Genomic DNA, 49709 nt, shown 5'->3' with positions numbered 1-49709 from the left:
CCACCGATCAACGCGGCAATACTGCGAATCGACTTCCGCCCCCGCGCCCCCAGCAACCCCCGCACATACGCCTCACCCCGCCGACGCTGATCACTCCGCGGAAGCGACACAAACAACGCCGCACAGAGCTCTGCAAGCACCACATCCTGCGCCTCCAGCTCCGCCGAAGCCTGCGCCCGCAGCCCATCCGCCCTCGAATACAGTGCAGCACCAGTCATCGTTTCCCCCAACTCTGCTGTGTGGACGCACTGGTGGACGGCTCCAGCCCGCGCGGAGCGAGAATGTCGGTCTGCGGCTCGAGCTCGGCCCCGGTGTCTGCGTCGACCGTCGCATGCAGTGGATGTCCGTCGACAGTGATGGCGGCACGAGTGGCGGATGAATGCCGGAAGGGGTCGGCTATGAAAAATCCATACGCCGGTTCCCCGGCGGGCTCACAGCCAGCCGCGCCGTGCCGCTTGGACCCCCGCCTGGAAGCGGGTGGTGGCGCCCAGCCTGTCCAGGAGGGCGGAGACGCGGCGTACGACGGTGCGGCGGCCCAGACCCAGGCGTCTGGCGATCGCGTCGTCGGTGGCACCGCTGGCCATGAGGGTGAGGATCTGGCGGTCCCGGGCGTCGATCTGCGTGCCGATGCCCGCCGCCGACACCGGAACGGCGAGCTTCCACAGGGACTCGAACACGTTGGTAAGCGCCCGGAACAGGCTGGACGGACGGATCAGGAGGGAGATGACACCGGGGTGGTCGTCGGCGGCGAGGGTGACCACCGCCAGGTCACTGTCGCTGATGGCGAGCTTCAAGGGCGGATCGTCGAGCGTCCGCGCCTGTTCCCCGGCCTCGATCATGCGCGCCATATTGGGCCCCGCGATGGGGTCGTCGAACGCGCAACCGTGGTAGATGGTGCGGTAGACGACGCCGGCGGCCATGCGCTCGCGCTGCAGCACTTCCTGTTCGAGGTAGTGGTCGGACGTCCCGGAGTACGGCGGTACATCGATGACCCGGATCTGGCGGCGCGCGGACTGCTGCAGCTGCCGGCTGAGGCTCAGGACGCGCGCGGCGTCCTCGACGACTTCCAGCGCGCCGTAGTGACCGGCGTCCCTCCTGGCGAAACGGTAGAGCCGTTCCAGTTCGGCCCCGGCCTGGCGCAGGACCGTCTGCAGGGCGGCGTCGCGCTGCAACAACGTCTCGACGACCTGCAGGGGCGGTAACGCTTCCCAGGACTCTTCCCCGCTGCCGGGAGCCGCCGTCACGACGATGTCCTCGGCGGCGAGTTCCTTGAGCACCGCCTGGACGACGGCCTCGCTCAGCCCGGCCCGGGCCGCCAACCGGCCGACGGGCTCGCCCGGATGACCGACCAGGGACCGATAGACCCGTCCGCGATCGGAGTCCGGGTCCAACACGTCGTGCACGACACTCCCCTCGCCGTACGGTGCCGTCCGGCCCGGCCACCGAAGCGTACTGGGCGGGTGGCGCACCTGCGCCAGTGGCCCAAGTGCGCCACCGCCCCGTATGGCGCCGCGAAGAGCGCTGCGATGAGATTTCGGATGTCCGGCCGAACACCAGTCCCGTGCATCCACCTCGTGACATCCAGCTCGTGACATCCAGCCCATCCGAGGACAATCGATGAGACCAGTCCTTCCCGTCCGGCTCCTGCGCGCGAAGGCAGCAGTCGCCGCCGTGGCCGCCGCCCTCCTCTTATTGGGCATGCCGTCCGCGCATGCCCAGGCCTCGGGCCCGCCGAAGATGACCGACGGCTTCGGCCTGACCCAGGTCGGTGCCGCCACCGGCACCGCCACCAACTTCGTGATCACCGTGACCACGCCCGAGGTCACCGGTGAGCACCACATCCGGATCCTGCTGCCCGGCGACTACGCGACCAACCCCAGCAAGCGCTACCCGGTGTTCTACTTCCTGCACGGTGCCTCCGACGACCCGGTCAACCCGAACCTGGCCTACCCCGCCCTCACCGCGGCCAAGTCGATGATCACAGTCATTCCGGACGGGGGCCTTCGAGGCTGGTACACCAACTGGCTCGACCAGGAGACCGTGGTCGGCGCGCAGAACTGGGAGAACTTCCACATCAACCAGGTGATCCCGTTCATCGACGCCAACCTGCGCACCATCGCGGCGAAGAAGGGACGGGCCGTCGCCGGCCTCTCGATGGGCGGCTTCGGCTCCATGCACTACGCCCAGGCCCATCCCGAACTGTTCAGTCAGGTCGGCTCGTTCTCCGGCGCGGTCGACCTCTCGATCGACCACGCCGTCATGCGGGCGGCCGTGGTCGCCACGCTGACCAACATCGGCGCCGCGCTCTGCGGTTCCAGCAACCCCACCTGCTCGCTCGACTTCGGCCCCACGGTCTCCAGCGACGCCATCTTCGGCACGCCGTATCCGGTGCTCAACCTGGACTGGCGCTGGAACGAGGCGGACCCGTCCTCGCACATGGACCGACTGGCCGGCATGGGCATCTCGCTCTACACCGGCGACGGCGCCGGCGACCCCGCCAACCCGGAGTTCTGGGTCAGGTCGGCGTCACAGCACGCCAAGGACCATCTGGACGCCCTCGGATACCCCTACCACTACGTCGACTACGGCAACGGCGCAGGTTGGGGCAGCTGCGACGGCGGCCACGACTACGCCTGCTGGGCGCAGGACCTCGTGGACTTCGTGCCGCGCATGGAAGCGGCCTTCGCATCCGCCTGACCTCCAGACCCCCGACAGACAGGGTTCCGTCCGTGATCAAGCGACTGTGCACTCTCCTGTTGAGCCTGGCGGTCATCTGGACCGTGGGCGCCGGCACCGCGCAGGCCGAGCCGGGCAAGCGCGTCCACAACGCGATGCAGATCGTCTTCAGCCCGTCGACGCCCGACTCCTTCTGCACGATCGGGGCGGTGGGCACGGACAAGTACGGGCACAGGATTGCCATTTCGGCGGGTCACTGCATCAGCGACAGCACATATGCGGACCGCGAGATCCCCGACGACATCGCTCCCGTCTACGACCGGGCGGACATCGGGTTCGGCCCGATCGGACACGTGCGCTACTTCAAGGACCCCGAGGGTTCGCAGACGGGTCACGTCACCAAGGACTACATGGTCATCGAGCTGGTCCCGCAGGTGACGCTCTCCTCCCAGGGGCCGTACCTGAAGCAGACCGGCGAGGTGAAGGTCCCCGCCGGGACCGCCAGCCCCAACGCCCCGAGCCCCGCACTCGACAACGAGCGGCTGCTCGCCCCGGGCGACAACGAGCTCATCACGTCCGGTCAGACGGGCGTGTGGTACGGGACCATCATGGACAACGAGGACGGCGTCTACCGGTCGGCGGCCACGAACATGCTGGGCGACTCCGGCGGGCCGGCCATCTGGCACGTACCGGGGAGCGATCTCCCCTCGCCGGACAACGGCTTCCAGGTCTCGGGGCCCTGGGCCGGCATCACCAAGGGGTTCACCCTGGCGCTGCCGCCCTTCCTGTACACCAGCTCGGCGAACATCCTCGCCGACCTGCGCGCCCGGGACGCCGCCACCCCCCACGGCGTCTACGGCGCGGGCTTCGAGGTGACCACCGACCCGTAAGCCGGCCGGGCCGCGAAAACGCGACCGGAGAAGAAGAGAAACAGTCATCCGTACACGCCCTCAAGGGAGAGAACGATGTCCATCGGAATACTGCAAAGACGCACCGGAGCAGCCGTGCTCGGCGTGCTCGGGCTGGTGGCCGCGCTGCTCACCGCGGCGTCCCCGGCCCGAGCCGATACCCCCGCGTTCGAGCTTCTCCCGATCGTCCCCGCCGGTGCGGACCATCAGCAGAAGCTCAAGGCCGAGGTGGAGTACTGGACCCTCGCGAAGATGGCCGCCGCCGGCCTCAACCACGAGGACCAGGACGCGACGCCGCCCCCGGGGGGCTGGGACGACCTCAGCAAGCCGTGGCCGGGCAAGGCAGGGCTGGTCTCGCGCACCGCCGGCAAGTTCTTCATCACGTACAAGGACGTGGACACCGGCGCCCTCTCCGACGTGGCGTGCTCCGGCAACGTGGTGAACAGCGCCAATCAGAGCGTCGTGGTGACCGCGGCCCACTGCGTGCGCGTCCACACCCCGGTCGACATAGGCTTCGGCAACGTCGTCGCCGTCAACATGGTCTTCGTGCCGGGGTTCAACGGAGCGAACCTGCCCCGCCACACCACCAGCACGGCGCTTCCCGGCAAGGACATCGCCCCGTACGGGGTCTGGGGCGTGACCCGCGAGTGGATCACCAACACCTGGAGCCAGAGCGCCGACTGGCTGCTGGGGCGCGACATGGCCGCGGTCCTGGTGGCCAGCCCCGATGACCCGCGGCCGATCGGCCAGGTGACCGGCGCCCAGCAGATCGCCTTCAACCAGCCGCAGAACCAGACCGATTACGTCTTCGGCTACCCGACCATCAACGAGCGCAACTACTACCGCCCCGGCAATGTCTCCGCGCCGCTCCAGCGGACCTTCGACGGCCGGAATCTGATGGTCACCCAGGGCGCCACCTGGAACGACCCGGTCTACTACAACGACGTGATGACCGGCGCCCAGTCGCCGGGATGCAGCGGCGGCCCCGTGCTGCAGAACTTCGACCCCGCCACCGGCCAGGGCGTCCAGACCGGCGTCTTCTCCCGCTACGACGACCCCGGCCAGATCATCGGCATCCTCGGCTGGACGCAGGGCCCCAACATGAGCTCCACCCATCTGGGCGACGAGGAGCAGGCCGTCTACAACGCCGCCCAGTCGGCGAGCTGACGTCGGCACCCCGCAGCCGGCACGGTGGCGTCGAGTAGCCGCCCCCGTGCCGGTGGCACCACCGGGTCTTGCCGATGCGCCCATTCGGGTGTACGCCGGCACCGCTTCCTTTCGACCGGGCTCTGCCCGGCTAGGACTCTGAGGTCCAGGTCTCGCACGCCCGTGAGGCCCCATGGCAGGAAGGACACCGTCGTGCCCGTGCCGTCCACCATCGACCACCGTGCCCGTGGTTACAGCCTCGACCTCGCCTACTGGCTGGCCCAGGCTTCGGACCTCGCCTACAAGGACGAGGCCACCATCGAGAAGCAGGCCCACCAGTGGGGCTTCGGCCCGGTCCGGCACCACCACACGCGGTTCACGCCGCCCTTCCCGCTGGAGGACACCCAGGCGTACACGGCGGCCAGCGACGACATGATCATCGTCGCGTTCCGGGGAACCGAGCCGGCCCAGATCCGCGACTGGCTCTCGGACGCCACCACCCCGCCCTGGACCGGGCCCGCGAGGACCGGGTACGTCCACTACGGCTTCGCCCAGGCCCTGGAATCCGTCTTCCCCACGGTCAAAGACACGCTCCAGGAGTTCCGGACGAACGGGCAGAGCCTGTTCTTCACCGGCCACAGCCTCGGCGGCGCCCTGGCCATGCTCGCCGCGGCGCGGCTGTACCTGGAGGACCCCGAGCTGCTCGCCGACGGCGTCTACACCTACGGTCAGCCCCGCACCTGCGACCGCCTCCTCGCCGCCGCGTACAACAAGGGCTTCAAGCAGCGCATGTTCCGCTTCGTGAACAACAACGACATCGTCCCGCAGCTGCCGCCGGAGCCCGCCTTCACCCACGTCGAGACTCTGCGCTACCTCGACTCCAGCGGCCGTCTGCGCGAGCAGACCTCCCACATCGGCGGCCTCACCGACCGCGTCAAGGGCTACACCGCCGACGCCTTCGCGCCCGCCGCCGACGGTGTACGCGACCACTCCATCCGCAAGTACATCGGCGCCTTGGAGAAGAACCTCGCCTGAGGGGCCCCCGGGGCCCCTCGGCCGGGTTCAGGTGCCGACGTAGGCCGCGAGGTGCTCGCCGGTGAGGGTGGAGCGGGCGTCGACGAGGGCGGCGGGAGTGCCCTCGAAGACGATCCGGCCGCCGTCGTGGCCGGCGCCGGGGCCGAGGTCGATGATCCAGTCGGCATGCGCCATGACCGCCTGGTGGTGCTCGATGACGATGACCGACTTGCCGGAGTCCACCAGCCGGTCGAGCAGCCCGAGCAGCTGCTCGACGTCGGCGAGGTGGAGGCCGGTGGTCGGCTCGTCGAGGATGTAGACACCGCCCTTCTCGGCCATGTGGGTGGCCAGCTTGAGCCGCTGCCGCTCGCCGCCGGACAGCGTGGTGAGCGGCTGGCCGAGGGTGAGGTAGCCGAGGCCGACGTCGGCGAGCCGGCCGAGGATGCGGTGCGCGGCCGGCGTACGCGCCTCGCCGGCGCCGAAGAACTCCTCGGCCTCGGTCACCGACATCGCCAGCACCTCGCTGATGTCGCGGCCGCCGAGGTGGTATTCGAGCACCGATGCCTCGAACCGCTTCCCGTCGCACTCCTCGCAGGTGGTGGCGACGCCGGCCATCATCGCCAGGTCGGTGTAGATGACGCCGGCGCCGTTGCAAGTGGGGCAGGCACCCTCGGAGTTGGCGCTGAACAGCGCGGGCTTCACGCCGTTGGCCTTCGCGAACGCCTTGCGGATCGGGTCGAGCAGTCCCGTGTACGTCGCCGGGTTGCTCCGTCGCGAGCCGCGGATCGGCGTCTGGTCGATCGACACCACATCCGCGTCGACGGGGATCGAGCCGTGCACGAGCGAGCTCTTGCCGGAACCCGCCACGCCGGTGATCACCGCCAGCACCCCGAGCGGGATGTCGACGTCGACGCCCTGCAGGTTGTGCGTCGTCGCGCCGCGGATCGGAAGCCGCCCGGTGGGCTTGCGCACCGTCTCCTTCACGGCGGCCCGGTCGTCGAAATGGCGGCCGGTGAGGGTCCCGCCCGCCCGCAGCCCCTCGACCGTGCCCTCGAAGCAGACGGTGCCGCCCGCCGTACCGGCGCCGGGGCCGAGGTCGACGACGTGGTCGGCGATCGCGATCACCTCCGGCTTGTGCTCCACGACGAGCACCGTGTTGCCCTTGTCCCGCAGCCGCAGGAGGAGCTTGTTCATCCGCTGGATGTCATGGGGGTGCAGGCCCGTGGTGGGCTCGTCGAAGACGTAGGTGGTGTCGGTGAGCGAGGAGCCGAGGTGGCGGATCATCTTGACGCGCTGCGCCTCGCCGCCCGACAGCGTGCCCGACGACCGGTCGAGCGAGAGGTAGCCGAGGCCGATCTCCACGAACGAGTCGAGGGTGTGCCGCAGCTTCGCGAGCAGCGGCGCCACCGAGGGCTCGTCGAGCCCGCGGACCCATGCGGCGAGGTCGCTGATCTGCATCGCGCAGGCGTCGGCGATGCTGATCCCCTTGATCTTCGACGACCGGGCGGCCTCGCCGAGCCGGGTGCCGCCGCACTCGGGACAGACGGTGAACGTCATCGCCCGCTCCACGAACGCACGGATGTGCGGTTGCAGCGCGTCGATGTCCTTGGACAGCATCGACTTCTGGATCTTCGGGATCAGACCCTCGTACGTCAGGTTGACGCCCTCGACCTTGATCTTGGTCGGCTCCTTGTGGAGGAGGTCGTTCAGCTCCCTCTTGGTGTACTTGCGGATCGGCTTGTCCGGGTCGAAGAAGCCGCAGCCGGTGAAGATGCGGCCGTACCAGCCGTCCATGCTGTAGCCGGGGATCGTGAGCGCACCCTCGTTGAGCGACTTGCTGTCGTCGTAGAGCTGCGTGAGGTCGATCTCGGAGACCGTGCCCCGGCCCTCGCAGCGCGGACACATGCCGCCGGTGATGCTGAAGCTGCGCCGCTCCTTCACGGTCTTCCCGCCGCGCTCCAGGGTGACCGCACCCGCTCCGCTGATCGAGGCGACGTTGAAGGAGAACGCCTTGGGCGAGCCGATGTGCGGCTGCCCGAGCCGGCTGAAGAGGATGCGCAGCATCGCGTTGGCGTCGGTGGCGGTGCCGACCGTGGAGCGGGGGTCGCCGCCCATCCGCTGCTGGTCGACGATGATCGCGGTCGTCAGCCCTTCGAGCACGTCGACCTCGGGCCGCGCCAGCGTCGGCATGAAGCCCTGCACGAAGGCGCTGTAGGTCTCGTTGATCAGCCGCTGCGACTCGGCGGCGATCGTGTCGAACACCAGCGAGCTCTTGCCCGAGCCGGAGACGCCCGTGAACACGGTCAGCCGGCGCTTCGGGATCTCGACGGTGACGTCCTTGAGGTTGTTCTCTCGCGCGCCGTGCACCCGGATCAGATCGTGACTGTCGGCAACGTGCGGCGCGGGCGACTCGGTGTCCGTCCTCTTGGCCATGCTCTTTCTGTCTCCATCCGTTGGGCGGGTCCGCGGTCGCGGTCTCCGTCGGCCCCGCCTGGCTCGATCCGACCGCATCGAGCGTACGTCTGGATTTCCGTCGGGGTGCGCCCGACGGCCAAGAGCACGGGGAGCCCCTGGGAGCCCCGCCCCGCCTCGTGAGCCGGCTGTGGCGGCAGCGGACCCTTCCGGTCCACTGCCGCCACAGCCGGGTTGCCCTCAGAGAGAACGGTCCGCCAGCGCCTGGGAGATGCGCTGGATCGCCTCGCGGATCGTCTGCTCGCCGAAGGCGGTGAAGCACAGGCGGAAGTAGCCCTGGTCATGGGCGGAGAGGGTCTGCCCCGGGAGCAGCTGGACGTGGGCCTGATCCTTGAGGTACTGGAACAGCTCACTCTCCGCGCTGCCGATCTCCGAGAACAGGACCGGCAGGCGGAGGTCGCCAGGCCTGCTCGCCGCGCCGCCGCCGTTCCCGTCGTGCGCGCCGCCGTTGTGCGCGTGCCCGTTGTGCGGGAAGTGCGGGCCCCGCTCGTACGGGATCTCCGGCGCGTCCTGCCGCAGGTACTCCCGCAGGTCGAGCCAGAGGAACTGGGCGGAGTTCTGGCCTTCGCGGAAGACGTACGGGATGTTCTTGGCCTCGTCGAGGGCGGTCCGGGCCGACGCGAAGGCGCCGGTGAGGATCATCCGGTACTCCTCCATGATGTCGGCGGCGGCGCTCCTGCCGGTGTCCCGGGTTTCGACGAGGCTGCCGATGACGTGGTGGTTGAGGGAGTCGAAGGGGCTGAACCAGGAGTACGGTTCGCCGTCCGCGCCGCCCAGCACGCCCTTGACCGCGTCGTTGCGGGTGATGGCGACTCCGGCCTTGAAGCCCGAGAGCCCGAAGTCCTTGGCGAACCCCCAGACGATGTGCACCCGCTTCCGGGCGTCCGGGATGTTGCGGTAGGCGTCCAGCTCGAAGGCGCTCACGAAGGGCAGCCGCGAGCTCTCGATCTGGGAGTGCGCGTACATCTCGTCCGAGATGATGTGCATGTCCGTTTGCGTCAGGGCCCAGGTGTAGATCTTCTCCAGCAGGTCCTTGTCGTAGTTGACGCCCAGCGGGTTGTTGGGGTTGGTGAGGACGAGCAGCTTGGGCCGTGTCCGCTGCCCGTGGTAGGCGCGCTGCAGGATGTCGAGGGTGAGCTCGAAGTCGGAGCCGAGGTACGCGGGGACGCACTCCAGCCCGGGCCGCTGCTCGAAGCACCACTTGAAGCCCTGCCAGAAGGGGGCCGGAAGCAGCACCCGGTCACCGGTGGCGAGGGCGCCGGTCTTCTTCAGCGCGAAGGCCAGGCACTCCAGGGCCGCCGACACGCCCGACGTGCCGAAGAGGTCGTCCGGGTCGAGGTCGGCGCCGAACCGGGGGCGGAGCATCTCCGCGATGTCCTCGCGCAACTTCTCTTTGCCGTAGATGGGCACGGGGTACCGGAGGTCGTCCTCGGTGAGGCCCCGGAGCTTGCCGAAGACCTTCTCGTTCAGCAGCGGGAACAGCAGGATGTTCTCGGCCGTGCCGAGGTTGAGGAGTTCGGGGAACAGCTGCTGCTCGACGGACAGACGGCGCTCGGGATCGGTGGTCCGGGCCAGCAGCGCGATCACTTCGGCCGGCGGGGTGCGGCCGCTGATGTTCCGGGTGGACATCATCGTCTCCTGTCGGGTCGGCGTGGCGATGGCGGTCGCCTGGTCGGCTAGCTCTTGCCCTCCTTCAAGGCGATGCCCTGAAGGTTGTAGACGGTGCCGTCGTTCGACTCGGCCTTGGAGTGGTGGAGCACCTGCACGCGCACCTGCAGCGGTGTTCCCGGCTCGATGCTGTGGCCGGAGGCCGGGGACTCGATCAGGACCTGGCCGTCGGCGCTGCCGTCCTTGACCACGGTGTACCAGTGTTCCTTGTACTGCGGGTTGAACTTGCTGCCCGCGGGCAGACCGTCGAAGGACAACTGCCACTGCTGGATGCGGTTCTTGCTGGCGGCGAGCTCGAAGAGGTACGACCACACATAGCCCTTGGCCTCAGGAGGCCACGACTGGTCGAAGCCCGACTTCTCCTTGATGGTCACATCGATCTTCGGCGCGCCGACCTTGGTGGTGAACGAGGCGGACTTGAAAGGCGAGGTGTTGGTGACCTTTCCGGTGTCGGTCTGCGCGGTGACCGTGAGATCACCCGTGTAGTTCTGCTGGATGGTGCCGGTCACGCGGATGACGGCCTTGCCGCCCTTGGGGAGGGTCAGCGGCTGGGTGAAGGTGCCGCTCGCGATGGTGCCCTCGCCGGCCGTGGCGTCGCCGTGGAGCTCGATCTTCTCGGACTTCGCCGCGGTGAGCTGTGCCGGGAACGTACCGGTGACCTTCGCCTCGGGCACGGCGCCCGGCCCCTTGTTCTCGACGGTCACCGTGTACGAGACCTGCTTGCCGAAGTCGGCGGTCGCCGGGCCCCTCAGGCCGATCGGCACGTCGGCCGTCGCCGGCGCGGTCACCTTGGTGGTGGCCGAGTCGGAGTACTTCCCGATGAGGGAGCGCGTCTCCGACAGGACTGTGGCGTCGAGCGTGATACTGCCGACGACACCGGTCTTGATCGTGCCGTTCAGCGGAATGACGGCCCAGCCGCCCACGGGCAGGACGAGGGACTGGGTGTAGGTGCCGCCCGCGACGGTGCCGGTGCCGGCCGTGGCCTGATGGTGCAGCTCGATCTTGCCGAAGGCCGCCCCGGAGATCTCCGTGGGGATCTTGCCGGTGACCTTGGCATCGGGCACGGTGTTGGGGCCCTTGTTCTCCACCCTGATGCTGTAGCCGATCGACGAACCGGCCGTCGCGGTCTCCGGTGCCGTCACCTTCACATCCATCGTGGCCGGGAGCGTGACCTCCAGGTTGCGGACCTCGTAGTTGTTGGTGATCGCGCCGGTGGCGGCCGACAGGCCCAGCTTGAGGGTCTCGGGCAGCGACACCTGGCCGGTGGCGTCGCGCAGGTCGTAGTCGAGCAGCTGCTGCCAGGCGTTGTCCTTGCGGACGGCCACCGTCACCTGTCGGTCGACGACCGACAGCAGGACGCGGGTGGGGGTCTCGCGCGTCAGGCTGAGCGAGGGCAGGCCGGCCCCCTTGAGGTACCGGTAGCCGTCGTACTGGTCGCCCGAGCCGCGGAGCACGGCGTTGTTCGGCTTCCTGCCGGGACCGGTGTCGCCGGCCTCGCTCGGGTTCGAGAACGACCCGTACTGGTCGATGCCGACCCCGATGTACCCCTTGGTGACGCCGGGCTTGCGCTCCTGCGAACTGCCCTTGTGGTAGCAGGCGTAGCCCAGGGCGCCGCCGGGACCGCCCGCGCCGGTCTCGTACTTCCCGTCGATCAGGAAGAACGAGAGCCCGTCGGCACCGCTGCCCCCGTAGGCGGCGAGGTCGAACTGCACGGAGATGCCGTCGCTGCTGGGGAAGGCCAGGTTCAGCAGGGCGGTGCCCGCCTGGTGCTCCTGCGCCGGCGTCAGGCTGAGCCAGCCCTGACCGGTCATCCTCGCCGAGCCGTACAGCTTCCAGTCGGCGGGAACGGTGGATCCGGCGAAGGACTGCTTGTACGGGAAGATCGATGTCGTCATGCGGAAGACCTCCGGTCGTCGGGTCGCCGGTCGAGTCGTGACGAACAGCCCACAACGTATGGGATGCCTAGTTACGCCCACATCGGCGCGAACCAGCCATCTACCCGGAAGCGGATCCGAGTCGGCCCGGCCCGTGGCCGGAACCATCACTGTTCCCCCACTGCGCCGACTGCCACCGTTACGTGGGGAAACGTTGCAGCGGCCGTGGTGCCGGAATGCAGGCGTGGACCGAAATGCGACCGTTACCGGACGGACAGCCCCGAGGAGCTCACTGTGGCCGCACGCACCGGCGAGGAATTCCTTGCACGGCTCGCCAACTCCCGTCCCACCGTGCACATTCAGGGCGAGACGCTCGTCGGGGGGATCCAGCACCATCCCGCGTTCCGCAACGTCGTGCGGACGTACGCCGAGCTGTACGACCTGCAGCACTCCGCACAGCACAAGGACGTTCTGACGTACCCCTCCCCCGCATCGGGCGAGCCCGTCGCCACCTCCTTCCTCACCCCCACCACCCCCGTCGAACTCGCCAAGCGGCGCCAGGCGTTCACGGTGTGGGCCGAGCACAGCAACGGCATGCTCGGGCGCACCGGCGACTACCTCAACAGCGCCCTGATGGCCCTGGCCTCGGCCGCCGACTGGTTCGCCGGGGCCGGCCCGGCCTTCGGCGACAACATCCGCCGCTACTACGAGAAGGTCCGCGAAGAGGACCTGCTGTGCAGCCACACGCTCGTTCCGCCACAAGTCAACCGCGCCGTCGCGGGCCCCCGGCAGGCCGGTGGGAGCGTCGCCGCGCGCATCGTGCGGGAGGACGACAACGGCGTGGTGATCCGGGGCGCCCGGATGCTGGCCACCATCGCGCCCTTCGCCGACGAACTCCTCGTCCTCCCCTCGACCCTGCTGCGCGGCACCCCCGAGGACAGGCCCTACTCGTACGCCTTCGCCATCCCGACGGACGCCGAGGGGCTGCGGTACATCGCCCGCGAACCGCTCGATCCCGGCCGGCCGCGCCACGACCACCCCCTCGCCTCGCGCTTCGACGAGCCGGACTGCGTGGTCGTCTTCGACGACGTGCACGTGCCGTACGAGCGGTGCTTCCTGCTGGGCGACGTCGAGCGGTGCAACGACCTCTTCGCCCGGACGTCGGCCGTCGTGCACATGGCCCACCAGGCCGTCACCCGGACGGTGACGAAGACCGAGTACGTCCTGGGGCTGGTCTCGCTGCTGACGGAGGCCATCGGCATCGAGGGCTACCAGCACGTCCAGGACGACATCGCCGAGATCATCACCACCCTGGAGATGCTCCGCGCCTTCCTGCGCGCCGCCGAATCCGACGCGCGGGTCAACCGGTTCGGTGTACTGACCCCGGCCTGGGCCCCGCTGAACGCCGCCCGCAACCTCTACCCCAAGCTCTGCCAACGCTTCCCGCAGATCCTGCGCAAGCTCGGTGCCGCCGGGCTGATGGCCACGCCGACCGGGTTCGACGTCACGGGGCCGGCCGCCTCGGACATCGACGCCTGCCTGCAGTCGGCGACGCTGACGGGGGCGGAGCGCGTGAAGCTGTTCCGGCTGGTGTGGGACACCTGCATCTCGGCGTTCTCCGGCCGGCAGGCCCTGTACGAGTACTACTTCTTCGGCGATCCGGTGCGCATGGCCGGCGCGTACGTCGCCTCCTACGACCGGGAGCCCTACAAGGCGAGAGTGCGGGCATTCCTCGACGGATACGAAGCCACGGCCGCCCGGGCAGAGGGGGATCCTGCATGAGCCCCGCCGCTCCGCGCCGCCGCTAGTACTCCGGCAGTCGGCGGACCTCGCCCGTGCCCAGCGTGATCACGGCTCGGGGCCGCATGGGCTCCTCGCCGCGTCGGGCGAGCAGGACCACCTCCTCGACCACGGCCGACCGTGCGCCGAGCCGGGCGGCGCACTCGTCGGCCAGATGCTGCGGTTCCCGTGTGCGGCCGAGGGACAGGTGCGGGGTGAAGCGGCCGCCGCGCCCGCGGCAGAGCGGGAAGCGCAGCCCCAGCGCCCGGTGGAGACGGGCCCACGGCGTCAGGCCGGCCGCGGCCGGGTCGAGCCACACCGTGGCGTACTGCCTGTGCCGGAAGTACCGCACGCCGGCGAGACGCGCCGTGAAGGCCGCGATCTCCGCCGCCCCGGCGGAGAGCAGCGGCAGGGCCTGCGCGAACTCCTCCTCCGGTACGAACCCGAACAGCAGATTCACGTGCGGCGGCCACCGCCGTACCTGCGGATCGTGCTCCCAGCGGATGTCCTGAATCGCCGGCCAGAGCTCCTGCGGCGGCAGCCACGCCACCGCCGTCCGAGCCGTCGGCGCCACCTCCAGCGCATCCACCGGCTCGGCCCCGCCGAAAGCCCGGTTCCCGTCCACACTGCCATGATCCCGACCGCGCCCGCATCGCACGAGTCGAGGACAAGCGCACCGGGGGCTAGCCCCACCTGGAGCAGGGCGGGTAGCAGGATCGCCCCGGGTGGCCGCATCCGGAAAAGCTGGGCCCAGCACATACCTCCGGTTTCCCGACGATTCCCGTAGGAGTTGGCTCGTGCGTGAGCAGACATCGCAAAAGTCTCGTTCTTCCAGGCGGCAGCAGGGCAATCGGCGCAGAGCCGTGCCGGCTGCGATCGCGCTGACCTTAGGCGTCATGACGATGGGTGCCCTGATGCCGCCCGCGGCGTCTGCCGCCGCCAGGCCGGACACCGTCCAGCAGGGCCTGAACGCGCTGGTGCACTCCGATGGCCTGCCCGCCGCGCTGGCGAGCGTCAAGGACCGCAAGGGCCACACCCGTACCTACACCGCAGGGGTCGGCGACCTGGCCACCGGCGCGAAGGTGCCGGTGGACGGTCAGGTGCGGATCGGCAGCAACACCAAGACGTTCACCGCGGTGGTCGCGCTGCAACTGGTCGGTGAAGGCAAGATCCGCCTCGACGCCCCGGTCGACACCTACCTGCCGGGCCTCGTCCGCGGGGAGGGGATCGACGGACGCCGCATCACCGTCCGCCAGCTCCTTCAGCACACCAGCGGACTTCCCAACTACACCAACTACCTCGGTGACGACGTCCGTCACTACGAACCCCGCGACCTCGTCGACCTCGCCCTCCAGCACAAGGCCGACTTCGCCCCCGGGACGAAATGGGAGTACAGCAACACCAACTACGTGCTGGCCGGCATGATCATCCAGAAGGTCACCGGCCGCCCTCTCGCCACGGAGATAGACCAGCGCGTCATCAAGCGCATCGGGCTGCGCCACACCTACTTCCCCGCCCCCGGCGACGCGACCATCCGAGAACCCCACCCCAAGGGCTACAACCAGGATTCAGCAGGCGCGCCCTTGCGTGACGTCACGGAAATGGACCCCTCCTGGGGCTGGGCGGCAGGTCAGATGATCTCCACCAACTCCGACCTCAACCGGTTCTTCACCGCCCTCCTGGCCGGCCGCCTCCTCCCGGCGGCCCAGCTCGCCCAGATGCGCACCACCGTCCCCGCCGATTCCTTCGGCCCCGGCACCCGCTACGGACTGGGGCTCATCAGCAGGCCACTGTCGTGCGGCGGTGTCTACTGGGGCCACGGCGGCAGCATCCCCGGATACGAGACCCGGGGCGGCGCCACCGACGACGGCCGCGCCGCCAACGCCGCAGTGACCGTCCAGCCGATCGACGAGACAGCCATGAAACACGTCGAGAAGGTCGTGGACACAGCCCTATGCCGCTGAAATCACCAAGACCGTCGGCCCGGTCGCGCCGGTGACACCGCCCGACAGGCACTGCAGGGCGCCCGGCTGAGGCACGGGGATCAGCTGGAGCAGATTCCGGCCGTGGAAGCGGCCGTGGGTGACGGTGCCGGTGACCGGGGTGACCACCTGACCGGCCACGGCCGTGCTGCTGCCGGTGATGTCGGCAGTGCTGGAGTCGCCGGTGTTCCAGGTGTATTTCCGACGGGTCCGGAATCCTTCGAGGAGGTTGTTGCAGCCGGTGAAGAGCGTGAACTCCTCGTGGTAGCCACCGCTCTTCACCGCCCCGTCACCACCGACGCAGGAGGCGAAGCGCCCGTCGACCGTGACATGGATGTGTCGTGGCCGGAGGGTGAGCCCCGGGTGGTAGCTGATGGACTCGGTGCCCTGGCACTGCAACGGTCCGGACTCCCGGGGGTGGGCGGCCGCCGGCACCGGGGCGGCCGCGCCGAACAGCACGGCGGCCGCCAGGGCGACCGCGCGCAGCCGCTTCCCACCCACTGTCACCACGGATCTCTTCACACTGAGCACCATGGGTCAGTCCCTGCCCCGGCCGTACGGCCCGCAGACCGGCGCGCCGGGGCGACGACAAGCGCCCGCTCTCGTCCACCCGCGCGCGACACGGTGCGCGCGCCTACCCGCGCGGGCCGTCCCGCGCGTAGTCTCGTGCCGCCCCTTCGATCTTCCCCAGGCCCTGCGCCGGAGCGATCTGGAGAGAGATGGACACACTGGAGAGCGGCACGCTGACCGCGCCGGGCGCGCGGCTGTACTTCGAAGTGCGCGGCGCCGGGCCGCTGTTGCTGCTCATTCCGGGCGGCGCCTCCGACGCCGAGGTCTTCCGGGGCCTGGCCGACGAGCTCGCCGCCCGCCACCGCGTCGTCACCTACGACCCGCGCGGCATCTCCCGCAGTCTCCTCGACGGACCGCCACCCGAACCGTGGCTCGACACCCAGGCCGACGACGCCGCCCGGCTGCTCGACCACGTCGCCGAAGCCGACGAGCCGGTGCGGGTGTTCGGCAGTTGTGCAGGCGCCCTGATCGCCCTGGAGCTCATGGTCCGCGATCCGCAGAGGATCCGGCTCGTGGTCGCCCATGAGCCGCCCGCCATGGGGCTGTTGCCGGATGCGGCACGACACGCCGCGTTCTTCGACCGGGTGCACGCGACGTACCGCCGGGAAGGCGTCCCGGCGGCCCTGGACAGGCTCCGGGCCGTCTTCAGCGACAGGCCGGCCCCACCGCTCCCCGAAGCAGCCGACAACAGCGACTTCTTCCTCTCCCACGTGATGCTGCCCTCCACCCGCTGCGTGCCCGACGTCACCGCCCTGGCGGCCGTGGCGGACCGCCTCGTCATGGCCGGTGGCCGGGGATCGCGCACCTACGACGTGGGGCGCCCGGTGGCTGTCCTGGCGCAACGGCTCGGCCGGGAACTCGTGGAGTTCCCCGGTGGTCACGCAGGCTACGCCAAGCACCCCGAACCCTTCGCCGGGCAGCTCACGGGAATCCTCGCCGGCGCACAGCCTGCACTCGGCTGACGCGCCATGCGCATCCTCATGGGCGCCCAGAACTGCGGCTTCGGCCCGGCCTCCGTCCTCGTCGCCGTCTCCCGGCTGCTCCCCGGACACGAGCGGGTGTTCGTGGGGGACGGTGTCGCGGCGGAGTTCGCCCGCCGCAACGCCGCCGCCTTCGACGGCATCCACGAGCTCACCGAGCCGCACCGGAACGGAGCCATGCTCCTCGACCGGCTGCTGGTGGAGAGCGACCACGTCGTCTCCGTCATGGACGCCGACCTCGTCCTGCGCTCCGTCGTGGCGCGCCGTCCGGCGGTCCTGGTGGATTGCCTGTTCGGCTTCTGGCAGCACCACCACTCCCTGGCGCGGATCCGCGAGCTGTGCGCGACCGTTCCCCGCACCTCCTACACGGCGGCACGCCGTCACTTGGCCTGCCTCTCGCCGCACGAGCGCATCCTCGCCGCCCATCTGCTGGCCGACCACAGCGTGGTCCAGAACTTCCCCGGCGTCTCGCGGCGCATGGCCGAGTTCACCGCCGCCGGCGCGGACCGCGCGATGCATCTGACCGGTCCGCTCGTCGACCTGGAAGGCCTGCGGGAGGCGGGCAAAGACGAACCGGCAATCGACGGGCACGACTACGACCTGCTGATCAACACCGGCGGCTTCAAGAACTTCCTCCTGGACTTCGAGGCCAACAACGACTACCTCCGGCTCGTCGACCGCTGGATCCCGGATCTCCTCGCCGACTGGCCGCGGTTCACCCGCGTCCTGGTCTGCGGCGGCCCGTACGCCGGACACCGCGGCGGCACCGACCGGGCATCCGGACGAATGGTCGACCGCCGGTTCCTGCCCCAGCGCGAGCTGCTGCGACAGGTGGCGAGGACACCGCACTCCCTCCTCGCCCCCGGCCTGTCGGCGCTCCACGAGGCCACGCTGCTCGGCCAGTTGCACTTGGCGCTCCCCGAACAGCACTACGCGCACACGTTCACCATCCGGAACCTCGCGAACACCCTCTTCGGGCACCTGGCCGGCCGGTTCGCGGACGTCCTGCCCGGTCACGCGGTGCCCGAGGACGACTACGCCGGGACCGAGGCCCTCGTGACCGTCGCCGGCCGGGTCCTCCAGGACGACGGCCTCTACGCGCGGTTCCGCAGCACGTTCAACGAACGCATCGAGCGGTACCTCTTCCTCACGCCGGAACAGCGGCGCGAGGGGGTGGCGGAACTGCGCCGCGTCCTCGACGGCCCTCCCGCCCCCTCGGTGATCGCCTCGATCCTCACGGCGGCCCGGTGACCGGATGCGGGGGTGGCGGGTGCCGCACACACCAATGCCGCTGTACGGCCCGGGGGTGGCCGTACAGCGGCAGGCGGAGGGCCCTCAGTGGATGTGAAGGCCTCCGTTCGCGGTGGCTACGGTGAGGGAGTGTGCCGCGTTGCGGTCGTTCGGCAGGTCGACCTCGGGCGTGGAACCGGTGCTGTGCGCATCGATGCTGTAGCCCGCTCCCTTGGGTACGGAGAGGTCGACGGCGCCGCTCTTGGTGCTGATGTTCACGCTGGTGGGGGCGGCCGCGAAGGTGGCGTCTACCGCTCCGGCCGTCGTGGAGACGTCGGCTTGCGGGGACCGGGAGTCGGTCAGCTTGACCTGGCCGTTCCCGCTGTGCAGGGACAGCGGTCCGGTGGTGCGCCTGGTGGTGATGGCGCCGTTGCCCGTCCGCAGGTCCAGCTTGCCTCCGAGCCCGTCCGCGACGATCTCGGAGTTGCCGCTCTTCACCTGCACCTGCATGGTGGCCGGGACCGTGATGTGCAGTTGCAGGTCGCACGAGCCGGAACAGCCCGCGGTCACCGTGGCGGTGTCTCCCGTCTTGGTCGCCGACACCTGAGGTGCCTTGTCGGAATAGTTGCCCGTCGCGGAGACCTCCACGCGCGAATCACCGCCCGCGGTCAACGTGACGCCGACACCCGGCGTGTCCACCCGCAGCACCATTCCGGGCTGCACGTCGACCTGGTTCGTCTGGGAGAAATCGGTGCCGTTCATCGCCTTGGTCGGGTTGCAGCCCGTGAGGGCGGCGGTGATGGCGAGTGCTGCCAAACCTGTTCCGATGTACCGGCGCGAGAGGCGAAGTGACGTATTGATGGGGGAACTCCTCGTCTTCAGGAAGGGCAGCTGTCCGCTGGTAACCATCCGGTCATACGCTAGCCAGTGATCGTCGGGGTGGGCCACGCTGGCAACCCACGAGCCGGGGGTAGGGATAACCCACCTATCGAGGGGTTACGGCAACGCGACCACCGTCGCGGCATAGGAAAGGCCCGCCCCATAGCCCAGGAGAAGCGCCAGCCCGCCCGAACGGACCTCGCCGGCACTCAAGAGCGCTTCCATGGCCAGCGGAATCGATGCTCCCGACGTATTGCCGGTGGTGACGATGTCCCGGGCGACCACGACGTGTTCGGGCAATCGGATGCCTCTCGCCAAGGCGTCGATGATCCGCACATTGGCCTGGTGCGGAATGAAGGCGTCGAGGTCACCCGCCTCAACTCCCGCGACGTCCAATGCCTCTTGGGCGACCTTCGCCATTTCGTAGACGGCCCACCGGAAAACCTTCTGGCCGTCCTGTCGCAGCGCGGGCCATCGCTGATTGGGGGCGTCCCGCAGTTCTCCCCAGGAGACGGTCTGGGAGATCGCGTCGGTCTGGGAGCCGTCGGCCCCCCACACCACGGGCGCGATGCCGGGCGTGGCCGCGGGGCCGAGAACCACAGCGCCCGCGCCGTCGCCGAAGATGAAGGCGGTGGACCTGTCCTCGAGGTCGAGCAGGTCCGTCATCCGCTCGGCGCCGATCACCAGGACATGCCGCCCCCGGCTGCGGACCGTGTCCGCGGCCAGGGCGAGGCCGTGGACGAACCCCGCGCACCCCGCGGAGATGTCGAAGGCGGCCGCCTCGACGGCACCGATGCGGTGCGAGACCTCTGCCGCGACGGCGGGCGTCTGTTTCAGATGGGTGAAGGTCGCGACAATGACGCAGTCGATTGCGTCCGCTTGAACTCCGGCGGCTGCGAGGGCTTTCTCCGCCGCGAGCGACGCCATCTCGGCGATCGATTCGTCAGGGGCCGCCCAGCGCCTGGTGACGATGCCGGTGCGGGAGCGGATCCATTCGTCCGACGATTCGATGTACTGGCATATCTCGTCGTTGTCGACGATGCGGTGCGGCCGGTGCGTGCCGACCCCCAAAAGGGCAGGTGCACACTGCGACGGCGATGAGTTGAGACGTGGGGTCACGATACGCTCCGTCCGGAATCGGGTGCGGGAAGAGTCCACCGGCAGCGCCCGGGGGCACGGCCCGGCCCCTTCCCGCACCGCGGTCAGGAGCCGATGCCGTTGCCGATGTGCCCGGACACCGACGCCGGTTGACGGGAATGCAGGACGGTCACACCCTTTCGCTGAGGGCTTCGTGCAGGAAACCGGTGATCGCATCGATCGTCGGATAGTCCCAGGCGAGCGTGGACTTGACCTCGATGCCGTACTCGTCCTCCACATCGCCGCAGAGGGTCAGCGCGAAGATGGAGTCGAGTCCGTAGTCGAGGAGTTTGACATCGGACCTGATGTCGGTCACCGGCTGTTCGAGGTAGGAAGCCACGAGGTTGAGCAGCATGTCGCGGATCTCCTCGGAGGAGACAACCTGTGCGGTGGATTCCGGAGCGGACGTCGTCATGTCCACATTCCTTTCGGGGTTGGCGTGTTGGGGCCGGGGGCTGCGGTGGCTCAGAAGAGGCGGCGGCCGACCAGATCGAATGCCCGGTGCTCCGCGTGCCGGGTGAGCAGTTCGGTGAAGACGTGCCGGGCGGCGTCCCCGGCGCCGGGCAGTGGGTCGTACCCGAGCCGGGTCGTCAGTCGGTCCAGGGCGCTGATCAGCCACGCCGTGTCCCGCATGAACGGGTTGGGGTGGTCCTGGTTGTGCCACCACATGCCCAGGCAGGCGGCTGCCGCGAGCACGACGGCGTAGCGTTCCGCCAGTTCGAAGCCGACCGGGCCCGCGAAGGGCGTGCGGTTGCGCGGGGACAGGCCGCGCCAGCCGACCGTCAGGGCACGCAGCTCGCCGACGAGCCGTTCGCACAGCTCCCGCAGCACCGGATCGCTTTGGACCTCCTGTCCGACGTCCAGCAGGGTCGCCATGACCTGGTCGTCGGGGCCCGCGTTGGCCTGCAGCCGCCCGAAGTCCAGGTCCGGGAGGGTCTGGCCCAGCCGGAAGAGGGCCGGGTCCGGTGCGGAGGAGACGAACCAGCTCTTCCGTGCCAGCCGCGGCAGCTGCGGGATGATCGTGGCCAGGCAGACGGTGGCACCGGAGTGCGCCAGGGCCGCCACGGGAAGGTCCCGGAAGTGCTTCTGGAACGCCCCGTGCGGCCCCTCGCGGAGGAAGGAGCGGGCGCCGAGCAGCACCGCGAGCCGGTCGGCCGCACCTTGTTCGATCTCGGGGACCAGGTACTTCGTGGCCGCCGCGTACACGCTGGTCTGGCGGGGCAGCACGTGCAGCGCCCGGCACGCCGTGGTCGTCATGGCGTCACAGATGAGCAGGTCGGTGAAGGCGCCCGCCAGTTCCGCCTCCGCATGCGGGAGTTCGGCCACGGTCCGGCCGTACAGCCTGCGCTGTACTCCGAAGCCGGTCACGGTCCGCAGCATGGTGTCGAGCAGGCCGAGGGTCGCCCCGCTCGCCACCGATTTGGTGACCTGGAAGCACCGCAGGATGGTCTCCATGGCGTCGCCGTACTCGCCGATCGCCGCTGAGACGGGCAGCGGGCAGTCCAGGAACTCCACCCCGCCCAGGTGGGTCCCCCGCATCCCCGAGGTGTGGTACCTCGGCAGGAAGCGCAGGCGGTCGCGCGGCACGGTCGCCGGGTCCACCAGGAACAGCGTGTGGCTGCGGCTGCCCGGCTCCTCGCTGGTCCTGGCCAGCACGGTGATGGCGTGAGCCCGCGCGACGTTGTTGATCACCTCTTTGCGGCCGTCGAGCACGATGTCGCCGTCCCGCTCCGTGGCCCGCAGCCGGGTACGGGCCAGGTCGTCGCCGTAGGCGAGTTCGGTGATCGCGCCGGCGGTCGGGCGGTTGTCCAGCAGCACGGAGGCCAGCCAGCGCTGCTGGTCCGCGCCGCCGGCCGCCCAGACGGTGGACGAGGCGATGAGGTTGATCGCGCCGTGCCCCAGGCCCAGCGCACCGTCGTGACGGAAGACGGTGCGCAGCACCCGGGCGAGGTCGTCGGCCTGGCCGAGCCGGCCGCCCAGTGCCCGGGGCACGAATTCCGCGCCGATGCCGTAGGCCTCCAGCACCTTCCTGCCGGCCGGCAGGAAGTCCCCGCGTTCGTCCGCGTCGACGAACGCCTGGTGACCCACCGGATTCGCGAGGTCGTCCGGGTCGCCGAAGAGCGCTTCCAGGGTGTCCGGGGTGTCCAGGTCGGCGAGCGGACCGCGACGTTCGGCCGGCTGCCGGGACAGGTTTTCGGTGACGGTCATGCGGGGGTCCCTAGCCGTGAATAGGGCAGCAATGAGGGCAGCTGTCCGGAGGTGTGCTGGGCGACGAGCGGCTCCACCAGCCGGTCGACGGCCTCTTCGGGGTCCCGGCCGCCCTCGGCGACGAGGTGCTCGGTGCGCACGGGGCGGAGCCGACCCACCAGGGTGACCAGGCAGCACTCCAGCCACAGGCCCGATTCCCACAGTCCGTGGGTGGCCTCGGCGTCGACGGCCGACCGGTTGCGGAGCCAGAGCTGGAGGGCGGCCGCCGCCGCGAAGCAGCGGGCGTAGTCCTCGGCCAGCTTGAAGGCGTGGGCGGGTGCCGCCACGGGGGTCGGCTTGTGCCGGCCGATCCGTTCGGTTACCTCTTCCAGCACCTCGGCGAATTCGGCGGCGTGCGCGGCCAGGGAGTGGGGCACGGCGCCCGCGTCGGCAAGCGACCGCAGTTCCCGGGCGGCGGCCGGTACCGCGTGCAGCAGGCCGCTGCTCCGGCGGGGCAGCAGCTCCAGGGCTGCCGGGTCCAGGTCGGGCAGGGCTTCGGTGAACGTACTCGCGGTGCGCAGCCCGGCCTCGTCCGCCGGGCCGCGCCGGTGCGCGCGGGCGATGAGCGGGAACTGGTTGATCAGCGAGTTGAGGTTGATCACCGAACTGCCGTCGAAGATGCCGACGATCCGGTGGTCGCGCAGTACCTTCTGGAACCGGCCGTGCTCGAAGGTGTCCCCGCGGAGCAGGGAGCGGGTGCCCACCAGCCGGGACAGCCTGGCGAGGGCCTGGTCCACCAGTGTGGGGACCAGGTACTTGGTCACCGCGGAGGTGATCGACAACTCGCCGGGGAGCGCGTGCAGGGCTCGCGACGCGAACAGGGTGAGGGCCTCGGCGGTCAGCAGGTCGGCGTAGGAGCGGGCGAGCAGCCGCCGCGACTGGGGAAGCTCGATCAGCGGCTTGCCGTGGTTGTGCCGGGCGAGCGCGTACGCCGTCGCCATGTCGAGTGCCTGGTCGGCCGCGCCCAGCGACAGCCCGGCGCACAGCGTCCGGGTCAGCTGGAGGCTCTTCAGCACGATCTCCAGGCCGTCGCCTTCCGCGCCGATCAGCGCGGAGTGGTCCACGGCGGCGTCGGAGAACGCCACTCCGCTGATGTCGGCGCCGCGGATGCCGTGCAGCCGCGCCGCCGGGAGCGTCCTGAAGCTCGTGGGGTCCAGCCGCCGCTTGTCGATCAGCAGCACGCTGAATCCGCGCGAGCCGCCCTCGGGCGCGGTGCGGGCCAGTACGCACACCAGGTCGCCCCGGGTGGCGTTGTTGATCAGCCACTTCTCGCCGGACACCCGGTATCCGCCGGCGGTGCGCTCGGCGCTGACGTCACCGGCGAGCAGATCGCTCCCGTGCTCCCGTTCGGTCAGTCCCCAGGACACGGCCGTCCCCCGGGCCACCTCGGCGCCGAGCTCCCGGGCCTGCCGCGGATCGCCGCCGACCCACACCGACGCCGCGCCGAGGAAGGTCTTGCCGTGCGCGATGGCGACGGTCAGGTCGCGGCGGGCGATGGTGCGCACGATCTGCAGGGTGTCCCCGAAGTTGCGCAGCGCTCCGCCGTGGGCGACGGGCACGTAGTGCGCGGGGAGGCCGAGCAGGTCCAGCTCCCGGCAGATCTCCAGCGGGAATTCCTCCCGCTCGTCCAGGGCGAGGGAGCGGGCGTGGGAGAAGAGGCGCCCGGTGTCCCGGGGATCGCCCAGGAGGCGGTCGAACTCCGCCGCGGCGGCGTACGCGAGATGACTCATGCCGCGGCGCCCGCCCGGTAGCGTCGGCTGACCTCGGGGCTGAGGTCCTCGTGGACGGGCTTCAGGCCGCCGGTCATGAACAGCTCCCGCATCAGCGCGCGCTGGACCTTGCCGCTGGTGGTCCTGCGGATGTGCCCGGGGCGCAGCAGCACCACGCTGGGCAGCCGGATGCCGAGGGACTCCGCGAGCTGTTCCCGGATGCCGCGGGCCAGCTCGTCGAGGTCGAGTCCGGCGCTCTCGACGGGGCTGAGCTCGTGCATGACCACGATCTCCTCCTGGTCGGCGGGCACCGAGCAGGCGCTGCCCTGGAGGCCCTGGAGGGCGGGGTGGAGGCCGGAGGTCTCGCGCTCGATGTCGTGCGGGTAGAGGTTGCGCCCGTGGACGATGAGGACGTCCTTGCTGCGACCGGTGATGTAGAGCTCGCCGTCGTCCAGCACGCCGAGGTCGCCGGTGCGCAGGAAGCCCGTCTCGCCTTCGGCGGTGGTGGCCTGGAAGGCCCGCTCGGTCTCGGCCTCGTTGTTCCAGTAGCCGACCGCGAGGCTTTCGCCGCGCAGCCAGACCTCGCCGACCCGGCCGTCGGGCTGGGTGACGCCGGTCTGCGGGTCCACGATGCGTATCTCGAGCCGGTCGACGGGGCCGCTGCTCACCATCAGCGGGCCGTCGCCCGTCTCGGGCTGCCGGGTGAAGGCGTTGCGCTCCAGCTCGGCGCCGTCGATCCTGGTGATGAGCTGGTCGCGGCCGTGCGGGGTGCCGGTGACGAGGAGCGTGGCCTCGGCCATTCCGTAGCTGGGCTTGACGGCGTCCGGCCGCAGGCCTGCGGGGGCGAAGTGCTTGTTGAAGCGGTCCACGGTGGCGGCGATGACCGGCTCCGCGCCGTTGACCGCGGCCTGCAGCGTGGACAGATCCAGTTGGGCGAGCTGCTTCTCGGACACCCGCTGCGCGCACAGGTCGTAGGCGAAGTTGGGTGCCGCCGTGAAGGTGCCGCGGTAGTCGTGGAACAGCCGCAGCCAGGCGTGCGGGCGCCGCAGGAAGTCCCCGGGGGCCATCAGCACCGCCGTGCCGCCGAGCAGGAGCGGCGTCAGCAGCATGCCGATGAGGCCCATGTCGTGGTAGAGCGGCAGCCAGCTGCAGGACGCGGTCTCGGAGTCCAGGCCGAAGGCGCCCGCGATGTAGCGGAGGTTGGCGGTCAGTGCGCGGTGCGGGACGATGACGCCCTTGGGGTCGCTGGTCGAGCCCGAGGTGTACTGGAGGAAGGCCACCGTGTCGTCGTGGATCTCCGGGGCGGTCCAGTCCGGGTTCTCGCCGAACTCGGTGGCGTCGGTGGCGACGCACGGCAGGTCCTCCAGCCCGGACTGCTGGACGGCCTCGGTCACCGATTCCAGGTGGCCCGAGTCGGTGAGCACCAGCCGGACCTGGGCGTTGGTGGCGATGGCGGCGGTGCGGGAGCCGCGTCTGCCGTTGTTGTCCGGCACGGGAGCGGGCACCGCGATGACCCCGGCGTACAGGCAGCCGACGAAGGCCCGTACGAAGTCCAGCCCGTTGGGGTAGAGCAGCAGTACCCGGTCGCCCACCTCGCAGTGGGTGCGCAGCCAGCCGGCGATGGCCCGTGCCTCGCGGTCCAGTTCGGCGTAGCTCACCCGCTCCGCCAGCTGCTCGGCGCCGCGCATCCGCACAAAGACGGTCGCGTCCTTCTCCGGTACCGTCCGTGCGTGCTGCAGGAGCCGGTCCACCAGGTTGTCGCGCATAGCCGCAGTCCCTTCTTCGTGACGTGAGAGTGCTCAGACGTGAGCGGGGGTGACGTTGACGCGGGTCGCGCCGTTGCCGCGCCCGGGCGGGCGCCGGACTTCGGCCGGGTCCCAGAGCCGGGCGGTGGCGATGCGGGAGTCCGGGTTCCCGGTGGCGACATCGATCGCGCGGAGGAAGTGCTGGGCCAGCCGCAGGACGGTCGCGGGCTCGTAGAGGTGTGTGTCGTAGCGGAAGTCGAGGGCCATTGCGTCGGCGCCCTGGAGGACGTCGACGGCCAGGTCCAGCTGACCTTCCTGCTGGGGCACGTGGCAGGGGCCCAGGAGCAGCCCGGCGTGCCGCGTGACGTGTTCGGGATGCGTCGTGTCCAGTACGGGCTGGAGCGCGGCGTCGAGGTGGGCCGTCGCCAGCATATTGAACGTGATCTGGTACAGGGGGGAGCGCCCGGCGGCCCGTGGGGTGCCCGCCGTGCGGGCGAGCAGCGAGAAGGGGTACCGGGCCGCTTCCATGCCGAGCTTGAGCTGCTCGTCGGCCGCCAGCACGGCCTCCCGGAACGTCGAGCGCGGGTGGAAGGCCGACCGCATGACCACGGTGTTCATGAAGTTGCCCACCACGTCGCGCATCCTGCTGCTGAGCCGTGTGGTGGTCGGCACGCCGATGGCGAAGTCGGGCTGCCGGGTGTGGCGGTGCAACACGCTCTGGAAGAGGCCGAGCAGCACGGCGTACGGGGTGACTTCGAGCGCTGCCGCGAACTGCCGTACGGCGTCGGTCGCCTCCGGTGCGACGGTCACCCGCAGGGTGTCCCCCGCGAACGCCTGGGTCGCCGGCCGGGTGTGGTCGGTGGGCAGGGCGGCGGGTGTCGAGCCCAGGCTCACGCCGCTCCAGTACTGCTTCATGGCGGCGCCCCGGCCCGATTCGAGCAGCCGGCGTTCCTTGTCGACGTGGTCCCCGTAGCCGGCGGTGATCGGCCGTAGTGCGGCGGGCGTGCCGTCGGTGAGCTCCCGGTAGATCTGGAGGAGGTCGCGGAGCAGCAGCGTGTTCGACACCGCGTCGGTGGAGATGTGGTGGCCCGCCACGACCAGGGCGGCATCCTCGGGCCCTCTGGTCAGCAGCACGATCCGGAACGGCACCTCTTCGCGGAGCGAGAAGGGGGCGTTGAGTGCGGAGCGGACGGCCGTGTGGAAGTCCTCGTCGGCGGCGCCGGGGTGCTCGCGCTCGGTGAGGCGGACGGGGCCGTCGGGCGACTCCACGCGTACCGGGCGGCCGTCGGCCTCGGCGTATCGCGAGCGGAGCATCTCGTGGCGTGCGCCGAGCGCGGCCACGGCCTGCCGCAGTGCCGGGACGTCGACGGCCGAGAGGACGCGGACGGCGATGCCGGTGTTGTACACGCCGCTCTGCGGGGCCAGTTCGTGCAGGAACCACTGGGCTTCCTGCCCGTGGGTGAGGGGGTGGACGATGCTCATCGAACGGCCCCGGAGTGCCGGGCGGACACGGGCTCCGCCGGTCGGGCCGAGGGGCGCCGTGCTCCGGCCATCCCGATTGCCTTTGCCAGGCGGATGTCGTCCCTGAGGTGTCCGACCATGTGGAGCAGGAGCTCGGCCTCGTGTGCTTCGAGGTAGAAGTGGCCGCCGGGGAAGGAGCGGTATGCGAAGCCCGCGGTGGTCAGTTCCGACCAGGCGCACATCGCGTCGGGCGGGCAGTCGGGATCCTCGTCGCCGGCGTAGGCCACGACGGGGCTCTTGGCCTTGGTGAGCTTCGGCTGGTAGGTCTCGACGAGACGGAAGTCGGCCCGCAGTGTGGGGAGCGCGATCTCCAGCAGTTCGGGGTGCTCCATGGCGCTCGCGGTCGACAGCCCCAGCCGCTTGACCTCGTCGAGCATGGTCTCGGCGTCTTCGAGGTGCAGGTTCGACGGCTCCGCCCGGTGCGGCGCCGGCTGTCCGGAGAGGAACAACCGGACCGGCTGGACTCCGTGGCGCGCTTCGAGCCGGAGGGCGACCTCGTAGGCCACGGCGGCGCCCATGCTGTGCCCGAACAGCGCCAGCGGAGTTCCGAGGTAGGGGGCGAGCGCATCGACCGCCTGGTCGGCCAGGTCCTCCATGCTTTCGGCATACGGTTCCCCGAAACGGGCCTGCCGTCCGGGATAGCACGCCGCCATGAGTTCCATTCCGGCCGGCAGATGCCGTGCCCAGCCGTTGAAGAAACTCGGTACGCCTCCCGCGTGCGCAAAGCACACCAGGCGCAGATCGGGATCGGTGGTCGTGCCGTGTCTTTGGAACCAATTGCCGCCCGTATGGGTCACAGGTCTCCTCCAGGACAGCCGATATATGAGCGCGGTCGGTTGCGCAGCTCTACCGTGCAAGGAGGGCCTATATGGCGGCTATATGGTCCGGTTGAAGCGGGCCCGCCGACAAGGGAATTGCCGGGGCCGTGGCTTTTGCGTGACGGACTGCGGGGCGATCCGCCGGGCCGTCGGCAGCCCTGCGGATCGCCCCGCTTCATTGCTCGGTGCTCTGTGCGTATTCCTGCGTTACCAGCGCACGGGGAGCGTGCGCAGCCCGCGCAGCAGGCTCGGCCGCCACTCGGGAGCGGCGGCCTCGTCGAGGGCGAGGCCCGGGAAGCGCTTGAGCAGATCGGTCAGCGCGACGACGGCTTCGAGCCGGGCGAGCTGGGCGCCGAGGCAGTAGTGGATGCCGTGGCTGAAGGCGAGTTGGGCGCGGTTCGCGGTCAGGTCGCGGTGGATGTCGAAGCGGTCGGGGTCCGGGAAGTAGGCGGCGTCACGGTTGGCGGAGGCGAGGGAGAGCACGACGCGCTCGCCCTGCGGGATGTCTGTGCCCGCCAGCGTCAGGGGCTCGGAGGTGTAGCGGTAGGCGGCGACCTGGATGGGGGGCTCGTAGCGCAGCGTCTCCTCGATGGTGCCGTCCAGGAGACCGGGGTCGGCGCGGAGCGCGGCGAGCTGGTCCGGGTTCCGCAACAGGAGGTGGACGGCGCTGGAGATGAGGTTGACGGTCGTCTCGTGTCCGGCGACGAGTAACAGGAAGGCCATGCCGAGGAGTTCGTCGGGCGAGAGCCGGTCGTTGTCCTCGTCCTGGGCGCGGGCGAGGACGTGCAGGAGGTCGGCGTCCGCCCCGGCGGTACGGCGTCGCTTCTCCTCGATGAGGCCGGTGAGGTATTCGGTCATCGCCGCCGCCGCTGCTCCGGCGGCCGCGGCGGCTTCCGGGCCGGTGACGTCGACGAGCTTGTTGGACCAGCCGAGGAAGGTCTCGCGGTCCGCGGCCGGGACGCCGAGCAGCTCGCAGATGGCCGTGATCGGCAAAGGGATGGCGTAGGCGCTGACGAGATCCGTGCGGCCGGAGGAGGCCACCGCGTCGAGGAGTTCGGCGGAGATCTCCTCGATGCGCGAGCGCAGCTTCCCGATGCGGCGAGCGGTGAACTGGCGCGAGACGAGGGTCCGGAGGCGGGTGTGGTCCGGCGGGTCGGCCTTGAGCATGTTGCGGCCGACCGCGGAGTCGTCCTCCCGGTACGCGGCCGAGTGCCGGCTGTCGTTGCACAGCCGGGAGTCGGCGAGGGCGGTGCGGACGGTGTCGTATCCGAAGACCATCCATACCGTCTCGCCGCCCGGCATCCGCAGTTGTCGGACGGGGCCGTCGGCGCCGATTTTCCGGTAGGCCGAGTAGGGGTCGGCGAAGAAGTCGGGGGCGGCTGAGGTCAGTTCGGTGACGTGGCCGGTGGGCATGATGGCTCCCAAACAAGTGGTGGTGAGCCCCCGCTGTCGTTCTGGCGAACCCGCCGGCACCGCCCGGCAACGGGCCGGGCCGTGGAGGTCAGGCCGACCGGCTGTGTCCGGCCGGTCGACGGGTGATTCGCCCGGGTTGAGGCAGCGCGCGGTAGTCGACTTTCCCGCTGGTGTTCAACGGGATTCGACTGATCGCCATAAACGTGGGGGGAATCATGTAATCGGGAAGTGTCGCTGCGAGATGTGCTCGCAGGGCGGCGACATCGGGCCGGCGACCCGGCACGGGGACCAGGTACGCAATGAGCCGCTTATCGCCTTCGCCGGATTCGCGGACGGTGACCACGGCGTCACGCACATCGGGAAACTCGGTCAATCGCGCTTGGATTTCGCCAAGTTCGATGCGGTAACCACGTATCTTCACCTGGTCGTCGACCCGGCTTATGAACTCTATCGCGTAACCGGAAGACTGCCGTACCAGATCGCCGGTGCGATACAGACGTGATCCGGGCGCCCCGAAGGGATCGGGCACGAACCGTTCCGCCGTAAGGCCGGGGCGGCCCGCGTAGCCGCGGGCCAGGCCCTCGCCGCCGAGGTGGAGCTCGCCGGCCCCGCCGTCCGGGACGGGCCGGCCGGAGGTGTCCAGCACGTGCGTCTGCGTGCGCGCGAGCGGGCCGCCCAGGAGCACCTGCTCCACCTCGCCGGGCACCTCCCAGAAGGTCGACCAGATGGTCGTCTCGGTCGGCCCGTACACATTGGTCAGCCCGGCGACGCGGCCGCGCAGTTCGCGGGCCAGTCCCGTCGGCAGCGCCTCCCCGCCGACCAGGGCCCGCACCGCCGGACGGTCGAAGCCGGAGGCCAGCAACAGCCGCCAGCCGGAGGGCGTCGCCTGCACATCGGTGACCTCGTGCGCGTCCATCAGCCGCAGCAGGGCCGCCGGGTCCTTCGCCTCGGCGTCGGAGGCCACCACCATCCGGCCTCCGGAAGCCAGCGGCACGTACATCTCCACGCCCGAGATGTCGAAGGAGACCGAGGTGCTCGCCAGCCAGGTGCCCCCACGGCCCGCCCCGGCATCGTCGAGGAGGGAGCACACCAGGTTGGCCAGCGCCCGCTGTCTGACCATCACGCCCTTCGGGGTCCCGGTCGAGCCCGAGGTGTACATGAGGTAGGCCAGCTGCTCCGGGTCGGTGGCGCGGTCCGGTGCGGTGGACGGGAGCGCCTCGACGGCCGCCCGGTCGTCGTCGAGCGCCAGGACGGTGCCGCGGTATCCGGGCGGGATCGGGGCGGACGACTGCGAGAGGCAGATGAGGACGGGCGCGCCGCTGTCCTCGAGCATGTACTCCAGCCGTTGGACGGGCAGGGCCGTGTCGAGCGGCAGGTATGCCGCGCCGGCCTTCCACACGCCGAGCAGGGCCGCCGGCAGGTCCCTTCCACGCGGCAGGCACACCCCGACCGGGACGTCTGCCGCGGCGCCCAGTTCGATCAGCCGGTGCGCGATCCGGTTGGCCTGCCGGTCCAGTTCCCGGTAGCTGCTCGTCGTGCCACCGGCGATCACCGCGACCGCCTCGGGCACCCGGGCTGCCTGCGCTTCGATCAGGTCGATCAGGAGTCCGGAGGGCGGCGTGGTGGCGCCGTACTCGCGTGCTGCGTTCACGGTTTTCCCTTTCTTGCCCTTGCGGGCTCGCGTGCCCTTGTGGGCTCGGGTCGAGGCATGGCGACGGCGCATCCGGGCGCCAGGACGGTGGCACCCGGATGCGCCGGTTCGAGGCTCAGGCCGACTGGTCCGCGGCCTGCACGTCGTGTTCGAGCAGTTCCTCCTCGGACATCTGCTCGATCTCGGCCCTGATGTGGTCCTCCACGGCTTGCGCCAGCGAGCGGACGGTCGGGTGCTCGAAGACGGTTCGCAGGGACAGGTCGATGCCGAATTCGTCCTGCAGGGTGGAGGTCATCCGGATCGCCAGGATGGAATGGCCGCCGAGTTCGAAGAAGCTGTCCTCGACGCCGACCCGCTCCCGGCCGAGGATCTCCGACCAGATGCCCGCGATGATCTCCTCGACCTGGGTGCCGGGGGCCTGGTAGCGGCCGGCGGAACGCTCCACCGAGGGCAGGGCGCTGCGGTCGAGCTTTCCGTTGGGCGTCAGCGGCAGGGCGTCCACGACCGCGAAGGCCGAGGGGACCATGTAGTCGGGCAGTGCCGCGGAGATCCGCTCCCGCACGGCGTCGGCGTCGGTCTCCTGGCCGTCGGCGGCAACGAGGTAGGCGACCAGGGACTTCTCGCCCTCCTGCTCCTCCTGGACGACGACGGCCGCCCCCTGGACACCGGGCTCGGCCGTGAGCGCGGCCTCGATCTCCCCGAGTTCGATGCGGTAGCCGCGGATCTTGACCTGGTTGTCCGCCCGGCCGAGGAAGGCGATGCTGCCGTCGGCCAGCCGGCGCACCAGGTCACCGGTGCGGTACAGGCGTGCGCCCGGTGTGCCGAAGGGGTTCGGGACGAATCGGTCGGCCGTGAGCCCGGGCCGGTCGAGGTAGCCCCGGGCCAGGCCGTCACCGCCGATGTACAGCTCGCCGATCACGCCCGTGGGCACGGGACGCGCGGTGTCGTCCAGCACGTGGGTCGTCATGTTGGGCAGCGGCCGCCCCAGCGGAACGGTGGCGGTCTGCTCCTCGTCGACGGGGTGGATCGTGGTGCCGATGGACGTCTCGGTCGGCCCGTACTCGTTGATCAGGCGCTCGGGGCCCAGCAGTTCGAGCCAGTGGTTGGCCGTCCGGGCCGGCAGCGCCTCGCCCGCGACCAGCACCACGTTCGCCAGGCCCGCGGCCTGTTCGGGGGTGAGCTGGTGGCTGAGCAGGTCGAGGTGGCCCGGTGTGAGCTTGATGAAGCTGTACGGTCCGGACGCGACGAGCGCCTGCCCCAGACCGGTCAGGTCGTCGAGGTCCGACAGCAGGTGGACCGGCCGGCCGGAGATCAGCGGGGCGTAGACGTTGGTCGCCGGCAGGTCGAAGGCGATGGACGAGAACAGCGGGGCCCCGCCCTCGCCGACGACCAGGTCACGGGCCGCCCACCGCAGGTGGTTGGCGAGACCGTGCTGGGTGACCATGACGCCCTTGGGCTTCCCCGTGGAGCCCGAGGTGTAGATGACGTAGGCCAGGTGCTCGGGGTCCGCCGACCGCGGCGGCGGACCGTCCGGCTGCTCTGCGAGCCGTTCGGCCTCCTGGTCGACGAGCAGCCTGGTGCCCGCGAACGATTCCGTCAGCCCGGTCAGCTCCGACGTGCTCACCAGGATCGACGCCCCGCTGTCCGCCAGGACGTGCCCCAGCCGCTCGGCCGGGTTGGCGGGGTCGATCGGCACGTACGCCGCGCCCGCCTTCCAGACGCCGAGCAGGGAGCGGACGAGGTCCGGGCCGCGGTGGAGGCACACGCCGACGAGGGTGTCGGGGCCCGCCCCCAGCGCGCGCAGCCGGTGCGCGATCCGGTTGGCCTCGCGGTCCAGGTCCCGGTAGGTGACGCGCGCCGGGCCCGCCACCAGGGCGACGGCATCGGGGGTCTTGTCGGCCTGGGCCTCGAAGAGGTCGATCACCGAGCCGGCATCCCACTCGGTCCGCGTGGCGTTCCAGCGCTCGGTCACGTCCCCGAGCTCCTGTGCCGGGACGATGTCCAGCGTGGACAGCCGGGATTCGGAGGTGTCCACCGCCGCCGTGAGCAGCTGGACGAAGTGCCGGGCGAAACGCTCGACCGTGCCGCGCTCGAACAGGGACGTCGCGTACTCGACGACACCGACCAGCTCACCGTCGTCCTCGGTGCGCAGGTACAGGGTCAGGTCGGTCTTCGACACCTGGCGGCTGCCGACGAGGAGGTCGTAGTCGGTGTCTCCCGGCAGGCCGCCGGACACCTGTGCATCGTTGAAGTTGAACGCGACCTGGTAGAGCGGCGTCCTGGACAGGTCCCGGTCCGGGCGCAGCTCCTCGACCAGGTGCTCGAACGACACCTGCTGTCGCGCGAACGCGGCCAGGCTGGTGTCCCGCACCCGGTCCAGGGCCTGCGAGAAGCTGAGGTCGGGGTCCAGCCGGCAGCGCATCACCAGGGAGTTGATGAAGAACCCGACCACCGGTTCGGTCTCCGGCTGGTTGCGGCCCGCGACCGGCACGCCGACGCTGACGTCCCACTGCCCGCTGTACCGGGCGAGAAGCGCGGAGAACGCTGTCAGCAGCGTCATGAACGGGCTGGCCTCGTGGCGCCGGCCGAGGGCGATCACCTGCTCCGCCAGCGGCACCGGAATCCTGATGGGCACCAGTGCACCGCGCGGGTCCCGCTCGGCGGGCCGCGGACGGTCGGTCGGCAGTTCCACGGGGGCCGCGCCCCGCAGTTCCTCGCGCCAGAACTCGATCTGCTCGCCGAGGCTGTCCTTGTCCCTGAACTCGCGCTGCCACACGGCGTAGTCCGCGTACTGGATGTCCGGCTCCGCCAGTTCGGGCTCACGGCCCGAGTGGTAGGCCGTGCAGAGCTCGCGCAGCTCCCGCTCCAGCACGGTGGCGGACCAGCCGTCGCAGGCGATGTGGTGGACCGTGATGAACAGGAGCTGCTCCCGGCCGTCCTCGCGGGCCAGCAGCGCTCGCCACACCTCGCCGGACGCGAGGTCGAAGCCGGCTTCGAACTGCTCGTGGACCATCGCGTCCAGGTCATGCGGCGGGCAGTCCACCACGCGCAGATCGACCGGCCGGGCCTCTTCGATGATCTGCATGGGCTCGTCGGCGCGGCTGATGTAGCGGGTGCGCAGCGACTCGTGCCGGACGGCCAGCGTCAAGAGCGCGCGGCGCACCGTGTCCGCGGTGATGTCCGAGGGCAGGCGGAGGAAGAGGGGGACGATCCATTCCGCACTGTCGGGGTGCATGGTGCTCAGCAGCCACACCCGGCGCTGCCCGAAGGACAGCGGAAGCGGTTCGTCGCGCGGGACGACGGCGATCGGCGGCGTGCCCTGGCCGGCGGCCCGGATCAGCTCCGCCTGCCGCTCCACCGTGACCGCCTGGTAGAGGTCGGCGAGGGCCACCTCCTTGCCGGTGGCCGCCCGGATCCGCTTGGTCAGCTGGGCCAGCAGCAGCGAATACCCGCCGAGCTGGAAGAAGTCGTCCGTCGCGCCGACGTCGTCGACCTCCAGCAGTTCCGACCAGGCCTCGGCGACCACCCGCTCCTCCGGGGTGCGCGGGGCCACGTACGGGGGGCGTTCGGAGTCGAGGAGCAGCAGGGAGTCCGGCAGCTCCAGGTCTTCCGTGTCGGTCTCGATCCGGCCGTAGTACTCCAGGGTGCCGTCGTTGCGCCAGCGGACGAGCGCCCCGGTCCGGTGGATCCGGCTGCCCGGCTCGCCGTAGGGGTCCGGGACGAAGCGCTCGGCGGTCAGTCCGGGGCGGCCGCGCCATCCGTGCGCCGCGGGGGGCACGGCCAGGTGCAGTTCGCCCGGGAGGCCCACGGGCATGGGCTCGCCGAGTTCGTCCAGGACGACGATCCGGTTCTCGTCGACCGGGTGGCCGAGCGTCGACGTCTCGGCGGCCTGGTGCGGTTCGTGCAGGACGGTGGCGATCGGCAGGCCGCATTCGCCTTGGCCGTAGGCGATCGTCAGGCTCACCGGGGCCCGGGCCGACAGCCGTCCGAGCAGCTCGGCGTCCGCTCCGGGGTCCAGCTCCGGCTCGGAACTCATCACCAGGCGGAGCGAAGCGGGCCAGGCCGAGTGGTCCGCCAGCTCGCCCAGCAGCTCGCGGGGCGCCGCCAGGACCGTGGCCTGGTGGTCCGCGGCGAGGCCCAGCAGTCCGGGGCCGTCCGCGCCGGCTTCAGGTGCCGGGAACACTGCCGTCGCGCCGTTCACGAGGGCGGCCAGCAGCGTCCCGTAGCAGGCGGCCTCGTCGAGGTTGCCGCCGTACACCACCCGGTCGGAGTCGGCCAGGCCGTGGTGTCCCACGAGCGATGACGCGTAGTCGGCCAGGGTGCCGCGGTCGACCACCAGGCCGACGTCGCCCGCTCCGTAGCCGACGAAGGCGGGGGCGTCGTCGCATCCGGGTGCTTCTCCGGCATCGTCCGGGCAGAGCGCGATCTTTTCCCATGCGGTGTCCAGGCACAGCACGTCGACACCGCTGTTCTCCGCGGCGGCGATGTCCGTGCCGCCGGTCAGCAGGACGTCGACTCGCGCGTCGCGCACGATCCGGTCGAGCCGGTCGGCGGGCGTGTCCCGCGGCAGGAGGACCAGGGCCGCTCCCGACTTCCCTATGCCGAGGAGCGATACGACCAGTTGGGCGCCGGACGCCGGATACAGCCCCACCGTGCTGCCCGCACCGATGCCGCGGCCGCGCAGGAAGTTCGCCATCCTGCGGGCATCCGCCTCCAATTCCCCATAGCTGATCCGGCGGCTGCCCTCAATGACGGCCACCGCACTCGGGGATTGCATCGAGCGCTGCGCGACGATTCGGTCCGGAAGCAAATGCCGGGTCACAACGGCTCCTGTGGTCAACATCGGGTGGACAAGGCACTCGGCTGTCACTGGGCACGCTGCGCCGGTGAAAATCCGCTGCCGCGGCAGCAGTCTGGGCGGACGCTCTATATCGGCCCTATACGAAGTGCGGTCCCCAATATGCGAAGGCGATGGTGCAGGAAATGGAATTCCCTGACCATCGCCTTGGCCGTGACCGCGGAGCAGCGGTCGTCCCGGTGTCCCCTCAGTGGACCTTGAGGCCTCCGCTGTGGGTCTTCACCGTGATCTCGTGGGTCGCGTTCCGGTCGGTCGGGAGCTTGACGTCGGGGGTGGAGCCGGAGCTCTGTGCGTCGATGTAGTAGCCGGCGTCGTGGGGCACGCGCAGGTCGACCGCTCCGTCGTGCGTCGTGATGTTCACCTTGGCCGGGGCACTGGCGAACGTGGCGTCGACCGCGCCGTTTCCGGTGGTGACGCTGGCGTCCGGGGAGCGGCTGTCGGAGAGGGTGACCGCGCCGTTGCCGCTGTGCAGGGTCAGGGGGCCCGAGGCGTGGTCCACGTCGATGGAGCCGCTGGTCGTGTGCAGGTCGAGCCGGCCGGTGAGATCGGCCGCCGAGATCGCCGGCCCGCCGGTCTCCACCTTCGCGGCCAGGGCGGCCGGCAGCGTGATGTGCAACTGGACCGAGCAGTCTCCGGCACACTTACCGACGACCGCGACCTTCTCCCCGGAGGGCGCCACGGAGATTTCGGGGGCATTGTCGTCGTACCCGCCGGTGGCCTTGACCTCCACGCGCGAGGTGTCGCCGGCCTTCAGGGTGACGCCCATGCCTTCGGTCCGGACGTCGAGCAGCTTGCTCTTGCCCGCCTCGGCCTGCCAGGAGCCGGAATAGGGGTGATCCGGGGGGAGCATCTCGACGATGCCCCAGCCGGCGAGGGCGATGACCGCGACGAGGACGGCGAGTCCGGTGAATACGACTCCGCGGCGCTTTTTCGGTGAGGTACTGATGTCAAGCTCCCAGATAGCGTAGAACGGCGAGCACCCGGCGGTGGTCCCCCGCCTCGGGCTGCAGACCGAATTTCGTGAAAATGCTGCGGATGTACTTCTCCACCGCCGCCGCGCCGACGACCAGTTCGGCCGCGATGCCGGCATTCGAGCGCCCCTCCGCCATGGCGGTGAGGACTTCCCGTTCACGGGGGGTCAGGGCCGCCAGCGGGTCCCGCTTGCGGCTGCGCGCCAGCAGCTGTTTGACCACTTCGGGGTCCAGGACGGTGTCGCCCGCATCGACCCGTTCCAGCGCGTCCACGAATTCGGCGGCGTCGGACACCCGGTCCTTGAGCAGATAGCCGACGCCGTTGTCGTTGTTGTCGACGAGGTCGAAGGCGTACCGCTCCTCCACGTACTGCGACAGCACCAGCACGCCGACTTCCGGCCAGCGGCTGCGGATGACGAGCGCCGCCCGCAGCCCCTCGTCGATGAACGTGGGCGGCATGCGGACGTCCACCACGCAGACGTCGGGCTCGTGTTCGGCGACGGCGCGCAGGAGCGCTTCCCCGTCGCCGACAGCGGCGACCACGTCGATGCCTTCCTCGGTGAGGAGCAGGACGATTCCCTGGCGCAGCAGCGCGGAATCCTCGGCAATCACTACCCGCACGGAATATCCACCTCTATCACGGTCGGTCCGCCGACAGGGCTGCTGATGCGCAGCCGTCCGTCCACCCCGGAGACGCGGCCCTCCAGGCCGGCGAGGCCGCTTCCCCGCGTGGGGTCCGCACCGCCCTGCCCGTCGTCGCCGATCTTAATGTTGAGTTGATCATCGTCTCGCCGGATCTCCACCCACGCACGGCTCGCGTTGGCGTGCTTGGCGACGTTCGTCAGCGCCTCCGTCACCATGAAGTAGGCGACGGCTTCCACGGTGGCGGACGGCCGGGGGTCGACCTGTACGTCCAGGCGCACCGGGACCGGCGCCAGCGCGGCGACGGCGGAGAGCGCCGCCTCCAGGCCGCGGTCGGTGAGGACCGGCGGGTGCAGACCGCGGGCCAGGTTGCGCAGTTCGGTGATGGCGTGGAGCGTCTCGCGGCGGACGTCCTCCACGAGCTTCTGGGTCGTCTCGTCACCGGACTTCTTGAGCCGGGAGGTGGCACGGCCCAGGGTGATCGACATGGCCACCAGCCGTTGCTGTGCGCCGTCGTGGAGGTCACGCTCGATGCGCTTGCGCTCCGCTTCGGCGGCATCGACGACCTTTGCCCGGCTTTCGGTCAAGTCCTTGACGCGCTGGACGAGTTCCATGCCCCGGGGGCGGGACAGGAGCGCCCGGCCCAAGGCGAGGTCGAGGGCCATCAGCGGCCTGACCAGCAGGGGGGAGACGAAGGCGCCGAAGAGCAACGCCACCAGCGAGACCAGGAGGGTGGTGGGGAGGCTGCCCACCACCCATGGGCCGACCGCAGCCTCGCCCGACGGAAGGAAGTGGCAGTAGACCGGGAGCAGCGCCAGCATCAGGGGGGCCGCCCATATCAGCGCCACCCCGATGGTGGTCACCCAGGCCACGCCCGTCAACAGCGTGAAGTAGGCGATCAGTTGCCAGGTGCAGCGGCTGCGCGCGAACGTCACCACCGACTCGAGCGACCGCCACGACCAGGGCGGCTGCGGCGGCTCGGTGATGGCCACGCCGGAGGTGATGGCGAAGCGGCTGCGCTCGAATGCCGCGAGCCGGAAGAGAGCCCACCCCGCTGCCACGGTGACCGGCAGCCCCACCAGCCCGAGGGGGATGCCGCATATACCGGCTCCCAGCACCGTGAGCACCGCCAGGCCGGCGATGGCCACGAGGCCGTCCGTGGCCAGGTGTGCACATGCACGCCACAGCGCGGGGGACGTCAGCGCCCGTAACGGATTACGGGGAATCATCGCGTCCGCCGACCGGGTATGCGTACGGTCGTCGTGCACGTGCCCAGCCGTGTTCTCGGTCAACTCATCGCCTGCTCTCATGCCGTGAGAGCAGGTGGAAGCGGTCGCCTGTCTCACTTTGATCCGTCGAGAGGACCGTAACCGAGCGGATACGGGCCGGTCAGCGAGGAGATCCGACGAGTGGGGGGTAGGGATAACCTGCCCCCGCGCCCGTGGGTCCACGTGGCCGACCCCCACGGGCGGAGTCGGCACAGTGGACGCATGACACAGCGACACCTGATCCCCACCGGCAAGCGGATGCGCCCCAGCGAGCCTCAAGACGTCGATCAGTTTCTGGCCCGCTACGGGGACACCATTGACGACAGGGTCGCTGAAATCGTCGACGACGTCTTCGAGGAGAGGCTGGGCCGGCATCACCGCCTCCCGGTCCTGCCTTTGATCATCACGGTCGTCGCCGCCACCGTCGTCTCCCTGTTGCTCATGTGGTACAGCCCGCTGACCGCGGCAGTGGTGTGGGCCGCCGCTGCGGTGATCTGCGTGTCACTGACACACGCTGCTCGGGCGTCCAAGCATCGACGGTAGCCGGGCCGGCGCCGCCGTCATCTTGCTGACGGCACGGGCCCAAGGGCGCGGCGAAGAGGGGGTGCGCACCACCGCGGGAACTTCCTCGGCGATCTCGAGTGCCAGAAGGTGCACCAGGTCGTGGAGGCGATAGATCAGCCGCTTCTCGCCGTCGACCCCCACGACGTTCATGAGCGCCCCGTCCACCAGGGTTTCCAGCATCTGCTCGGCGTGCTCCACCGGCATCACCAGCTCGGCCGCGACGTCCGCCGCGGAGGCGGCTCTTCGGCCCGTTCTGGCGAGGCGGCTCAGGAACACCTGGCATTCCGGCTGCAGTTGGATCACGGACGCGTACAGGCTGCGGCGGACATCGAGGTCCCCCAGGCGCAGTTCGTCGAGGCGGGCCCTGGGGTTCCCCAGTCGCGCCGCCAGCCGCACGGCAGCGGTCCAGTGCGTCCGGCCCGCCAGCCGGGTGCCCACGATCCTCAAGGCCAGCGGCAGCCCGGCGCAGTGCGCGATGATGTCCCGCGCCTCGCCCGAGGACTCGGCCATTCGGCCGGCCCCCACCACCGCGGTGAGCAGCAGGAATGCGTCGGCCCGGCTCATCGGGCCGACCTGCAGGGTATTCGCCTCGGAAACACTGGCCATTCGGGTGCGCCCGGTGATCAGCACAGTGGGCGCCGAACTATTGGGCAGCAGCGGTTCCAGCTGCAGATCTCCGACGGCATTGTCCAGGATGATCAGCATGTGCTTGCCGAACGTCGCGATCCGGTACCGCCGCACCAGGTCGTCCAGCGTTTCCCGGTCCGAGTCGAGATCCTCGCCCAGCGCGTGCAACATGCCGACGAGCACCTCCTTGGGATCCTTGGGACCACCGTTCGGATAACGGAGATTGACATATATCTGTCCGTCGGAGAACGATGCGCGGAGAGAATGTGATAGATGTAAGGCAAGCGCGGTCTTACCGACTCCCCCCATACCGGTAACCAGGATCCGACGCGCCCTGTCGTGGCCGGCCCCGTCATGCACGGGTCGCAGCAGCGCATAAAGCTTTTTGACCAGCTCTTCCCGGCCGACGAAGTCCGGGAGGTCCGGCGGCAAGGTGCTCGGAATGCACTCGCGTGCGGCCGGGCGCGCGGACACGTCGACATCGGGACGGGATTGTGCATCCAGATGAGGGGCGCCGTTCAGAACCGCCTGATACACATCGGTGAGCGTCGTCGAAGGGTCGATACCGAGCTCGTCGGAAAGGACTTGGCGGCCTTCGTAGAAGACGTGGAGCGCGTCGGCCTGCCGGCCGCAGCGGTACAACGCGGTCATGAGCAGGGCCCGCAGTCGCTCCCGGAGCGGGTACTCGGCGACGAGGCCGGTGAGCTCCGCGATGAGCTCCTGGTGTGCGCCGAGCGCCAGGTCGGCCTCGATGCGCTGCTCCAGGACGGTCGCCCAGGTCTCCTCCAGCTGCGGCACATACGCCTGCGCCAGCTGGGGCGTGACATTCGCCAGAGCCTCGCCGCTCCACAGGCCGAGCGCGGTGCGCAGGGTTCCGGCGGCCACGGCGTGGTGGCCCTCCTGCAGGGCGGCTCCGCCGAGCTGACCCAGCTTCTCGAATTCGGCGAGATCGAGCCGGGAGTCGTGGATGTCCAGGAGGTACCCGGGCTGGCGGCGGATGAACTCGACGTCCGCGCCGAGCCGCTTCCGCAGCCGGGAGATATAGGTGTAGATCTGGGCACTTACGGTCTTGGGCGGATCCCAGCCCCACAAGAGCGTGGTGAGGCGCTCGTCGGAGACGACCTTCCCCCGGGCCAGCAGCAGCGCCGCCAGCAGCGTGTTCTCCTTGGTCCCCGATATCTCTATGGGCTCGGCGCCTCGCCTAGCCCCGACAGAACCGAGCAGCCGAAAATCCATGTTTCCCCCGTGGGCGCGGTCAAGCGCACCTTCGTAAAAACGCGATACTGGATAACAACCGGAAAAACCCCCCACGGGCATGCGGAACCTCAGCAGTGCCAACTTGGGGTAACAGAGTCGACCAAGACGACGCCGAGTGGGACATAGCCTCCATCAGGAAATACCTAAACGGCCCGCAGTATGCGACCTCCGGCGTGGAGGCACGAAAGGAAACACTCGAACGCACACCGGAAACATTCGACGCCTTTGCTTTCCGCAGCGGCGTTGCGTACCGGGTTCGTCTCGAGTGATCTCCCTAATTGATCTTACGGTACCACCCCCTGACGAGGCATTGTCCGCTGAAACAAACAGCCGAGCGGCCGGAAATGTTGGTTCGCTGACCAAATCCTGTGCCTGCCCGGAGCCCGGGCGGCCGGGCTCAATCCGACAGGCGGCCGGCCGGGTCCTCCCGGGCTTCGGCGCGGACCGATGGCCTGCCCGCCATCATGGTCAGCGCCAGCACGAAGGCGCCGACGGCAAGGCCCGTCGCCGTCGTGCCGAACCGGTCGATCACATATCCCCCGGCCACCGCCCCGAGCGCGCTCGCGCCCGACATGAGGAAGCTGCTGGCACCGCTGACCCTGCCCTGCAGCCGGTCCGGGGTGATCCGCATCTGGTAGACCACCCCGATCACGTTGAACAGGCTCGACACGTACGAGATCGCCGCCAGGATGCAGGCGAGCGCAAGCGGATCGCGGGTGACCAACGCCATGGGGACAAGGACCGTCCAGAGTGCGAATCCGGCCACTATCGTGCGGTGGAAGCTCAGTCGGCGGGACATCCAGGAGGCGTTGAGCGCGCCCAGCACACCGCCGACACCTCCGACGCCGAGGACGATGCCGACGACGGTGGGAGAGCGTCCGCTGCCGTGGATGGTCACCATCACGGCCAGCAGGAGCACTCGGAACACCAGATTGCTTCCGGCGAACATGACGGTGACCAGGCGGGGGTACCTGCGCTGCCACAGCCAGCGCAGGCCCTCGGTGATGTCGAGGCGCAGAGGCTGCCGCGGACCGCTGGGCGGCGGCGCGAAGCTCCTCCTGAGCAGGATGAGGAGGATCAGGGCGAACCCGTTCGCGACCGCGTTGACGGCGAAGGGAAGCCAGCGGGCCACGGTGAAGAGCAAGCTGCTGCCGGGCTGGCCCAGCAGGCCGATCGCCGCCCCGCGCGCCTCGTTCTGGGCGAGCGCCGCGGGCAGTTGTCCGGGCGCCACCACATGACGGACCGTGGCCCGCTCGGCCAGCTGGTAGATCAGGGCCAGTGCCGCCTGCACGAACACCGCAAGCATCAGGCCGGGCAGCCAGAACCAGTCGGCGGCCTCCGCCAGGGCGACCCCGGCAACCGTCACGAGGCTGATCACGTCGCACCAGAACATCAGCTTGCGGCGGTCCACCCGGTCGACCAGTGCGCCGGCCGGCAACTGGACCAGAAAGCTCGGCAGTGCGGCGGCGAACGTCACCAGTCCGGTCGCCGTGGCCGAGCCGGTGTGCCACAGGACCAGCAGCGGATAGGCCACCATCGTGAAGGAGGTGCCGAGCCGGGAAATCCCCGAACTCACCCAGAGCCGGATGAAGTCGGCGTTCTTGCGGAGTGGTGGCACGGCCGGGCCGGCCGTGACCGATTGCTCGGTCACGGCCGTGGGGTCCGTCATCAGCTGCGACCCGATTCCGCGGCGTTGCCCTGTTCCCGCTGAACGGCCTCGTCGATGGCCCGCTGCCACACTCCGGCCATGCGGGTCCGCCCGGACAGCACGGTGGCGATGAGGTGCTTGACCAGCTCCCGGCCGCTCACGGAGTTGCTGAGCATCACCAGGCCGAGCCCGGAGTGTGCCCGCATCCAGGTCATCGCCTGGTAGCCGGCCGCCTGGCCGCCGTGGCCGAACTCCACCTCACCACTGGTGGTGTCGATGATGGTGCTCCAGCCGTAGGCGCGGTCCGACTGCGGCGTCAGCATCTGACGCACCAGCCCCGGGTCCACCAGGCCGTCCTCCGAGCCCAGGTAGCAACGGCGCACCGCGGCGGACAGGTTGGCGAGGTCGGCGGCCGTCGTCCACAGGCCACCGGCTGCCGCCTCCGGGTTGATGTAGTAGCCGTCGGACATCAGCTTGCCCGCCTCGTCGTGGCCGCGTGCGAACGGACGCCCGGCAGCATCCGGGAACCGGGGGTCGAAGCTGCTGTCGGTCATGGCCAACGGGTCGAACACCAGGCGACGCGTGAGCTCCGGGTAGGTCTCCCCCGTGATGTCGGCCATCGCCTGCTGGAGCACCGAGAAGCCGGCCAGCCCCTTCTGGAACACCTTTCCGGGGACGTCCCCCATCTCGACCGCGGGGGTCTTGGCCGGGGGCCGGCCGTTCAGCACGTCCAGGAGCGTCGGCACCGGGTCGTACCGGTGGTAGCCGTCGGCGAGAGCCGGGCGCTGGGCGAAGCCCCCGAGGTTGGACAGCAGCATCCGGGCCGTGACCGGGTGGTCGGGATCGGAGGGGATGCGCCAGGACGACAGGTAGTCGTTGAAGTCCCGGTCGAGGTCGAGGCGGCCTTCCGACACCAGGCGGAGCACCGTGAACGTCGTCACGTGCTTGCTGATCGAACCGGCGGCGAACACCGTCTCCGGGGTCACCGGCTCGGAACTCCCGCCGCCCACGACACCGAAGCTCCGTACGAGCGCGGTCTTCCCGTCCTGGATCAAGGCCAGGCTGACGCCCGGGATCTCGTTCCGGGCCATCACGCTCTGGACCTCGTCCACGGCGGCCCCGAAGGGGTCCTCGGCCACGCGGCGCCGGGAGCGCTTGCCGACGGTGCCGGCCCCTTGACGCAGCAGGTCGGTGAGCTCGCCCAGCTGCTCGCCCACCAGTCGCTGGACGGTCTGCTGGTCGTGAACGGCCGTGCTGTGGGTCCACTGCAGATAGAGCTGATCCCCGAGGACGTATGCCTCGACGTCCAGCAGATGCGCACGTACCGCATCGGCCGCCGGGGCCGGCGCGACCCGGTCCGGGACGAAGGCCAGTGCCGAGTCGACGTCCCGCTCCTCCAGCGGGGTGAAGGTGAATCCGACCTCGGCCGCGGGCAGGGTGGCCAGCTCCTCGGCCACATCGGCATCGGGAGCCAGGTGACGGAGCAGCCCGTACCCGTAGCGGGGCTCCGGGAGCGTACGCAGCTGCCTCGCCACCGACTTGAGGGCAGCGGCGGCGTCGCCGTTCCCGGACAGGCGCAGCGATACCGGGTAGCTGTCGGTCAGCGGGCCGACCGTACGCGCCAGGGACTCGCTCGGTTCACGGTCACCGTCACGACGCGGATCGACGATGACGTCGACGTCCACGCGCTCCGCTCCGGTCCAGCGGGCCAGCGTCCGAGCGAGCGTGCCCAGCAGCAGGTGCTCCGGGTGCGCATCGTCGAGCAGCACACGGGTCAGGTCGGCCGGCAGGGTCGCGGTGACCGTGTTGCCGGTGGCGTACGTGTTGTGCTCGCGGGGGTGGTCGACGGGCAGCGGCGTCGGGCTCGGCCGGTTCAGCCACACACCGGCCTGGTCCAGCATCTCGTCCGAGTGCGCCTGCTCCGCAAGCGCCCGTGCCCACGAATGGAGCGGTGTCGCCACTGCGGCCAGGCTCACCGGCTCCCCCGCACTGCACTGCCGGTAGGCGGTGTTCAGGTCACCGAGCACGATGGACCACGAACGGTCGTCGAGGGCCAGGTCGTGCACGGTGAGCCACAGTTCGCCCGGATTCCCGTCCTCGAACCGGACCAGGGTCGCCTGGACAAGGGCACCCCGCTCCGGCGCCAGACCGGCACTCGCCCGGTCCATCGCCTCCGCGATCGCGGTCACCCGGTCGTCGGCGGTCGTGGCGCTCAGGTCGAGCACGCGGACCAGCGTCTCCTCGGAGACCTCGGCCAACCGGGCGTGCCCGTCCTCCTCACCCCGGACCGGGAATCGGAGGCGCAACGCTTCGTGGTGTCGCACCACTTCGCGCAGCGCCCTGTCGAGAGTGCCGGCGTCAGCCGACAGGTTCAGCGGAAGCCGGACCGTCCGGCCGGCGGAGGAATCCGCCTCGAGCCGCTTGAGGTGTCCCGGGAGGAGCGGCATGCCGTCCTGGGCCGGGAAGGGATCCGCGTCCGCATCGATCATGTGCGCCAGCTCGGCGAGGCTCTTCGCTTGAAGGATCATCCACACCGACAGCGGAATTCCGGCCTCCTGAGCCGCGGACAGCACGCGTACGGCGCGGATGGAGTCGCCACCGACGTCGAAGAAGCTGTCTTCGACGCTTACGCGCTCCAGGCCCAGGACGTCGGACCAGATGGCGGCCAGGCGCTGTTCCAGGGGGGTGCGGGGTTCTACGTAGTGGCGGGCGGGGAACATGTCCTGCTCGGGTGCGGGCAGGGCGCGGTGGTCGACCTTGCCGCTGTTGGTCAGCGGAACACGGTCGATCGCCACGAAGGCGGCGGGAACCATGTAATCGGGCAGACTCGCGCCCAGGTGCCGGCGCAGCTCCGCCGTGTCCAGCGGATCGTCGGCCACTACGTAGGCAACGAGGGTCTTGTCGCCGGCACCGTCTTCGCGGGCGGAGACCACGGCGTCCTTCACGCTCTGATGGGCGCGGAGCACGGTCTCGATCTCACCGAGCTCGATGCGGTAGCCACGAACCTTGACCTGGGTATCGATACGGCCCTGGTAGTCCAGCGAACCGTCCGGCAGCCGCCGCACGAGGTCACCGGTGCGGTACAGGCGCGCACCCGCGGGGCCGAACGGGTTGGGGACGAAGCGCTCCGCGGTCAGACCGGCGCGGCCCATGTAGCCACGGGCCAGGCCCATACCGCAGATGAACAGCTCGCCGCTGACACCATCGGCAACAGGACGGCCAATGGAGTCCAGGATGAACAGTTCGGTGTTGGCGAAGGGCTCACCGATGGAGACGGACTCGGTCTTCTCCGGGATTTCCCAGAAGGTCGACCAGATCGTCGTCTCCGTCGGACCGTAGACGTTCACCAGACGGCGAGTACGAGCACGCAGCTCGTTCGCCAGCTCCAGCGAACACGCCTCACCACCGACCAGCGCCGTCACCCCGGAGTCACCGAAACCGGCCGCGAGCATCAGCCGCCACCCGGACGGCGTCAGCTGCACATGCGTGACACGGTTCTTGGAGATCAGCTCAAGGAGTGCTTCCGCGTCCCTGGCCTGACCACTGGATGCCATCACCACCCGGCCACCGGCAATCAGCGGCAGGAACAGCTCCAGACCCGAGATGTCGAACGAGATCGACGTCGACGCCAGCCACACGCCATCGCTGCCGCTTCCCGTGACATCCCTTATGGACGACAACATGTTGTGCAGCCCCTGGTGGGAGATCATCACGCCCTTGGGCCGACCCGTCGAACCGGACGTGTACAGCACGTAAGCCAGACCGTCCCTGTCCACACGCACATCGAGCGGAGTGGCGGGCTGCTCGCTGATCACCTCACGCTCGGCGTCCAGCAGCACACGATGCCCGTCGAACTCGGCCACGTCCGACTCGGTGACCAGCACCGACGCCCCGGCGTCAACCAGCATGTAGTCACGACGCTCCGCAGGAAGCGCCGGGTCGACCGGCACATACGCCGCACCCACCTTCCACGACGCAAGCATCGCCACCAGGACGGCAGGGCTGCGCTCCAGGCACACACCCACCACGGAACCGGCACCAACACCCAGCCCCAGCAGATGACGGGCCAGCTGATTCGAACGGCCCTCCAACTCGCCGTAGCTCAGCTGCTCATCACCGGAGACCACCGCGACCAATTCGGGGCTGGAAGCCGCCTGAGACTCGAACATCTCCAGCGCACTGCCACCCGGCCACTCGACGACCTCACCTGCAAGGCCGACCCGCGCACCCTCCGGAAGACACGCCACCGACGCATCCCCATCAAAGTCCGCAGCCATCGCCTCCAGCACCGACCGGTACATCGAAGCAAGACGACCCAGATCAGCCCGCTCGATCACATCCGTCGAGGTGGCCAGGCCGATGGTGCCGTTTGCGGCCACGACGCTCAGCGCGAAGTCGGTCCCACCGGCCTGCCCGTCGGATCCGGCGCCGGCCGTGGCGCTGTCGGCCTGGTGGAAGTTCTGGTGCTCGAACATGACCGAGAGCAGACGCTCGCCGCTCGCGGCCTCCCGCTGAATCGCGGGAAGCGGGTACCGCCGGTGCGCCCAGATCTCCGCTTCCTGCGCATACACCTGCTCGACCAGCTCACGCCACGAGCCGGTGGGCCGGGTGCCCGGGAACGGAACGGTGTTCAGGTGCATACCCACCACCCGGTCCGCCCCCGGAGCCTCCAGACGACCGTGGAACACCACACCTGTATGGAAGGCATCCTCATTGGTCAGGGCACTCATCACCTTCAAGTGCGCAGCCAACAGCACGCTCTTCAGCGACGTGTTCGCCTTCAGCGCCAGACCCCGCAGACCCTCCTCCAGGTCAGCGAACGGCACCTCGACGCCATGACGCTCACTCGAAGCCTCCGCTGCCCCCGACCACGTTGCCGGAATCCGCAACGGAGCATGCTCATCGACGACGTCGCGCCAGAACGAACGATCCGTCTCACTCGCCAGCGACTCCGTCTCGGCGGCGATGAAGTCGGCGTAACGGACGGCGGGCGCCTCGTACACGGGCAGCTCACGGCCGTCACGGAGGTGCTGGTAGCACTCCACGACCTCCATCAGCAGGCTGTTGATGGTCCAGCCTTCGGCGATGGCGTGGTTGTAGCTGAAGGTCAGCCTCCAGGCGTCGTCCGACTCCAGGTGCACCACGACACGCATCAAGCACGGATTCGTCAGCTCGACGGCCGAAGCGCACTCCTCGTCGGCCAATGCCCGCAGCAACTCACGCTGTTCGTCGGTGCCCAGCTCACGCAGGTCACTGACGGCCAGCGGCAGTTCAACGGCGGCATGCACCAGCTGCAGCGGCTGCGAATAGCCACTCAGATGCATCGAAGTCCGCAGCGCCTGGTGACGGTTCGCCGCCAGATCCAGTGCAGCCCGCAATGCCTTTTCCGAGAAGGGCTGTGCGTCGGGAATGCGGAACGAATTGACGTTGTGGTAGACGACCTGGCCCTCACCCCGGTCACGGGTGGCCATCATCTCCACCAGCATGCCGGTCTGCACCTGCGACAGCGGATAAGCGTCGACTACGTCGTCGGGCATGGCGGCCCAGTCTTCATCACTGATCAGCGCGAAGGGCGCGATGGGGTCGATCAGCGACTCGCCTGCGACCTGGCCCGACAACTGGCCCGCGAGGGCGGTGATGGTGCGGTGCTCGAAGACCTCGCGTACGGACACCTCGTAGCCGGCCGCGCGCAGACCGCCGACCAGGCGTACGGCGCGGATGGAGTCGCCACCGAGGTCGAAGAAGCTGTCCTCGATACTCACCTGCTCCACGCCCAGGACGTCCGACCAGACCGCGGCCAGGCGCTCCTCCAAGGGGGTGCGGGGGGAGACGTAATGACGTGTGGAGAACATGTCCTGCTCGGGTGCGGGCAGGGCGCGGTGGTCGACCTTGCCGCTGTTGGTCAGCGGAACACGGTCGATCGCCACGAAGGCGGCCGGGACCATGTAATCCGGCAGGCTCGCGCCCAGGTGCGCACGAAGCCCAGCCACATCCAGCGCCGCATCAGGCACCACGTAGGCGACCAGGGTCTTGTCGCCGGCACCGTCTTCGCGGGCGGAGACCACGGCGTCCTTCACGCTCTGGTGAGCGCGGAGGACAGTCTCGATCTCACCGAGCTCGATGCGGTAACCGCGAACCTTGACCTGGGTGTCGATACGGCCCTGGTACTCCAGCGAACCATCCGCCAAGCGCCGCACGAGGTCACCCGTGCGGTAGAGCCGTGCACCCGCGGGACCGAACGGATCGGGGACGAAGCGCTCTGCGGTCAGACCGGCACGCCCCATGTAGCCACGGGCCAGGCCATCACCGCCGATGAACAGCTCGCCGCTGACACCATCGGCGACAGGGCGGCCCATCGAATCCAGGACGTAGACGTCCGTATTCGCGAGGGGTTCACCGATGGAGACGGACCCGGTCTCCTCCGGGACCTCCCAGAACGTCGACCAAATCGTCGT

General features: G+C 69.9%; 32 protein-coding genes and 1 pseudogene. 9 read left to right on the top strand and 24 right to left on the bottom strand.

What is annotated here, in order from left to right; genetic code table 11:
* Positions 1-218: pseudogene (locus tag FHS39_RS25610) on the bottom strand (IS701 family transposase); the annotation flags it as partial.
* Positions 219-431: 213 nt separating this feature from the next.
* A complete protein-coding gene (locus FHS39_RS25915) occupies positions 432-1403 on the bottom strand; it encodes a LuxR C-terminal-related transcriptional regulator (RefSeq protein ID WP_184351740.1) in 972 nt (323 codons plus the stop codon).
* 214 nt (positions 1404-1617) lie between these two features.
* Here FHS39_RS25915 and FHS39_RS24850 point away from each other — a divergent pair, with 214 nt between their 5' ends.
* The 4 genes from FHS39_RS24850 to FHS39_RS24835 all read left to right on the top strand — a co-directional run bounded on the left by FHS39_RS24850 (position 1618) and on the right by FHS39_RS24835 (position 5765).
* The gene (locus tag FHS39_RS24850) at positions 1618-2697 is read left to right on the top strand and encodes an alpha/beta hydrolase (protein ID WP_184351739.1); all 1080 of its coding nucleotides are present in this window, start codon (positions 1618-1620) and stop codon (positions 2695-2697) included.
* A 32-nt stretch (positions 2698-2729) separates the two neighbouring features.
* A complete protein-coding gene (locus FHS39_RS24845) occupies positions 2730-3566 on the top strand; it encodes a hypothetical protein (protein WP_184351738.1) in 837 nt (278 codons plus the stop codon).
* A gap of 75 nt (positions 3567-3641) precedes the next feature.
* A complete protein-coding gene (locus FHS39_RS24840) occupies positions 3642-4751 on the top strand; it encodes a trypsin-like serine peptidase (RefSeq protein ID WP_184351737.1) in 1110 nt (369 codons plus the stop codon).
* 192 nt (positions 4752-4943) lie between these two features.
* The gene (locus FHS39_RS24835) at positions 4944-5765 is read left to right on the top strand and encodes a lipase family protein (RefSeq protein WP_184351736.1); all 822 of its coding nucleotides are present in this window, start codon (positions 4944-4946) and stop codon (positions 5763-5765) included.
* Positions 5766-5792: 27 nt separating this feature from the next.
* On the opposite strand, the gene FHS39_RS24830 is transcribed toward FHS39_RS24835, so the two are convergent.
* The 3 genes from FHS39_RS24830 to FHS39_RS24820 form a co-directional block, all read right to left on the bottom strand.
* Positions 5793-8177: an ATP-binding cassette domain-containing protein gene (locus FHS39_RS24830; RefSeq protein ID WP_184351735.1), complete on the bottom strand. Its 2385-nt coding sequence runs from the start codon at positions 8175-8177 to the stop codon at positions 5793-5795.
* Positions 8178-8396: 219 nt separating this feature from the next.
* A complete protein-coding gene (locus tag FHS39_RS24825; RefSeq protein ID WP_184351734.1) occupies positions 8397-9845 on the bottom strand; it encodes a pyridoxal phosphate-dependent aminotransferase in 1449 nt (482 codons plus the stop codon).
* A gap of 47 nt (positions 9846-9892) precedes the next feature.
* Positions 9893-11779: a lectin-like domain-containing protein gene (locus FHS39_RS24820; protein WP_184351733.1), complete on the bottom strand. Its 1887-nt coding sequence runs from the start codon at positions 11777-11779 to the stop codon at positions 9893-9895.
* Positions 11780-12052: 273 nt separating this feature from the next.
* Here FHS39_RS24820 and hpaB point away from each other — a divergent pair, with 273 nt between their 5' ends.
* Positions 12053-13540 (top strand): 4-hydroxyphenylacetate 3-monooxygenase, oxygenase component, encoded by a 1488-nt coding sequence (gene hpaB, locus FHS39_RS24815; protein WP_184351732.1) that lies wholly within the window; start codon positions 12053-12055, stop codon positions 13538-13540.
* A gap of 22 nt (positions 13541-13562) precedes the next feature.
* Here the strand turns inward: hpaB and FHS39_RS24810 are convergent, their stop codons facing one another.
* Entirely contained in the window at positions 13563-14162 is a 600-nt protein-coding gene (locus FHS39_RS24810; protein WP_184351731.1) for a 2'-5' RNA ligase family protein, read from the bottom strand.
* A gap of 271 nt (positions 14163-14433) precedes the next feature.
* Between FHS39_RS24810 and FHS39_RS24805 the strand changes: the two genes are divergently transcribed.
* The gene (locus FHS39_RS24805) at positions 14434-15501 is read left to right on the top strand and encodes a serine hydrolase domain-containing protein (protein WP_221463216.1); all 1068 of its coding nucleotides are present in this window, start codon (positions 14434-14436) and stop codon (positions 15499-15501) included.
* Here FHS39_RS24805 and FHS39_RS24800 read toward each other — a convergent pair.
* Complete coding sequence (locus FHS39_RS24800) at positions 15490-16026, bottom strand: hypothetical protein (RefSeq protein WP_184351729.1); 537 nt, start codon at positions 16024-16026, stop codon at positions 15490-15492. The two genes, FHS39_RS24805 and FHS39_RS24800, sit on opposite strands and share 12 nt — an antisense overlap.
* 212 nt (positions 16027-16238) lie before the next feature.
* Between FHS39_RS24800 and FHS39_RS24795 the strand changes: the two genes are divergently transcribed.
* The gene (locus FHS39_RS24795; protein ID WP_184351728.1) at positions 16239-17051 is read left to right on the top strand and encodes an alpha/beta fold hydrolase; all 813 of its coding nucleotides are present in this window, start codon (positions 16239-16241) and stop codon (positions 17049-17051) included.
* Between the two features lie 6 nt (positions 17052-17057).
* Positions 17058-18320: a hypothetical protein gene (locus FHS39_RS24790; RefSeq protein ID WP_184351727.1), complete on the top strand. Its 1263-nt coding sequence runs from the start codon at positions 17058-17060 to the stop codon at positions 18318-18320.
* A gap of 84 nt (positions 18321-18404) precedes the next feature.
* On the opposite strand, the gene FHS39_RS24785 is transcribed toward FHS39_RS24790, so the two are convergent.
* From FHS39_RS24785 to FHS39_RS24720, 14 genes are all read right to left on the bottom strand, one after another.
* The gene (locus tag FHS39_RS24785; RefSeq protein ID WP_184351726.1) at positions 18405-19115 is read right to left on the bottom strand and encodes a DUF4097 family beta strand repeat-containing protein; all 711 of its coding nucleotides are present in this window, start codon (positions 19113-19115) and stop codon (positions 18405-18407) included.
* Positions 19116-19295: 180 nt separating this feature from the next.
* The gene (locus tag FHS39_RS24780) at positions 19296-20297 is read right to left on the bottom strand and encodes a beta-ketoacyl-ACP synthase 3 (protein ID WP_184351725.1); all 1002 of its coding nucleotides are present in this window, start codon (positions 20295-20297) and stop codon (positions 19296-19298) included.
* Between the two features lie 148 nt (positions 20298-20445).
* A complete protein-coding gene (locus tag FHS39_RS24775) occupies positions 20446-20730 on the bottom strand; it encodes an acyl carrier protein (RefSeq protein WP_246470483.1) in 285 nt (94 codons plus the stop codon).
* Between the two features lie 50 nt (positions 20731-20780).
* Positions 20781-22523 (bottom strand): acyl-CoA dehydrogenase family protein, encoded by a 1743-nt coding sequence (locus FHS39_RS24770; RefSeq protein ID WP_184351724.1) that lies wholly within the window; start codon positions 22521-22523, stop codon positions 20781-20783.
* Positions 22520-24292: an acyl-CoA dehydrogenase family protein gene (locus FHS39_RS24765; protein WP_184351723.1), complete on the bottom strand. Its 1773-nt coding sequence runs from the start codon at positions 24290-24292 to the stop codon at positions 22520-22522. Before FHS39_RS24765 ends, FHS39_RS24770 begins: the two co-directional genes overlap by 4 nt.
* Positions 24289-26037: a fatty acyl-AMP ligase gene (locus FHS39_RS24760; RefSeq protein ID WP_184351722.1), complete on the bottom strand. Its 1749-nt coding sequence runs from the start codon at positions 26035-26037 to the stop codon at positions 24289-24291. The genes FHS39_RS24765 and FHS39_RS24760 overlap by 4 nt, the downstream gene beginning before the upstream one ends.
* 33 nt (positions 26038-26070) lie before the next feature.
* A complete protein-coding gene (locus FHS39_RS24755) occupies positions 26071-27498 on the bottom strand; it encodes a condensation domain-containing protein (protein WP_184351721.1) in 1428 nt (475 codons plus the stop codon).
* Positions 27495-28268, bottom strand: coding sequence for a thioesterase II family protein (locus FHS39_RS24750; RefSeq protein ID WP_343069733.1), 774 nt, complete (start codon positions 28266-28268; stop codon positions 27495-27497). The genes FHS39_RS24755 and FHS39_RS24750 overlap by 4 nt, the downstream gene beginning before the upstream one ends.
* Positions 28269-28562: 294 nt before the next feature.
* A complete protein-coding gene (locus FHS39_RS24745; protein WP_184351719.1) occupies positions 28563-29768 on the bottom strand; it encodes a cytochrome P450 family protein in 1206 nt (401 codons plus the stop codon).
* Positions 29769-29856: 88 nt separating this feature from the next.
* Entirely contained in the window at positions 29857-31419 is a 1563-nt protein-coding gene (locus FHS39_RS24740) for an amino acid adenylation domain-containing protein (RefSeq protein ID WP_184351718.1), read from the bottom strand.
* A gap of 115 nt (positions 31420-31534) precedes the next feature.
* Positions 31535-36196 (bottom strand): non-ribosomal peptide synthetase, encoded by a 4662-nt coding sequence (locus tag FHS39_RS24735; RefSeq protein WP_184351717.1) that lies wholly within the window; start codon positions 36194-36196, stop codon positions 31535-31537.
* 268 nt (positions 36197-36464) lie between these two features.
* Positions 36465-37127: a DUF4097 family beta strand repeat-containing protein gene (locus FHS39_RS24730; protein ID WP_184351716.1), complete on the bottom strand. Its 663-nt coding sequence runs from the start codon at positions 37125-37127 to the stop codon at positions 36465-36467.
* A gap of 97 nt (positions 37128-37224) precedes the next feature.
* Positions 37225-37869: a response regulator gene (locus FHS39_RS24725; protein WP_184351715.1), complete on the bottom strand. Its 645-nt coding sequence runs from the start codon at positions 37867-37869 to the stop codon at positions 37225-37227.
* A complete protein-coding gene (locus tag FHS39_RS24720) occupies positions 37860-39200 on the bottom strand; it encodes a sensor histidine kinase (protein ID WP_184351714.1) in 1341 nt (446 codons plus the stop codon). The genes FHS39_RS24725 and FHS39_RS24720 overlap by 10 nt, the downstream gene beginning before the upstream one ends.
* 180 nt (positions 39201-39380) lie before the next feature.
* On the opposite strand from FHS39_RS24720, the gene FHS39_RS24715 reads away from it, so the two are divergent.
* Entirely contained in the window at positions 39381-39701 is a 321-nt protein-coding gene (locus FHS39_RS24715) for a hypothetical protein (RefSeq protein WP_184351713.1), read from the top strand.
* Here FHS39_RS24715 and FHS39_RS24710 read toward each other — a convergent pair.
* From FHS39_RS24710 to FHS39_RS24700, 3 genes are all read right to left on the bottom strand, one after another.
* Entirely contained in the window at positions 39660-41585 is a 1926-nt protein-coding gene (locus FHS39_RS24710; RefSeq protein WP_184351712.1) for an AfsR/SARP family transcriptional regulator, read from the bottom strand. The two genes, FHS39_RS24715 and FHS39_RS24710, sit on opposite strands and share 42 nt — an antisense overlap.
* 418 nt (positions 41586-42003) lie before the next feature.
* Entirely contained in the window at positions 42004-43257 is a 1254-nt protein-coding gene (locus tag FHS39_RS24705; protein WP_184351711.1) for an MFS transporter, read from the bottom strand.
* Positions 43258-43274: 17 nt separating this feature from the next.
* Positions 43275-49703 (bottom strand): non-ribosomal peptide synthetase, encoded by a 6429-nt coding sequence (locus FHS39_RS24700; RefSeq protein ID WP_343069732.1) that lies wholly within the window; start codon positions 49701-49703, stop codon positions 43275-43277.
* Positions 49704-49709: the final 6 nt, after the last annotated feature.

The sequence above is a fragment of the Streptomyces olivoverticillatus genome, assembly GCF_014203555.1.
Lineage (GTDB): Bacteria > Actinomycetota > Actinomycetes > Streptomycetales > Streptomycetaceae > Streptomyces > Streptomyces olivoverticillatus.
Note: the sequence above shows the minus strand (reverse complement) of the source record. Positions and strands in the feature narration are given on the sequence as shown.

Bases quoted from the DNA above. Each gene is read 5' to 3' on its own strand.
- FHS39_RS24830 (WP_184351735.1), bottom strand. From the start codon at position 8,177: ATGGCCAAGAGGACGGACACCGAGTCGCCCGCGCCGCACGTTGCCGAC.
- FHS39_RS24755 (WP_184351721.1), bottom strand. From the start codon at position 27,498: ATGAGCATCGTCCACCCCCTCACCCACGGGCAGGAAGCCCAGTGGTTC.
- FHS39_RS24790 (WP_184351727.1), top strand. From the start codon at position 17,058: ATGCGCATCCTCATGGGCGCCCAGAACTGCGGCTTCGGCCCGGCCTCC.
- FHS39_RS24730 (WP_184351716.1), bottom strand. From the start codon at position 37,127: ATGCTCCCCCCGGATCACCCCTATTCCGGCTCCTGGCAGGCCGAGGCG.
- FHS39_RS24840 (WP_184351737.1), top strand. From the start codon at position 3,642: ATGTCCATCGGAATACTGCAAAGACGCACCGGAGCAGCCGTGCTCGGC.
- FHS39_RS24825 (WP_184351734.1), bottom strand. From the start codon at position 9,845: ATGTCCACCCGGAACATCAGCGGCCGCACCCCGCCGGCCGAAGTGATC.
- FHS39_RS24715 (WP_184351713.1), top strand. From the start codon at position 39,381: ATGACACAGCGACACCTGATCCCCACCGGCAAGCGGATGCGCCCCAGC.
- FHS39_RS24760 (WP_184351722.1), bottom strand. From the start codon at position 26,037: ATGCGCGACAACCTGGTGGACCGGCTCCTGCAGCACGCACGGACGGTA.
- FHS39_RS24850 (WP_184351739.1), top strand. From the start codon at position 1,618: ATGAGACCAGTCCTTCCCGTCCGGCTCCTGCGCGCGAAGGCAGCAGTC.
- FHS39_RS24805 (WP_221463216.1), top strand. From the start codon at position 14,434: ATGACGATGGGTGCCCTGATGCCGCCCGCGGCGTCTGCCGCCGCCAGG.
- FHS39_RS24735 (WP_184351717.1), bottom strand. From the start codon at position 36,196: ATGCAATCCCCGAGTGCGGTGGCCGTCATTGAGGGCAGCCGCCGGATC.
- FHS39_RS24775 (WP_246470483.1), bottom strand. From the start codon at position 20,730: ATGACGACGTCCGCTCCGGAATCCACCGCACAGGTTGTCTCCTCCGAG.
- FHS39_RS24765 (WP_184351723.1), bottom strand. From the start codon at position 24,292: ATGAGTCATCTCGCGTACGCCGCCGCGGCGGAGTTCGACCGCCTCCTG.
- FHS39_RS24745 (WP_184351719.1), bottom strand. From the start codon at position 29,768: ATGCCCACCGGCCACGTCACCGAACTGACCTCAGCCGCCCCCGACTTC.
- FHS39_RS24820 (WP_184351733.1), bottom strand. From the start codon at position 11,779: ATGACGACATCGATCTTCCCGTACAAGCAGTCCTTCGCCGGATCCACC.
- FHS39_RS24720 (WP_184351714.1), bottom strand. From the start codon at position 39,200: ATGAGAGCAGGCGATGAGTTGACCGAGAACACGGCTGGGCACGTGCAC.
- FHS39_RS24770 (WP_184351724.1), bottom strand. From the start codon at position 22,523: ATGACCGTCACCGAAAACCTGTCCCGGCAGCCGGCCGAACGTCGCGGT.
- FHS39_RS24710 (WP_184351712.1), bottom strand. From the start codon at position 41,585: ATGGATTTTCGGCTGCTCGGTTCTGTCGGGGCTAGGCGAGGCGCCGAG.
- FHS39_RS24795 (WP_184351728.1), top strand. From the start codon at position 16,239: ATGGACACACTGGAGAGCGGCACGCTGACCGCGCCGGGCGCGCGGCTG.